We start from the raw sequence: 50,359 nt of genomic DNA, 5'->3' as shown, positions 1-50,359 counted from the left end.
TCTGCCCGGACGTTGAAGCCGAGCCGGTCAGCGGTTCACCAATCATGATCAGGCGCCCAAGCCGGTATGCGGGAACGGGTAGCGTCCCGGTCTCGTAACGCCGGCGCGCGGTCGCGTACGAGATGCCAGTGGCCGCTGCCCATTCCTTGAGGTTCACAATGCAAATTATAGCTAACTAGTGAGCACTATTGACCATTTGCTCGTCGGCAGTTGGCAACCCCCACGGCAGCTGTCGTCAGCACGGTCGGAGCCCATCCCGGGGTTCGACCCGGCACTGCCGGTCGTCCACGCGTAGCGGACGGCGGAAGAGACCTCCGGTATCAGCTGCACGCTCACGTTCGGCCCAGCGCCGAACGCAAGCTGCCGTGTCTGCCGGAGGTACCGCAATGGGCGCGCTGCCCGCGTTCGCTTTTCTCGTCCCTGTCGCCTGCGCGGCGATCTGGGCAACGGCTCGCGTTGTCCTGGTCCTCATCGTCCTGCGCGGCACGAAGCCGGAGGAACGCTCCGAGCTCCTCCGCGCCATGTCACACCTCAGCCGTCCACCCGCCGCGCTTCCGCGCCCCCGCCCGCGCTCACCACGTCCACGCCAGTGACGATCGGGTGCACCGCGCGGACCCGGCCACCGTCCGGCCCGCGCCGCGTCAGAGCGCGATCGGACGGTAGGCCAGCGCGGCGTCGACGATCTGTTCCGCCGTCGCGTCGCGCAGTGCGGGCGGTGGGTGGAAGATGAGGCCGCTCGCGCCCGGCATCACGGTGTTGCGGTCGAACGCGGCGATGGACCAGTCGTCGGCCGGGTCGGCGAGAATGCGTCGCACGATCTCGACCAGTTCGTCCCGGGTGACGTCGGGCAGCCGGACCGGCGGTGCCGCGCACGCCCACTCGATCAGCGCTTCGCGGTCCGGCGCTCCGCAGCGATAGCGGAAGTCGTCGGGCCCGAAGCGGTGGCCGGTCGTCTCGTTGAGTGCCGCGACCGCCGCGGCGGCGTCCGCACCGCTGCCGACGAGCTCCTCGATCCGCTGTACCGCCGCTGTGATCGCGGCTCGTCGCTCGGCCGTGACCGGCCTGCGTTGTAGCGCGTCGCGCAACTCCATGCCGCGGACCCTACCGCCCCCACCGATCCACCAGCGCCCATCTGCCGGCGCAGGGTATCGTTGGCGGCGCAAAAAAACACGGCCCCGTCGGTAGTCGGGGCGTCGCCGCTTCGGTGGCGATCCGTCTCCTGCCGGTCCGTTCGCTGACCGGTTGTCCGGTGCAGGACGCATGCTGCCTGCACTCAGGAGACCGTGATGGCGACGTTGACCGTGTTCTTCGACAACCCGTTCTGGGTTGCCGTGCTCGAAGTGCGTGACCCGGAGGGTGTACGGGCGACCCGGCATGTCTTCGGCGGCGAGCCGACCGATGCCGAGCTGTACCAGTTCCTGCTCCGGCACGGTGGTGCCCTGCTCGACCGGGCCGGACGGTCCGCCGCGGTGGCCGGTCAGCCGGCGCAGCCCCCGGCCCGCGGCCCGAAGCGGCTGGCCCGGGATGCGGCCCGGGCCGCGCAGGCGGCGCGGCCGAGCACCGCGGCCCAGGAGGCGGTCCGCAAGGAGCTGGAGCTGCGCAAGCAGGCATCCATCCGACGCGGCCGCGAGGCGAAGGAGGCACACGCCGAGCACCGCCGCGACGTCCGGCGCGCCAAGGCCCGCGACCGCCACCGCGGCCACTGACGGCCGGGCCGATGGCGACCTCGGCCGTCACGGTCGGCGTCGTCGGGGGTGTACCAGTGTCCGGATTGGACGATGCACCCGCGGGCGCTGGTCAGGCGGTGAGGGTGGTGGCGTAGACGAAGCGGTCGGGGCGCAGGACTGCCACCTCGGCGCGGTGCTTGGCGAACCAGGCGGTCAGCACGCCGTCGACGTCGACCACCGTCAGTGCGTCTTCCGCCGTTGCAGGACCTTCTGCCGCGGCTGGGCTGTCTGACGCGGCGGGGGCTTCTGCGGCGGCGGGGGTGGTGCCGGGTGACAGGACGCGGATGAGGGTTGCCGGCGGGCCGGGGCGTCGGGTTGTGGCGGTCACGGACGGGCCGATCACCGCGAAGCCTGTGCCGAGCACGTCGTCGAGGCGGACGGGGTCGGTGGCGCCGGCTGGCAGGACCAGCGGCTGGGGGAACATCGTGCCGATGGGGCCGCGGCGGGTGCCGCCGGCGAGCGCGCCCTTGTCCAGGATCGGCGCGGGCTTGAACTCGAAGTGGCGGATGAGGCGGCGTACGCGGGGCACCGCCTGGACGGCGCGCAGGGTGGTGTCGCGCAGGAAGGCGAGCACGCGGTTGCGGACCAGGAAGACACGGCCGAGGCGGACGCTCATGGCGGCCATCGCGGCGGTGTGGGGGCGTCGTTCGGCCTCGTACGTGTCGAGCAGGTCGTCGCCGGCGGTGCCGTCCAGGGCCATGGCGAGCTTCCAGCTGAGGTTCGCGGCGTCGCGGAGGCCGCTGCACAGGCCCTGGCCGAGGAACGGTGGCATCTGGTGGGCGGCGTCGCCGAGCAGGAAGACCCGGCCCGCCCGCCACTGCCGCGCGGCGAGGTGGTGGAAGGTGTACACGACGGCGCGGGTCACCGTGAAGCGGTCGGGGTCGACGTACGGGGCGGCCAGCCGCGCCACCGTCTCAGGCCGGGTCATCTCCTCGGGCGTCTCGGTGGCGCGGAGCATGAACTCGAGGCGGTGCGTGCCGAACGCGCCGGGCGAGACGAACGCGGGGCGGCGCCAGTCGCAGACGAACCTGGTCGTCGGCTGGCGGACGCCGCCCGGCTCGACGTCGCCGGAGATCGCCAGCCACGGCTCGGCGTACGACGTGCCACTCAACGCGATTCCAACGGCCGCACGGGTTGCGCTGCGGGCGCCGTCGCAGCCGAGCACATACCGCGCCCGGAGCGAGCTGACGGCGCCGTTATCCAACGCGCGTAGGAATACCGTGACGCCGTCGGCGTCCTGGTCGAGGCCGGTCAGCTCGACGCCGGTCCGCAGCGACACGTGCTCGAACCGTTCGAGGCCGCCGCGCAGCGACGCCTCCAGCCGGGGCTGGTCGAAGAAGTGCAGCGGCTCGCTGCCCAGGCCGAAGTCGACCTCGTCGAGCGCGATCGTGGCGAACGGCCGGCCGTCGCCGCTGACGTACTCGACGAGCGGCGGCGGGTACATGTCGGCGGCGACCTCGTCGCGCAGCCCCGCCTGCTGGTAGATCCGCAGGGCCTCGTCGTCGCAGGAGAACGCCCGCGGCTGCCCGTGCGGGGCGGTGCTGCGCTCGACGACGACGGTCCGCACCCCGCGGATGCCGAGCAGGTTGGCGGTGAGCGCGCCGACCGGCCCGCAACCCACCACGACGACGTCTGTGTCCATCCGGGCAGTCCACCAACACGCTGTGGGAACCGTGTGGAACCCGTGTGGAGGTCCCTACCGGCGGCGCAGCGCGGCGTCGAGCAGCGACGGTGGCGTGTCGAACTTCTCCTGCGGCGCCAGGTCCACGCCCGGCGCGACGATCGCGTCGACGGCGTCGAGGACGTCGGCCGGCAGTACCACATCCGCCGCCGCCAACTGGGAGTCCAGGTGCTGCAGCGTGCGCGGCCCGATGATCGCGCTCGTCACGCCCGGGTGCGCGGTCACGAAACCCAACGCGAGTTGGATTAGCGTGAGTCCCGCGTCTTCGGCGACCTTGGCCAGCCGCTCCACGGCCTCGAGCCGGGCCCGGTTGGAGGCGATGCCGAGGTCGAAGCGCTCCGGCAGGATCGCCGACCGGCTGGTGGTGATCTCCCGGCCCTCCCGCACCGCGCCCGACAGCCATCCCGACGCGAGCGGGCTCCACGCGAGCACGCCGAGACCGTACTCCTGGGTCACGGGCAGCACATGCGCCTCGATTCCCCGCTGCAGGATGGAATAGCTGGGTTGTTCGGTCACATACCGGCCGAGGTGGTGCCGCCGCGCCGCCCATTCGGCCTGCACGATGCGGTACGCCGGAAACGTCGACGACCCGAAGTAGCGGATCTTCCCGGCGCGCTGGAGGTCGGTGAGCGCCGACAGGGTCTCCTCGTCGCTGGTCGTCGGGTCCCAACGGTGGATCTGGTACAGGTCGACGTGCTCCACCCCGAGGCGACGCAGGCTGTTGTCGAGCTCGGTGACGAGCCACCGGCGGGACGCGCCGCGGTGGTTGCGCTCGTCGCCCATCGGCATCACCGCCTTCGTCGCGAGGACGATGTCGTCGCGCCGCCCGGCGATCGCCCGGCCGACCATCTCCTCGGACTCGCCCTGCCCGTACATGTCGGCGGTGTCGATCATGTTGATCCCGGCGTCGAGGGCGGCGCCGACGATGGCCGTCGCCTCGTCCTGCGTGGTGCGCCCGATGCTGCCGAAGTTCATCGCGCCGAGCACGAGCGTGCTGACCTGCACACCCGTGCGGCCCAAAGTGCGGTACTGCATGGCCGTCTGGCATCCTTTCCCCATAAGCGGAACCTCGTTCCGCTCTCTCGACGATACGGAACACGGTTCCGTTTGCCAAGTTCCTGGAGCGGGCAGTGACGCACGAGGCACCACGGAAGCGCGCCGACGCGCGCCGCAACGAGCAGACCCTGCTGGACGCGGCGGCCGCGGCGTTCGTCGCGGCGGGCGTCGACGCCCCGGTCCGCGACATCGCCGCGCGGGCGGGCGTCGGCGTCGGCACCATCTACCGCCACTTCCCGACCCGCGCCGACCTGATCGTCGCCGTCTACCGCCACCAGGTCGAGGCGTGCGCCTCCGCCGGCCCGGACCTCCTCGCCGGCACCGCCTCCCCGCACGCCGCCCTGGCCGCCTGGATCGACCTGTTCGTCGACTTCCTCGTCACCAAGCACGGCCTCGCCGCCGCGCTGCGGTCCGACGACACCACGTTCGAGACGCTGCACGCGTACTTCATCGACCGCCTGCTGCCCGTCTGCGCGTCCCTGCTGTCAGCGGCCGTCACCGCCGGCGAGGCAAGGCCCGACGTGGAGCCGTTCGCCCTCATGTACGCCGTTGGCAACCTCTGCATCGGCGCCGGCCGCGACCCCCGCTACGACGCCCGCCACATGGCCCAGCTCCTCGTCGCCGGCCTCCGCCCACCACCGCCCGCCGCCTGAACGGCACGACCGCGGCGGGGGCAGTGGAACAATCAGGACAACAGACCCAGACGAGCCGAGAGGAACGGCTTGTCGCCTACCGATCGTCGTTCAGGAGGTGTGCATGACGGCCGAGATTGTCGCGCCGGCCTGGATGCATGAGCAGATCACGGCCGAGCAATACGCGTCCTGGACAAGGGAGCAATGCGCGGATATCGAGATCGTGGATGGGATGGTCCTCGCGGGTCCGAGCGCCTCCAAGCGGCACAACCGCCTGGCCAGGCTACTGGCGAATGTCTTGGATGCCGCTGCGGGGCCGGATTGGAACGCCGACACCGACTTCGACGTCCGGCTTCAGGACGTGCCGCTGAACAACCGTCGTCCTGACGTGACGGTCTACCGGGCGGAGACCATCGACGTCACTCCGACCCGACCCGAGCATGTGCTTCTTGTGGTCGAGGTGGTCTCTCCCGGGTCGGAGACGACCGATCGGATCGTCAAGGCCGATCAGTACGCGAGGGCCGGTATTCAGTTCTACTGGCGAGTCGAGCAGGCCGCCACTGGCGCGCCTCTCCTCTACACGTACGTTCTTGACCCGGCGACCGCACGCTACCGCGAGAGCGAGATCTTCACCGGCGTCGTCAAGCTGACCGCGCCCTTCCTGGTCGAAGTCGACCTTGGCGAATTCTGATTCTGTCTCACCTGGGCGGTCGGCTGAGGCCGCGGTGGATGTGATCGAGGTGCTGCGGGAGCGGGTCGGGACGTTTCGGCGGCTGGCGGTGGAGCACGGCACTCCCGTCGTCATCGGTGCGCCGGTGCCGTTGCCGCGGAATCCGGGGCTGCCGGGTGGGCTGTACGACGTGTTCGACCTGGTCGGCAGCGTCGACACCGGGGATCTGCGGTTCGCGCCGCCCGCGAAGGTGCGCACCGTCGAGGCGTGGCGGGATCGCGTCGTCGACGAGGAGTGTCCGCTGGGCGGCCCGCCGGCGATCGGTGAGGGGTATGTCGTGACCGGTGACACCGAGGACGACGTCATCGTCATCGGTGACCTCTCCCTCGACGTCGCGGACAGCAGCGTCTACTACATCGACGGTGACAGCTACCGGTTCTACTGCATCGACGGCGCCGGGCTGGAGGAGATCGAGGTCGACGAGTTCGCGCCCGACCTGCCGACGTTCTTCACGCGGTACGTGTTCGGGCCCGGGTACCCGCGCCTCGCGGCGACCGTGTGCAACCTCCGGGCGTACCAGACCCGCAAACACCGATACGTCGCCCCATGGATGACGAATTCCCGTGAAGCCCACCCCCTGATTCCGCCGCCCGGGCGCGAGACTGGTCGGATGGAGACGTGGTTCGATCACGCCGCGGCGGAAGCGGCCGAAGCGCGCGGCGACTGGACCACGGCGATCGCCGTCGTCAGCGAGTTCGCCGAGTGCTACAGCCAGGACTTCCACCGGCACAACGCACACCTGTGGCACATGGACCTTCTGGCGAGAGCCGGCCTGCTGGACGAACTGGCCGATCAGGCCGGCGTCGACGTGCACGCGCGGCGGCGGCTGGACCGGCTCCTGTTCGAGGAAGGCCGCGCCGGCGAACTGCGCCGCCGCGCGGAGGACGGCGACAAGACCGCCCTCCACCTGCTGGTGCGCCTTCTTCGCGCCCAGGGCCAGCGGGCGGCCGCCGTGCGGGCGCCCGCCGACATCGACGCTGATCGCAAGCGTGCATGATCGTAGGGTGGCCGTCATTGCGTTGTTCCACCCTGTGTACGGACTGCGCCCGGCCGTGCTCGACCGTCCACCGGTGCGCCCCGTCGTGGCGTCTCCGGCGGGGTAGGGTCTCGGTGTGACGATGGGCGCCGGTCCCGAGGCGGTCCTGCCGGCCGAGCGGCCGCGGTGGACGTGGGAGCATCCGGTCGACCCGCGCTGGCTGCTCCTCGGTGACGTCGGCTTCGAGGGTACCTACGAGGACGACATCCCGCTGGCGCTGTGCGCGGAGATCGACGGACTGTTCGTGGATCTGCCGCCCCGGCCCCGGGAGGGGTTCACGCTCGTCGGCTGCGCCCCGGGCGGCGCGCTTGCCGACCTCCTCGACCGGCTGCCCGCCGAGGCGTTCGGCACAGATCAGGCCTGGCTGGGCGACGTCCACATAGCGGTGCCGCTGCCACCGCCGGGCACGTCGCCGCCCTGGTGGGGGGAGTACCTCGGCGACATCGTCGTGCTCGCGCAACGGCCGAGCCTCGCCGTGCCGGGAACCGTGGACATCGATCTCAGCGGCTTCGTCCATGTCTACGACCGCACGGATGCCGTGGTGCGTCCCGGCGAGGTGACCGAGTTCGTGGTCCAGGGCCGGGACGAGGAGCCCTACGGCACATGCCGGGACGTCACCGGCGTGTTCCGCGATCAGGCCGCACCACCCGTGCCGCAGATCCGGCTGCTCGGCTGCCGGCCGGAACCTCTGCTGCTGACCGCGCTCGGTGCGCTCGGCCAGTCGACAAAGGCAGGTCTGCGTCGCCGTCGCGTCCGCGCCGAGGTGTACGCAGTCGCCGCCGACGGTTCGGCCGACCAGATCATCGGTGCCGTGGTGTCCGGAACGGTCGCCGCGAGCGGGCCGTCACGGCTCGGTGCCGGGCTCGTCGACGTGACGGTCGACAGCGATCCGCAGGAGCCGCTGCCGACGGGCGTCCTCAGCATCCTGGAGCATTGGCACACCGGACGGCCCGCCGGGAAGAATCTGTGGGCCGGCTACGACCGGGAGCTGCGCCATCACTGGGCCGGCATGGCGCTCGCCCACCCGTCCGGTACGCCGGACCGGCCGGCCGGCACCACATACGACCTCGACGGCCGGTTCGTGACCGACATCGACGGGTTCTACTGCGCGATCGGTGAGGCGATCAACGGCCCGGGTGGATACTTCGGCTGGAACCTCGACGCCCTCGACGACTGCCTGTGCGGGAAGTTCGGCGCGCAGACACCGTTTCGCCTGGTGTGGCACGACTCCGCCGTCGCCCGCGCGCACCTCGTCGCCGGCTACGACCGGCGCCGGCTGGGCCCTGCCGTCACCATGGAATATCTGCTGAACATGCTCACGACGCACCAGGTTGAGATCGACCTACGGTGAGCTGCAGGCCGACGCCGACAGCCGCGACGTCGCCCGGTCCCACCCGATGAGGGGGGCTGGAGTCAACGGCGCGGGCGCGTAGCCGTCCTCCACAGGGCCGGCATGCCGATTCGGGCCGGTTCCACGGTGGTCGATGTCAAGGTGCTGGTCGGTCGGGGGGGCGGAGGAGCGTTGCGATCACAGGTGTCTCATCGGCGGCGGAGTTCGGCGAGACTGGTGGCTGAGTCCGCGGTGGACGTGAACGAGGTGCTCCGGGAGCGGGTCGAGACGTGTCGGCGGCTGGCGGTCGAGCAGGGCGTTCCCGTCGTCGTCGGTGACCCGGTGCCGTTGCCGCGGAACGCGGGGCTGCCGGTGGGGCTGTACGACGTGTTCGACCTGGTCGGCAGCGTCGACACCGGGGATCTCCGGTTCGCGCCGCCCTCGGAGGTGCGCACCGACGAGGCGTGGCGGGATCGCGTCGTCGACGAGGAGTGTCCGCTGGGCGACCCGCCGGCGACCCGTTCCGGACCCGGTTGAAGCCCCGTCGCGGCGCTGCTACGTCAGGATGACCGGGTTGGTGAGTGCCGCCATGTGGCCGGTGGGATGGCGGACCTCGACGCGGACGAAGGTGGGCCGGTCGGTGGTGGACCAGGTCGCGGTGCCCGCGCCGGCGGGAGGCAGCGCCTCCTGGTGGGACCGGCCGCGGTCGGTGTGGAGGCTGACCGTGCCCGACGGCACGCCGCTCACGTGGACCTCCACCGTGACGGGTTCGCCGCCGGCGGCGGGCAGGTGCTCGCCGATTCCGGCCTCGGACGGACCCGCGGTGGCGACCAGCGTCAGCTGGATCGCGGCGGACCCGGCGATCCAGCAGCGGCCCGCGCGCAGGGCGGCGAGCACGGCGTGCTGGGTGAGGTCCGCGGCGTGGACGACGGTCTGCGGGGTGCCGATCTGGCCGGCCAGGTGGACGTCGCTGTTGCCGATCGCCGGTGTCCAGCGGTGGCGGTGGACGCCGATCGCCAGGCCGCGGCCCCACTCCGCGAGGGCTGCCTCGTTGTCGGCGTTCCAGGGCAGGTCGGAGCTCCACTGCCCGTTCCACACCTCGACCGCGTCGAAGCCGTCGAACGGGTACATGAAGGTGCCCGCCGGGTACGGGGCGTGCGGGTGCGCCACGACGCACAGGCCGCCGGCCCGCTGGACCTCGGCGACGGGCCGGTCGATCAGGTCGTCGCGGACGCCGTAGCGCCAGTCGGCGACGTGCCCGGGAGCCAGGCCGAGCGCCAGCCAGTGCCCGGTCTCGGTGACGACCTCCTGACCGGGGATGACCAGCAGGCCGTCGCCGGCGAGCCGCGACCACGGGTCCCCGGCGGCGTCCAGGTTGTGTTCGGTCACGGCGATGAAGTCGAGCCCGGCCGCCCGGGCGGCGCCGACGAGCTCCTCCGGCGTGAGCTCCCCACCGTGCGAGCGCCGGGAATGCACGTGGCAGTCACCCCTGAGCCAGTGCAGGTCCCCGGCCATAGCGGCATCGTAGCCACGCCGGCACCCCCGCCGGAGAGCGTGCGCCTCAGACCGCTTGCAGCTTCCGGTTGACGTCGCCGGCGCGGGGGTCGCCGATCGCCTCGAAGTGCTGGAGGGCGCGGCGCCACGACACGGCCGCCCCGGCGCCGTCGCCGGCGGCGTGGTGGCGGTCGCCGGCGGCGACGAGGACGTCGGCGGCGGTGGCGCGGTCGCCGAGCTGCTCGAAGAGCTGGATCGCCTTGTCGTAGCAGCGGGTCGCCTGCTGGTGGTCGCCGAGATGGTCGTGGGCGAGGGCGAGGCTGTCCCACGTGCCCGCCTCGCCGTGCCGGTCGCCGACCTCCTGCAGCAGCTGCAGCGCCCGGCCGGAGAGGTCCAGGGTCCGCCGGTGGTCGCCGAGCTGGGCGTGCAGCCATCCGGCCGCGTTCAGGGTGCGGGCCTGCCACAGTACGTCACCCGCCGCCTCGAACAGGTCGAACGCCTGCTCGCTGTGGGCCAGCGCCTCCCGGTGCCGCTGCTGGACCTGCAGCATCCAGCCGATGTTGTGGTGGGTGCGGGCCTGGCCGACCGGGTCGCCCAGGGAACGGTAGAGGTCGATGGCCTGGTCGAGGTGCGTCGCGGCCTCGTCGAAGCGGCCCAGCCGGGCGAGGGTGCGGCCCAGGTCGCGGTGGACGTGCGCGCGGCCGAGGACGTCGCCGACGCGCAGCAGGGCCGCGAGGGCCGCGGTGGAAGTCGCGATGAGGTCGTCGAAGCGGCCCAGCCAGTCGAGGTACGTGGTCAGCGTCCACGCGAGCCGCCACACGTGCTCGTCGAGGCCCTCGGCGGCGCCGCCGTGCACGGCGGTGAGCAGGACCGCGTCCTCGGCGGTGAACCACGCCATCGCCTCGTCGCCGCCGCGGACCTTGATGACCGTGACGCCGTCGGCGGGGCGTGGCAGCCGCGTCGGCGGGCGGCCGGTGTCCAGCTGCATGACCGCCGCGTGCGCGGTGTGCAGGTAGTGGTCGAACATCCTGAGGACGGCGGCGGCCCGGTCCGCGGAGACCTGTTCGGCGGCGTAGCTGCGCAGCAGGTCGTGGAAGCGGAACCGGCCGGGCGTGTGCTCGGTGAGCAGGTTCGCCTCGACGAGCTCGGCCAGCAGCGCCCGCGCCCGCGGCAGCCCGACGCCGGCGAGGCTGGCCGCGGCCGGCACGCCGAGATCGGGGCCCGGGTGCAGGCCCAGCAGGCGGAACATCCGCGCCCCGTCGTCCGTCAGCGCGCGGTACGACCAGGAGAACACCGCCCGCACGTCGGTGCTCGTGTCGCCGCCGTCGAGGGCGTCCAGCCCGCCGGCCGTGTCGCGCAGCTGGGCCGCGTGCGTGGCGAGCGACGTGCCCGGACGGGTCGCGGCGTGCGCGGCGGCGATGGACAGCGCGAGCGGCAGCCGCGCGCACCGCTGCACGATCTCCGCGACCGCGGCGGGCTCCGCGGCGGTCCGGGCCGCGCCGAGCCGGAGGGTCAGCAGTTCGCGCGCCTCCCCCGTGGTCAGCAGGTCCAGCGCGAGCGGCACCGCGCCCTCGGCCGCGACGAGCGGCGTCAGCTGGTTGCGGCTCGTCACCAGGACCAGGCAGCCGGGCGCGCCGGGCAGCAGCGGGCGGACCTGGTCTGCGTCGCGGGCGTTGTCGAGGATGATGAGGACCCGCTTGCCGGCCAGGATGCTCCTGTACCGGGTGGCCCGGTCGTCCAGCCCGGCCGGGACCTGCTCCCGCGGCATCCGGAACGCGTGCAGGAAGCCGCTCAGCGCCTCCGCCGGGTCCATCACGGCGCCGCGCTGGTCGAAGCCGCGCAGGTTGACGTACAGCTGACCGTCGGGGAACCGGTCCGCGACCCGGTGCGCCCAGTGCACCGCGAGACTGGTCTTGCCGACGCCGGGCGGGCCGGACACGGCACAGACGACCGTGGTCCGCGCTGCCGCCGCCTCCTGCACGAGGGCGTCCAGCCGGGCGAGGCGCTCCGCGTGGCCGGCGAACCCGCGCACCGCCAGCGGTAGCTGCGCCGGCGCGGCGGGTGCGGCGGCGGTGACCCGCGACGCGGTCAGGTCGAGCGCCGGGTCCTGCCGCAGCACGGCCGCCTCAAGGTCGCGGAGGTGCTGGCCCGGGTCCAGCCCGAGCTCGGTCGCGAGCGCCTGCCGCAGCCGCTGGTAGGTGGCGAGCGCGTCGGCGGGGCGGCCCGACCGGTACAACGCGAGCATCAGCTGCCCGTGCAGCCCCTCGTCGAGGGGATGGTCGCGGGTGAGCCGCTCCAGGTCGGGCACGAGCTGCGCGTGCTCGCCGAGCTGCAGCCGGCACTCGGCGAGCGCCGACTGGGCGTGCAGGCGCAGCACCTCCAGCCGCTCGGCCTCCGCGTCGAGGCCGGTCTGGCCGGCGATGTCCTCGAGCGGCTTGCCGCGCCATAGGGCGAGGGCCTGCTGCAGCACGCGCACCCGCTCGGCGTGCTCGCCCTGCGCGGAACCCTGCGCGGAACCCTGCGCGGTCCCCTGCCGGATGAGCCGTTCGGCGACCGCGACGTCGGTGGCGTCGTCGCCCGGCAGCGCCAGAACGTAGCCGGGCGGACGGGCCACGATGGTGTCCCGCCCGCCCAGCACCTGCCGCAGGTACGACACGTGCCGCTGCAACGTGTTCATCGCCGTGGCCGGCGGGTCCTCACCCCAGACGGCGTCGATCAGCCGGTCGGTGCTGACCACCTCACCCCGGCCCACCGCCAGCGCCGCGAGCACCGCCTTGCGGCGCAGCCCGGGCACCTCGCGGGGCACCCCGGCCTGCGTCACGTCGATCGGCCCGAGGAGCCTGACCTGCATCGTGTCCCCCACACCCCTTCAACGACCGGTAAACGGTAGCCGCAGGTGTGGCGGTGGAGGGACCCGTCGGTCGGTGACCTGACAGCCGGTATCAGGCGCCCACGATCCGCCACACCTGCGAGTTGGCACCCGTCCACGGCCGCGTGACGGCGCGGAAGTCCTGCGCGCTGGACACGTACGCGTCCAGGTAGCGTCCACTGCTCACCTGCTGCACCGTGTAGAACGCGCCGCCGTAGTCCTGCAGCCGCCACAGCTGGGTGTTGTCGAACGTCTGCCGCGGCCGCGTCACGACCCGGTAGTCGAGGCTCGCGATCTCGTGCGCGTCGAGGAACCGCCCACTGCTGGCCTGTTGCAGCGTGTACAGCCCACCGCCCACGTCCGTCAGCCACCACTTCTGCGTGTTGTCCGTCTGGTACGGCCTGGTCACCACGTTGTAGTCCTGCGACGCGATCTCGTGCGCGTCGAGCAGCCTGGCCCCGCCGTCCTGCGCGAGGATCACCAGCCTCGGCGCCGCAGCGACCTGCGCCGCCTGTTGCTGTGTCGCCGCTGCCGCACTGGTCGCCGCCCCGAAGAGCACGGCACCCGCCGCCGCGAGCACGACGACAACCCGCCAACCGGCGCTGCGCTTTGCTTTCATGGTCCTACCTCCGTCTGGTTCCGCCGGCCGGACCCACCCGGCCGATCTCCCAGAAGGCTGACCGGCACCCCTGAAACGCTGCTGAAACCCCGCTCACGCCGGTCTCCGCCGGGCAGCGGACGTCCACCCTATGGCGTTTCCTTCGGCGGCGGGAGACGATCTTCACCTTGGACACGTCGGCCCGGAGGCGATCATCGCAGCGCGCAAGAGCTCGATCCTGGAAGTGCCCTACGACCAGCACGGGAACCTGATGTTCTGGGTCGACGACCGGTGGGCCCACTCGTATCTGGGTGAGCGCCTCGTGCCGTACACCATGCGGCCCAACGTCGACTTCGAGGCGACTCTCACCATCGACTCGATGCGGACGGGGCGCTCCGCGAAGTACCTGGTGTGGCGCGGCGCCGACGGGCACCACTACCCGATGTTCATCTCCGACCTGACCGAGATGCTCCCGCTGGTGACCGTTGCCCGGGGCGTCGTTTCCGGCATCTGGCGGGTGCGCAAGAAGGGCCAGAACTACGGGATCGCCCTGGCCGCCACTGCCTGACCGTTTCCGCCGGCCGGGGTCAGCGCCGGAAGCGGTGCAGGAGGAGCAGGGCGCCCTGGGTGGTAGCGGTGGCGGCGCCGGTGTGGAGGTCTTCCTGGTTGGCGGTGGCGAGGCCGCGGACGCGGAGGAGCTCGGCGGTGAGGACCTGTTCGCCCATGGCCGCGGCGGCGGTGAGGCCTTCGGTGGCGAGGGTGGCGGCGGTGGTGCGGTCGCCGGCGGCGAGGTGGGCGTCGGCCATGGCGGCGATGGAGATGGTCCTCGTGGCGCGCAGGCCGAGGCGGTGGATCGCCTCGCCGGTGGTGCGCATCGTGGCGAGGGCGGCGGGTGTACCGGTGTGCACGGCCGCCCAGGCCGCCACGAAGTCGCCGGTGGTGACGAAGTGGGGCATGCCCTGGCGGGTGCCGATCTCGCGGCAGCGCCGGGCGGCGGCGAGGGCGGCGGGGACGTCGTGCTCCTGCAGGGCGGTCCAGGCGGCGTACAGGGCGGCGTTGGCGCGGCCGTACGGGTCGTCGCAGCGCTCGGCGAGTGCCGCGGCCGAGGACAGGTCCTCCCGGGCGGCGGCGGGCAGGCCGCGCAGCGAGCGGACGAGGGCACGGAAGTTGTACGCGGCGAGGGCCGGGTGCGGCCCGCCTGCGAGCGCAGGTGGCGGGGGTCGACGGCGGCGAGGCGGTCGACGGCGGTGCTGAGGTGCTCGTCGGCCTCGGCGAGGCGACCGGTGAAGTAACAGGCGACACCGAGCAGGTACGGGCCGGCGACGGCGAGCAGCTCGTCCGAAGGCGCGCCCGCACCGATCGGCTCGTCCGAAGGCGCACCCGCACCGAGCGGCTCGCGCGGAGGCGCGCCCGCACCGAGCGGCTCGCGCGGAGGCGCGCCTGCACCGAGCGGCTCCTCCGCGGGCGCGCCGGAGTCGTTTGACGCCCCCGCGGATGGGGCGGAGGCGAGCAGTTGGCGGGCGAGGTCCTCGGCGACCGTGTACTCGGCGCGGTTGCAGGCGACCTCGCCCAGCGTCCACAGCGCGGCGCGGACGTCGGTGCCGGTGCCCGTGTACGGCAGCAGCCACCTGGCCCGGGCGGCCGCCTCGGCGACCGCGTCGCTGCCGACGCCGACGGTGATCTGCAGCAGCGCCGCCCGGCGCAGCTGCACGTCCAACTCGGCGGCGGCCGCGCCGGGGGACGTGGCGGCGTTCGGCGCGAGCTGGTCGGTGGCGCGGGCCAGGTGGGCGAGCGCGTCCTCGTACGCGAGGCGGCGCGCGGCGTCGTCGGCGGCGCGCACCGTCCAGCGCAGGAAGTCGCCCGCGTGGCCCAGGCCGATCGACCGTCCATAGTGGAACGCGATCTCGCCCGCGGTGAGCGCGCCGGGGTACGGGTCGGCGGCCGCGGACGCCAGGCGGGCGTGCAGGGCGGCCCGTCGCGCCGCGGGCAGCTCGGCGTACGCGACCTCGGCGAACAGCGGGTGCCGGAACCGGACCGCGCCGGGGCCGGCCTCCGTGACCAGCTGCGCCGCGGCCGGGCCGGCGAGCAGCTCGGCGGCGGGGGCGCCGGTCACGGCGGCGAGGAGCCGCAGCTCCAGGTCCCGTCCGGCGACGCCGAGCACGTCCAGGCACTCGCGGGTGACCGCGTCGCGGACGCCGTCCAGGCGCAGCCGCACGGCGTCGCGGACGCTCGGCGGCAGCCGCTCCCCCGGCGCGCCGAGGACCTCGGTGAGGAAGAACGGGTTGCCGCCGGTGCGCTCCGCGAGCCGCCGCACCACGTCGTCCGGCGCGGGTGCGCCGGTGCGGGCCGCGACCAGGTCGGCGACCCCGGCGGGGTCGAGGCCGGCGAGGCGCAGCTGCCCGGAGCCGGCGCCGCGGGCGAGGTCGTCGAGGGTCTCCACGAGGGCGGGGTCGCGCTCGTACGGGCGCAGTGTCGCCACCACGAGCGTCCGTCCCGTGTGGACGGTCGCGGCCAGGAACCGGGTCAGCAGCAGCGAGTCCGGGTCGGCCGCGTGGAGGTCGTCGAGGACGAGCACCAGACCGGAGGGGGCGGCGGCCGCTCGTACCAACGCCGAAACCGCCTCATAGGCGCGGAACCTCGCCGCGGGATCGGGTGCGACGTCCACCGTGGACGGTCCGCCGACGAACCCGGTGAGGGCCGCCGCGGGGGCCTCGGCGTGCGGGAGGGCGAGCAGTCCGCGCACGATCTGGCTCCACAGCCAGAACGGCGGCGCCTGCCCGACGGCGGGGCAGCGACCCCACACCACGGGGACGCCGGCGGCCGCGGCCCGGTCGGTGACGGCGGTGGCCAGGGTCGTCTTGCCGATGCCCGCCTCGCCGACGACGGCGACCATCCGCCCGCCGCCGCGCAGCGCCGCCCCGAGATGCTCGCCGAGGACGGCCAGCTCGGCGACCCGCCCGACGAAGCCGGCCGGCCGCGCCTCCCGCCCGGCCTCCCGCCCGGCGAAACCGGCCGGCGCGCCTTCGTGTCCGATGTGGACGGTCGGCCCGGCCTCGGGGACCATGTGGCTGAGGATCCGGTGGTGCAGCTCGCGCAGCGCCGCGCCCGGCTCGACGCCGAACTCGGTGGCCAGGAAGCGGCGGCCCTCGTCGTGGACGGCGAGGGCCTCAGTCTGCCGGCCCGCGCGGTACAGCGCGAGCATCAGCTGCCCGCGCGCCGACTCCCTGGCGGGTTGTTCGGCCACGAACCGCCGCAGGTCGGGCAGGACCGCGTGGTGCCGGCCCCCGGCGACGGCGGCGGTGCAGCGGCCCTCCTCGACCGCCAGGCGGGTCTCGGCGAGCCTGGCCACCTCGGCGTGGACGGCCGACAGGTTCCCGGCGGGCGGGTCGCCGCGCCAGAGCGCGAGGGCCCGCGTGTAGTCGCGTTCGGCGGTGGCGGGGTCACCGGCGGCGAGGGCCCGGGCGCCCGCCTCGGCGAGCGCGACGAACTCGGCGGCGTCGACCGCTTCGGGCGGCACGCGCAGCTCGTAGCCGCCGGCGTGGCCGACCACGACCGTGCCCTGCGCCCGCGCGCCGCGGCCCGGCTCGAGCGCCCGGCGCAGCGCGGCGACGTAGCTGCGCAGCGTGACCTGTGCGCTCGGCGGCGGGTCGCCGTCCCACAGCGCGTCGGTGAGCCAGCCGGTGCTGTTCACCCGGTTGGGTCGCAGGAGCAGCAGGGTCAGCAGCGCCTGCTGCTTGGGACCGCCGACCGGCACGACCGCGCCGTCGCGGGACACCAGGAGCGGCCCGAGTATCGCGAACCGCACGCTCCCGGACATGACCGGTCGAGCATAGCGTTGTGCCACAATGGGTCGCATGCGACGACTCCGAAAGGCGCATGGCGCGTAACGCCCCGGGCGCCGGCCGCGTGACACCGCGGACGCCCACCATCGACGGCCTGTCGAGCCGAGCCAACGCGGCGATCCAGGCCCTGCGCCCCCGCATCGGCGATGTCGGCGGCGCGCTCCGCACCTACCGGCGCGAGATCCGGCAGGCGGGCCGCTGGATCGACCTGGCCGGCCAGTGCCCCAGCCCGAGCTGCGACATCACCTTCCAGCGGGACATCCTCGAGGCGGCGCTGCACGCCCTGCCCCGCGACGCCGCCCGCGAGCTGCGGCGCCTCGTCGCGGCGCTGGACGAGGAGTTCCTGCGCAAGACGCTGCCCGACCCGTGGGCCGCCGCCCGCGGCCCCCGGCACGCGCGGGCCTGGTGGCGGCAGCGTCTCGAAGACCGGTGACGTCAGCGCGGCTGCAGGACGTCGACCGACGGCAGGTCACGGTTGGCGGCGTGGACCTCGGCGATGCCCGCCAGGGCGTCCCGGCCCAGCGCGCGGTAGGCGCCGGCGAGCAGTTCGACGGCTTCCCGCCGGTACCGGTCGGCGTCCAGCCAGTGCAGCTCCCGGCCGAGGACGAGCGCGAACGCGGGCCTGCCGGCGGCGAGCTCCGCCGTCGCCTCGGCGATCCAGCCGCGGGTGCGTTCCTCGTCGCCGCGGTACGCGTCGTGGCGCGCCTCCGTCTCCCCGACGCGCGGGTCGCCGCTGTCCGGCGGGAGCACCGCGCCGAGCGTCACGCCGCCCGGGGGCCGCTGCGCGTCGGCCCAGCGCGGCGGTCCGTCGGCCGCGCACGCCGCGGCGTCGGCCGCGTCGAACCAGTCGAGCACGGCCCGCAGCGGGTACAGCGTCCAGTACCGCTCGGGGTCCTCGTCGTCGTCGAGCGCGTCGTCGAGCACGCGGCGGATCTGGGCGAGGCCCGTCGGGGCCTTCGCCGTCCACGTCTCCGCCGAGTCCCTCGCGTAGTTGTAGGCGACGAACGAGGGCAGCTCGGCCGGGTCGTCGTACCAGAGGCCGTAATGCAGCCCGTCGCTGCCGCCGCCGAGGATCGTCACCAGCTCGGCCGGGTCGCGGCGGAACCGGCAGTGCAGCCGCTCGTCGAGCCCGTCGCGGCCGGCCCGCTCCAGTCCGCCGTCGGCGAAGTAGTCCAGGACGCCCCAGTCCGACAGCCCGAGCGACTGCAACGCCCGGCGTTCGTGGTCGCCGAGACTGTGCAGCGCCGCCGCGAGGACCGCGACGTGCCGGGGCAGGCGCAGGCCGTACACCTGCGAAAACCGCTGCTCGACGGCGGGGAACAATCCGGTCATGACGTCGAGTGACGCGGACCGGCGGGCCTCGTCGGCCTCCGTCGGGGCGAACATCGACTCGTCGAACCGCGCCTCGTCGAGCCCGAGCGTCTCGCTGAGCGACGCGCCGAGCGCGGCCCTGGCGGCGCCGGGCACCTCCAGCCGCGCCACCGCCGCCGCGACCCGCTCCCCCGCGTCGTCACCGAGCACGACGGTCGCGGTGGGCCCGCTGTAGGTCCGCTGGTCGTAGAGCGACACCCGCACCACCAGCCCGAGCCCGTCGACGTGCGCCAGCTCCGACAGCGCGGTGAGCGTGACACCGTCGTCGTCGAACTTCCGGTAGCCGATGAGCCGCATGGCTTCGCTGGTCACGGACCGCACTCTACGGCCGTACACTTCGCCGGTGGCGCTCAGGAGGACGTACCGCTTCGTCGACGGCGAGCGGATCGAAGGCACCTGGCGGCCCATCTTCATCCGCAACGGTGACACGTACTTCCTGACCGAGCTGTTCGTCTTCGCCGACGGCGTCATCGACTGCTGGGGCTGGGTCGACCTCGACGGCCTGCGCGAGAAGCTGGCGTCCGGCTGGGTCGCCACGCGACTCGAGCCCGGCGCGGAGGCCAGCGCCCATGAGCTGGCGGGCTGGCGGATCGAGGAGCCGGAGATGTGGGTGACCGCCGAGGGCCTCCTGGGTGAGGTCGCCGACCTGATCGACGAGCTCAACGACCGGCCCGACTCCACCGGCCGCTGCCGGCAGGCGCTGGACCGCTACCTGGAGACGCGGACGGAGGCGGACCGGGTGGCGCTGCGGGAGGCGTACCTGGCCGTCCCGGAACACCTGCGGATGTTCACCCTGGGCGACATGGACGCGAAGGACTGGCCGCTGCAGGTGCTGTGCACCCAGGTCGGCGAGCGCACACCCCGCGGCACGGTCGTCACGCCGGCGATGCACGCACAGGCGGACGAGTACTTCGCCGACCGGACCAGGGCGGCGGCCCAGCTGCACGGCGGCCGATCCGTCGACGGCCCGCAGGACGCCACGGTCATGCTGGCACGGCTCCCCGGCACCTGGCCCCAGGCGCCGGACATCGATTGGCTGCGCAACGAGTACCCGGTGCCGGTCACCGTCGCCGGGTCGACGTACGCCAGCGCGGTGCACGCGTACTGGGCCCTCGCCACCACCGACGAGGCGGCCCGCCACGCGATCCGCGCCGCGGCGACGGCGATGCTCGCGGAACGGACCGCCAGGACCGCGCCGCTGCGCCCGGACTGGCCGCTCGTCCGCGCCGCCGCGATGCACACGGTCCTGCAGGCGAAGTTCACCCAGCACCCGGCCCTCGCCGACGTCCTCGTGGCGACCGGCGACGCCCGCATCGACTACGGCAGCGACTCCTTCGGACACGGCGGCGGCCCCGACACCCGGAACTGGGTCGGCCGCCTGCTGGAACTCGTCCGGTCGGAGCTCGTGGCCGAGCAGGCCGGCTTCCTCGGCTCCTCCCCGGCTGCCGGGTAGTCCCGCGCCGTGATCACGATGCGTCCGGTCGTCGAGGTGCTGGCGTGGCCCGCGGCGGCGACGGCGCCCTGGTCGAGGCTGGAGCTCGGGCCGTGGTGCACCGACGCGCAGGTCAGGCTGTTCGTGGCCGGGCAACCTCCCGGGATCCGACGACTTCAACAAGCACTTCCACGAGGCCCTCACCAAGCAGTGGGAAAAAGTGAAGGCGCAGCAGCACTGAGAAGGCACCGGTCGCGGATCATGTCGGGTGTGACGACGGATTCCGTGCCGCACGAGCGGCCTGTGGGCGACGCGATCAAGATCTGGTTCAAGTTCGTGCAGCGCGAGGGCTGGTTGCCGCATGACACCGAAGGCTTGTGGGCAACCCGGTTGAGCGAGGATACGGCTCGGGTGGACAACGTGGTGTTCCTGCAGAACGGTGTTGCGCAAGGTGACGTCGTCCGGTTCGGGACCGACGCCGAAGGTGTGCGGTGGGCGACCGGACGGGTGCAGGCATCCGGACATTGCGTTGTCCGTGTGCTTCCGGTGCCTTCCGGGCCGCTGGGCCCGAGCGCCCAGGCCGTCCACGCCGTGTTCAAGCGTTTCGGCCTGGGCGGCGAGGTCTTCAGCGCGGAGTTTCCGCTGGTGGCGTTCGACGTGCCCGTCGACGCCGACTTCGGAGAGATCAAGCGGGTGCTGGTGGAGGGCGAGTCGAACGGCTGGTGGAAGTACGAGGTGGGCTACGGCACTGACCGCTGGTGGAACGCGTAGGCCGACGCGTTCAACTACCGGGGTCGCGCGGGCCAGGCGAAGCGGGACCGTCCCCTCGGAGGAGTGGCTGCAGGTTCCGGATGATCTTGTCGAGCTGGTGTCTGCCGCCTGGGTCCTAGAGCGTGTTTGAGAAGTGGCTTAGTTGTCGTCGGGCCAGCGCCAGCGTTCCTGGCGGGTGGCTGGTCGGCCTCGGGCGATGCGGCTGCTCATGGTGCTGATGGCGGCCCAGCGGATGATGGCTTCGGAGGTGGCTGGGTCGCGTTCGTAGTCGCGGGCCAGGCGGCGGTGGGTGGTGAGCCAGGCCAGGGTGCGCTCCACGCACCAGCGGCGGGGGATGACGGCGAAGCCACGCTGATCTGCGGGTTTGGGCACGATGTGCAGGGCGGTGCGGACGATGGTCGCGGCCCATTCGACGAGCTTGCCGGCGAATGCGCCGTCGGCGTAGACGAACCGGATCGGTGTGGCCAGGTACGTGCTCAGCAGGGTGGTCCTGGCCCCGTCGCGGTCCTGGACGCTGGCGGCGAGCACGACTACGACGACGAGCAGACCGAGCGTGTCGGTGACGATGAACCGTTTCCGGCCGTTGATGCGCTTGCCAGCGTCGTAGCCGCGGCTGTCGCGGCCGACGGTGTCGGCGCCCTTGACGCTTTGGGAGTCGATGATTCCTGCGCTGGGCTGGGGGTTGCGGCCCTGCTGTACCCGTGCCTGCTCCCGCAGCGTGGTGAGCATCGCCTCGGTGACCGCTGCCTCTTCCCACTGCTTGAAGTACCAGTACACGGTCTGCCACGGTGGGAGGTCCGCCGGCAGGTACCGCCAGGCGCAGCCGGTCCGGACCACGTACAGGATGCCGTCCACAATGGACTTACGTGGATGTTTCTCCGGCCGGCCAACCTGTTTCGGCGCCGGGAGCAGCGGCTCCACCAGCGCCCACTGCTCATCGGTCAGGTCCGAAGGGTAACGCCGCAGCCGAGACATCCGGCCACCATGGCGGCATCGACATCGGTAGTCACGCCGGCGCGCCGCCGCCCCACACGTGTCCGACCTGCTGGGGGGGCATTGTCGCGGAGTCGTGCTGACGCCGGCTACCCGGCGGTGCGGTTCTTCCAGACGGTGCGCTCCGCGTCGGGCGGGATCCAGGGGCCCGGCTCGGTGGCCCAGCCGGCGTCGTATCGCCGCACCGCTTCGACGAACTCCGCCGGCGGCCGGTAGTCATGCGCGGTGACGTAGTGCCAGACCAGCGACGGCGCCGCGAACATCACGCCCGGCCCGGCCGGCACCCTGATCTCGTCAACCGCCAGCCACCCCCGGCCCAGCCGCGGATCGGTGATGATGTCCGTGCCCGGCGGGCAGAACTCGCAGTCGTGGCCGCCGCGCGACAAGTTGACGCACGGGTCGCCGATGACGTCGAGCAACGCGCCGGCGAACCAGTCCGGGCCCGGGCCCCGGTCGAACGGATGTGACGCGTCCAGCCAGCCGACGTTGCGCCGCTCGTACTGCGGGCGGTAGTCCAGCCTGCCCCATTCGTACCAGATGGTGTCGTGATCCCTGTACGAGTACGCATAGGGCGTCAGGTCCGCGAAGTAGGCCACGAGACAAGGTACAGCGTCGGGTACGGAAGCGTCCGACGAGATCGGCCAGGCGGGTCGAGACCTGCTCCTCGATCAGGTTCAATGGGCAGCGCCGCAGCCGAGACATCCGGCCACCTTGGCGGCATCGACGCTGGCGGTTACGCAGGCTCGCCGGCCAAACTAGAGCACTTCTCAAACACGCTCTTACACACGGCTTCTCATCGGTCTGTCGTTTTCTGGTTGGCGTTGCATGTCGCGGTTCGGGTGGCACGGGGGCAGGGTGCGTAGTTGCCGGGCGTTGGGCCAGGCGAGTTCCTCAAGATCTGCACCGCGCCGCTCGGGATGTCTTGGCTTCGAGGTGGTGGCGTGGGGGTTCTGAAGATTGCGCCTCGGGCTGGTCGCGGCGATTCGGGATGGTCGCTGCGCGGTGGGTTCCAGATAGTGTTTGCCGGTGGATGGTCTGGAAAGCCAAGCTCGCCCGAGCGGGCATATTGATCTTGACTTGGTCGATGATCCGTTGTCGCGGCGGCCAGTTGGGCTGCGGCGGCGTTGGACGTCGTTGCGGGTGTCCGCGTCTGGCGTCGTGGTGCTGGTCCTGATAGGCGCGTTGATCGGCGCGGCGTTCGGACGCGCTTGGACGCGGTGGGAGCAGCGAAAGCTGGATTCTGCGCGCGTTTCGTTGTTCGTTGCGGTAGCGGATCTTTCGACGACCACGGGCTCCAACGGCCGGGTCTCGATGGAGGGAAGCGTGGCGGTCGCGAACGGTGGCCCGCTGCCGGTGGAGGTCTCGGGTCCTGCGAGCGGGAACTTTCGGGTGTGGGGTCAGCAGCGGGTCGCTGCGGCTGGGGCTGCGCGGTTCCCCGCGAGCGTGGTGGTTGTGTGTGCCGCCGGCGTCGAGCAGCAGCCGCTGCCGCTTGCGTTGGTGGTGGTCGCGGCCGACGGCGAGCGGCGGTCGGTGGAGGTGAAGGTCGAGTTGGTCGGGACCTGGAAGGAGATTGTGGCGCAGGACTGTCAATTGCCGAGTTGAGGACGCATGTTCTGCCGTCATGTCGGCTGCCCTGCTGGCGTTGGCGGGGCCGCGAGCAGGACCCGCGCCAACTCCAGACGACTCTCGTAGGCCACGAGCCCGCCAGTCGTCGCCGACCAATACCAACCCGAGTAGAACGTGCGCCCCTTGTACCACCGGAACTCACGCACGGGCCGGGCCGCGAACAGCTCCGCTGGCGACACCCTGCCAAGCGGGGCACCAACCGGGTCGTCACCAGCAGCGGGACAGTACCTCACCTGCACCGGCGACAGGCGGTCTTCCAACTTGACAGACATGGCCGAATAATCGACCGGAAGGAATATCGAACGCCCGAGCCGCGCCGAGCGCTTCTCAACGGAATGTCGCAAAGTGACAGACCGAGTGACAGATCGATGAGAAAGTGCAAGATTCATCGAGAACCTACACGAGTGACGTCAGGCGACGGGGGCGCCGGCGGTCCTCATGAAGGGGACGGGGTCGATGGCGTTGAGGCGGGTGGCGGGGCGGCCGTAGTGGACCTCGAAGTGCAGGTGGGGGCCGGAGGAGTTGCCAGAGGTGCCGACGTGGCCGATGGTCTGGCCGGCGGTGACCTGCTGGCCGACGGTGACGTCGGGCTGGCGGACCATGTGGCAGTACCGCGTGACGATGTCGCCGGCGTGTTGGATCTCGACGTACCAGCCGCAGCCCTTGATGCTCGGTGAGCCGTCGACGTCGCAGGACGGGCCGGAGGTGTTGCACACGACGGTGATGACGGTGCCGGCGGCGGCGGCGCGGATCGGGGTCTCGCGGGCGGCCATGATGTCGATGCCGTCGTGGGTGGGGCGGGAGACGGTGCGGAAGCCGCTGGTGCCCTTGCCCGGCACGGGGTTGACCCAGGTGCCGACGGGCACGGCGCCCGTGGGCGGCACGATCAAAGACGGCGTGGCCGATGGTGTGACCGACGGCGACGCGGAAGGCGCCGGGGTGGGGCAGGCGGGGACGGTCTTGCGGCGGGAGACGTAGGCGTCCGAGACGTAGGCGCCGCTGGTGAGCCGGTCCCACCGGTCGGTGGTGCGGACGCGGCCCTTCGTCTTCGGGCCCCGCACGGAGCAGACCAGCGACAGCTTCGCGCCGTTGCGCAGGCTGCCGACGGCGGGTGCCGCGGGCGTAGGGGCGGAGCGCACCGCCAGCTTCACCTTGCCGGAGGAGACGGTGCCCGGCACGGACGAGGAGGCCGCGAGCGCGGTTGAGCCGAACGCCACCAGGGCGGCGCCCGTCAGACCCAGCACCGTCAGTTGCCGCCGCATGCACCACTCCGTCCGTCGCCGGTCACGTCACAAGTGAGCGTGCGGGCGGCGGGGTGCGGGACGGTTGCTACAGCGTGGTGAAGAAGGAGATGGCCGCCGTCAGCGCCTGGTCGGTGAGCACCGGGTCGTGGCGCGGGCCGACGTCGCGCATGAACGCGTGCTCGCCGCCGGCGTAGACGTGCAGCTCCGCGTCGTGCATGCCCGCGTCGTACAGTGCGGCGATGATGCGCAGGCGGGCGTCGGCGGGCACGTGCGGGTCCTGCGAGCCGAACACGAGCATGAGCCGCCCCCGGATCTCGGCGAGGGAGCCCAGGGTGCCGGCGTCGGGGTCGGCGCCGAGCGCACCGTTGTGCAGGCCGGTCGGGTAGAAGCAGACCGTCGCGGCCACGCGCGGGTCGAACGCCGCCCGGAACGCGAGGTGCCCGCCGATGCAGAACCCGGTCGCGAACAGGGTCGTCGTGTCGGGGCGTCCGTCGAGGTACGACAGGACCGCCACCCGGTCGGCGTCGAACGAGGCGGTCGTGGTGGCCGCCGCGCCGGCGAGGCCCGCCTGCTTGCCCGCGTCGTCGAACTCGAGCGCGACGCCGGCCAGGTCGCCGTGCGGGTAGATCTCGGGGACGCAGACGACGAAGCCGGCCGAGGCGAGCCGCCGCGCGGTCCGCAGCGTCGACTCCGTCAGCTGGAAGATGTCGGTGTACAGCAGGACGCCCGGCAACGGACCGTCGCCGGAGGGCCGCAGCACGACGGCCCGGACCGGCCCGCCGGGCGCCGGCACCGACACCTCGTCCTCACGCAGCTTCATGCCGGTGACCTTACGCGGCGCCGTCCGGCGTGATGGTCAGGACCGGCCGCTCCGGCGCGGCGAACGCGGGTCCGGCCTCGACCTTCCACCGCTGGTGCGGGGTCAGGCCCGGCACGACGTCGCCGGCCTTCAGGCCGCGGCCGTCGATCATCGAGGAGGCGGTCGCCGCCAGGTACGCGGACAGGGCCTCCGGCGGGAGCGCCCCGCACACGCACTGCAGGTCGGGCAGGCCGAGCGGGCCGAGCCCGAGGGTGTCCAGCACGTACCGGCCGGTGACGTCGTGGTGCCGCACGTTGACCACGCCCACCTCGGAGCCGGGTGGCGTGGCGAGCCGGCTCGACGGCCACCAGACCGCGACCGGTGCCGTGTCGTCGGCGAGGGTACGCACGACGGCGGTGAACGCCCGCACCCGGTCGGCGGGGGCGAACGACGTACCGAAGATCTCGGTGACCGTCACCGTGCGTGTCACCCCGGCCATCACCTCCGCCGCGTCCGCCCAGCCGCGGGTGTGGGCGAGGTCCCGGCGGCCCTGCGACACCGCCGGCCGTCCGAAGCTGACCAGGAGCCGGATCGGGTCGGGCGCGGTGAGCTCCGGGAAGCCGACCATGTACCCGCCGCCGCGGCTCGTGCCGTCGGTGAGGGTGGCGGACGGCCAGTACCGCCGCAACGTGGCCGGCGAGGGGCGCAGGCGCACCGCGCCGGTGTAGCACAGCTCCGCCGCCAGTCCAGCGCTCATCGGGTCCCTCGGGCTCGTCGGGGTGGCTCGCATCATGCCACGCCGGCGCCGCCGGGAATGCGATGGCGGCGCGTGGCGGCCCGGTCGATGATGGCCGGGTGACCGCCGTCTCCGGGACCCGCCTGGCCGTGACCGTGGTGCCACCGGCGCACCCGCGGGCGCGGGAGGCGCTGCGCGCCTACTACCACGACATCGGCGGGCGGTACTTCGACCGCCCGATGACGGAGGCGGAGGTCGACACGATCCTCACCGAGGACCCCGACGAGGACCTGCAGCCGCCGACCGGCTGGTTCTGGGTCGCGACCGTCGACACCACGGTCGCCGGCTGCATCGGCCTGCGGTACGTCACCGAGGACGGCCACCGGGTCGGCGAGCTGACCAGGGTCTACGTCTCGGACAAGGTCCGCCGGCAGGGCCTCGGCGCGAGGCTGATCACCGTCGTGGAGCAGCAGGCCCGCACCGAGGGTGTCACGTCCCTGCGGCTGGACGTGCGCACCGACCTGGTCGAGGCCCGCGCCCTGTACACGCGGCACGGCTTCCACGAGGTGCCCGCGTTCAACGACAGCCCGTACGCCGGCCACTGGCTCCGCAAGTCCCTCCAGTGACCGGGTCTCGGTGGCACTGGGTGCGGTTGCACAGCAGCTGAGCCATCTCTCCCGTCCTGACGTTCGTCCGCGGAAAGCCCTCGATGCAAGGGTTGGTTCGGCTCGTACCGCGGACCGCCGAGGCGATGCCATGGGCGCTACGCGGGGCGTGTGAGGCGGGCGAGGTTGCGGCGGGCGGCGGTTGTTTCGGGGTGGTGGGGTCCGTACCGCGTGGCGTACGCCTCGGCGAGGTCGGTGAGTGCGGCGGTGGCGTTGGTCTCGTCGCCCTGCAGCAGCATGATGCGGGTCAGGCCGGCGAGCGCGGCGAGGTGGTGCGGGTCGAGGGGATCGCTGAGCTCGGTGGCCCGTTCGTAGGCGCGGTAGGCGCCCATCAGATCGCGCTGCTCGCGCAGCACCATCGCCAGGTCGTTCAGAGCCGGCGGGGTCGTGGCGGCCTGTTCGGAGAGGGTGCGGGCGGCTCGCAGGTCGCCGGTGGCGAGGTGGGCGGTGGCGGGGTCCTGCGGGGCGGACTGGCGCCGGGCGATGCGCGCGTCCGGGTGGGACGGGCCGAACAGGTCCTCGTACAGGGCGGCGACCGTGTCGTGGTGCGGGGTGGGGTCGGTCCTGGTGACCCCGTTCAGGGCGGCGACGGTCTCCGGGTCGGCGTCGCCGAGCAGCCGGCGGCAGCGTTCGAGGGTGTCGCGGTAGCGGGCGGCCGCCGCGGCCCGGTCGCCGTGCGTCAGCAGCGCCGCGGCGAGGCCGTTGGCGGCGGCGATCGTCGGTGGCGCGTCGTCGCCCTGTTCGCGCTGGTTCAGCTCGTACGCCTCGCGCCACACCGCGACGGCCCGGCCGGTCTCGCCGAGGGCGAGGTGGGCGGCGGCAAGGCACTGCTGGAGTTCCGCGGTGAGGTCCCCGCCGCCCCGGCGGAGCGCGCCGGCGAGGCGGGTGGCGGCGCCGGCGTGGTCGCCGCGTCCGGCCCGGTCGAGGGCGTCGGTGTACAGGTCGTGGACGGCGTCCTCGGTGCGCCGCTCCGCCCGGCGGGCCCGCACCTCGCGCCACTTCAGCCAGGCGACGCCGGCGGCGAGCAGCGCGACCACGGCCAGTACCCACGGGCCGAGGCCGTCGACGAGCGCGGCGACGAGGCACGCGATGGTGCCGCCGGCGACGAGCGCCACCAGGACCGTCAGGACACCGTCGCGCCGCCTCCGCATCGGGTCATCATGACCGCCGGTGCTGCCGTGGGCCGACGGCTGCGTCGTACATCCGCCACCGACGCTGTCCGGTCCGCAGCAGGGCGACGGCGGTCGATCTCGCGAGGCCGGCCGCCCGCGAGGGTGGTGTGGCGTCACACCACGGCCGCGACGAACTCCTCCGGGTCGACGGTGCCGGGCCGGTCGCTGACCTGACCGTCGCCGAGCTCGATGACCCGCCACACGCCGTCGGACCGCAGCGCCAGGTCGACCGTGACGAACGGCAGGCCCAGCGCGGCGACGAGCGGCGCCACGGCGGCCAGGTCGAGATCCGCGGGCGGCAGGTCGTGCGGCGTGTCCGGGTGCGGGCCGACGAGCCTGCACGCGCCGCCGACCCACCAGGTGCGGACCTCCGCCTTGCTCAGCTCCTCGAACCGACGCAGCACGAACCCGCCGGTGAACTCGTCGTCGCGCAGCTCCCGGAACCGTTGCGCGACCGTCCACGCCGCGGCGGTGTCGGCGAGGTCGGGGATGAACGCGGCCTCGTGCCAGTGGTGCTTCATCGACTTCGTGTAGTCGCGCAGGACCGCCGCGCCGTTACCGAGGTCGCCCGCGGCCCGCTCGAACGCCTCGCGCCCGTCGCCGGCCGTCCACACCGAGCGTGGGGTGACGTCCGCCAGGGCGGCGTACCAGCCGGGGAACTCATGCGCCTGCCGGTACTGCGCGGCGCTGGTCCGCAACGTGACGCCACGGTCCCGCAGGGCCCCGGCGAACGCCGCGTACTGCTCGGAGCGCAGCATCCAGCCGCGGTAGACGGCCTGCCGTTCGCCCGCCTCGACGCGGGCCACGGCTCGCCGCGCCCCGTCCGGCGTGCTCAACGCGTCGTGGTCCACCACCGCCACGTCCAGGCCAGCCTCGCGGGCGGCACCGGCCTCCGGGGCGAAGTGCCCGTCGGGTCGGCGGGAGCGCAGCGGATCCGCCGGTACCAACACCATCGTCGACATCTGGATACCGTACGCGGATGGTCACACTCGAGTTCACCGCCGACGCCGCCGAGTTCCTCGCCGCGGCCGGGGACCACCTGGCCGCCGACCCCGTCCTGAACACCGTCGTGACCGCGAACGCGCACAAGCCCCGCACCTGGCCCGACGGCGGCCCGCCCGCGCACTTCTGGTGGCTCGTCGCACGCGACACCTCCGGCGCGGTGGTCGGGGCGGGTATGCGCACCGCCCCGATGGCGCCGCATCCGCTGTACCTGCTGCCGATGCCGGCGGACGCCGCGGTCGAGCTCGCCCGTGCCCTGCACGCCCGCGGCGAGGAGACCCTGGGTGTCAACGGCTCGCTGCCCGCCTCGCAGGTGTGCGCCGCCGAGCTGGCCCGCCTCACCGGTGGCCGGGCCGAGGTCCTCATTCACACCCGGCTGCACGTGCTCGGCGAGCTCGTCCCGCCGCGACCCGCGCCGGGCCGCCTGACCCCGGTCCCCGCCTCCGCCGTCGACCTGGTCGTCGAGTGGGTCACCGCGTTCATGGGCGACGCCGACGAGCAGGCCGGTCGCCCCCGCGGCACGGGTATGCACGCCATGCCCGACCGCCAGGAGCTGCTGCGCCGCATCGACGACGGCCTGCTCTGGTTCTGGCTCGACGGCACCGGCCGGCCGGTCAGCCTCGTCGGCGCCACCGCACCCACGTACGGCGTGGTCAGGATCGCCCCCGTCTACACCCCGCCGGACCAGCGCGGCCACGGCTGGGCCAGCAACGCCGTCGCCGAGGTCTCCCGCCACCTCCAGTCCACCGGCGACCGCGTCTGCCTCTTCACCGACCAGGCCAACCCCACCTCCAACAAGATCTACGCCGCCCTCGGCTACCGCCCCGTCGTCGACATGGCGAACTTCGGCATCACCGGGGTTGTCCGGAGTTGACCGCCCGAGGGGCGTCGCCCCTACCGGACAACGACGGATGCCCGCATGGTCGGAAGGGTCGCGGCGGACGACGCCGCGCTTTCCGAAAGGAACCAGCCGTGAAGCGACTCACCCAGGCGCTCGCCGCGCTGCTCGTCACGGCGGGCCTGGCCGGCTGCACCGGCCAGCCGCAGGCCGCCCGGCGGGTCGCCACGCCCGCGGCACCGTCGCCGGCCGCCACTGCCGAGTGCCGATGGTCCCCGGTCCGCCCCGGCAACCAGGTGATCACCAAGGACGTCGGCACACCGCCGGCCACGGTCCCCAGCGGCACCATCGCGACCATGACCTTGACGACCAACCTCGGCACCATCGAGATCATGATGGACGCCAAAATCGCCCCGTGCGCGGTGGCGAGCTTCGCCTACCTGGCCGGCAAGCAGTTCTTCGACGGCAGCCCCTGCCACCGCCTGGGCACCACGGAAAGCCTGTCCATCCTGCAATGCGGCGACCCGTCCGGCACCGGTACGGGCGGCCCCGCGTACCAGTACGCGGAGGAGAACCTCGGCCCCAAGGCCGGCTACCTCCGCGACACCGTGGCCGTGTCCCGCTGGGAGGACCCGGGCACCAGCGGCAGCCAGTTCTTCATCAACTACGCCGACAACCCGGGAATCCCCGCGAACTACAGCCTGATCGGCATCGTCACCAAGGGCATGGACATCGTCAAGCAGGTCGCCGCCGCCGGCGTCGTCCCCGAGACCAGCTACCACGGCGACGGCCCCCCGAAGCTCGCCCTGACCCTGCAACACGTGACGGTCGCCTACGTCTGACACCCGGCGCCGACCCGGTCACCATTCCCGCCACTCGTCGGTGATCTCGTGGCGGGTCATCCGATGACGGCCGGCCAACGCGTCCACATCGATCCCCGCCTCGTCCAGTACGGCCTCGATGTATGCGCAGAGCTCCTCCCGCTCGCCGGTCTCGTACGCCGCCTCGCCGAAGCGCGCGTTGACCGCGTTGAGCGCCTTCACCGTCCGTTCGACGACCTCGAAGATCTCGGTGTCCGTCGCCGGCTCCCAGCGAGCGTTCACCAGGCCGGCCACGTCCGCCTCGAAGCGCGCCAGCACCTCGTCGGTCTGGCCGAGCATGTCCTCCGGGAAGAGCTCCGCCGCGTACGCCACGCCCGGGTCGAGCGTGCCCGCCGCGATCGCGGCGGCCTGCGCCGCAACACGCCCCCGCCACTGTGCCGTCGGCCGCTCCGCCATGATCGACAGGCTAACCCGCGCGGCGGGCGAGGAGGTAGGACTGGGGGGTCGACTCGCCGTGTTCGGCGGGGCGGGTGGCGCGGAAGAGCGTGGTGAAGCCGGCGGTGGTGAGGTGGTGGGCCATCTCGTCGGCGGGCAGCCAGTACGCGTCGAACTCGACGCCGGCGGTGCGGCCGGCGCGGCGGAGGGTGCCGTCGCCGTCCTTGAAGGCCGTCACCAGGTGGCCGCCCGGCTTGACGACGCGGGACAGCTCGCCGAAGGCGGGCGCGCGGTCCTCGGGGGCGAGGAAGATCAGCGAGTACCAGCAGACCACGCCGGCGAGGGAGGCGTCGGCGAACGGCAGGTCGCGCAGGTCGGCGACGGAGAAGGGGAAGCCCGGGTGGTCGCGCCGGGCAACCCTGACCATCTCCGGGGACAGGTCGACGCCGTGCGGGGACAGGCCTTGGGCGGACAGGTAGGGGGCGAGCCGGCCGGTGCCGCAGCCGACGTCGCCCACGTCGGGGCCGAGGTCGGCGGCGAGGGTCAGCTCGCAGAACAGGCCGAGCACCGCCCGCTCGACCGGCATCCGGTCCAGCTCGCCGGTCAGGTTGTCGGCGTAGAGCTCGGCAAGGACGTCGTGGGCGGCTCGCAGTTCATCGGTCTTCGCATCCACGGACGAACCTTAGCCGCCCGGGGTGGACGCCGTCTGCGACGCTGGGGCGCATGACGACGCCGGCGCCGCGGCCGACCCGCGCGGAGCTCGAACGGTGCTTCGTGGCGGTGCTGGACGGCACCCGGTCGCGCGAGGACGTGGCCGCGTGGGCGGCGCCCTGGCACGCGCGCCCCGACGCGGGTGTCGCCGCCGACCAGGTGGTGTGGCTGGCGCTGTCGATGCTGTCCGGCGTCGACACGCGGATCGTCCCGGACGGCCCGTACCTGCACCCCGACGAGCAGGTGCGCCAGTGGCTGGACGCGTTCCGGCAGGTCCGCGCCACCTCCCCCGACCCGTGAGCGGGTCCTCCCCTACGATGGCCGCGTGTACCTGCTTGAGCTTGCCTTCGACGGGAGTCCCGACCGGCTGGCGGTGCGGCCCGCGCACCGGGAACGGCTGCGGGTGTTGCACGAGGCCGGGCGGGTGGTGATGGCCGGGCCGTACTCGGACGAGACCGGCGCGCTGCTGCTCTTCGACGTGACCGCCGAGGAGTTCGAGGCGATCATCGACGACGACCCGTACTACCGCGCGCCCGGCGTGACGATCGTGCGCCGCCAGGAGTGGGTCCCGCTGTTCCGCTGACCGTCACGACGAACGGTCGACGGGCAGGCCGAAGGCGGGGACTGGGCGACCGGCTCGCCGCCGCACCCGTCCGTGAGGGCGCCACCCCGCTCGGCTCGCATCCCTTCGTGCACCTGGTGCACAGCGACCCGTTCGGAGGCACCGTCCGGCGGTAACGTGTGGCGATGGCGGCGCGGGAGTCCGGTCGGGGCGCGACGGTGCTGTCGGCCGTCGCCGCCGTCACGTACTTCCTGCTGGCGAGGTACGGGCCCGGGTGGTGGCGCGGCGCGCGACTCGACGGCGTGGACGCGCCGCTGGATCTCGGCTGGCTGCACAACGGGTTCGCGTGGCTGGCGCAGTACGCCGGGGCGGCGCTGTCCCTGCTGTTCGGCGCGGCGGCCGTGCTGCTCGTGCTGGTGGCGGTGGCCGGGGTCGACTCGCCGCGGCTCGACCGGGTCGTCGCCGCCGCCCGGACGGCGCCGGCGCTCGCGTTGCTGGCGGTGCCCGCCCTCGCCGTCGCCTGGTTCCTCGCCACGCAGGTCGCGCTGCTGGTCGCGCCCTTCCTCGGCATGTATCACGGGGAATACCACCCGGCCGTCCCGTAGCGGCTAACTTGTAGCTCAGCGTGTTGGAGCGGATACCAGGAGTGCGCGGTGCGGGTGGCGGCGTGGGCTGTGGCGGTGGTGGCGGCGGCCGGTCTGGTCGCGCCCGCCCATGATGTACGGGCGGCGGCGCCGACGGGTCGGCCGAACGTGTTGCTGCTGCTCATGGACGACGCGCGGACCGGGCAGACGTTCGCGATGCCGAAGGCGCTGGCGTGGCTGCGCGACCACGGGCGGGAGTACCCGAACGCGATGGTCAGCACGCCGAGCTGCTGCCCGAGCCGGGCGACGATCCTGTCCGGCCGGTACGCGCACAACCACGGCGTCACGCAGCAGGGCGCGTCGGCCGGTTCGACCGCGACCGGTCGCTGCAGCACGAGCTGCACACCGCCGGATACCGCACGGCCGCGGTCGGCAAGCTCTTCAACGCCTGGGACATCGCGCGACGGCCGCCGCACTTCGACGACTGGGCACTGACCGGCGGCGGGTACACCGGCGCGGACTTCGTCGTCGACGGGCTGGAGACCCGCGCGCCCTACGCCACCACGTTCATCGGCGACCAGGTCGGCCGTTACGTCGACCGGTACGAGCGCGACGACCGACAACCGTGGTTCATCTACGCCGGCTTCACCGCCCCGCACGCGCCGCAGGTGCCGGAGCCGCGCTACGCCGGCGTGAGCTACCCGTGGGACGGCAACCCCGCGACCCGCGAGACCGACCGCGGCGACAAGCCCGCGTACGTGCGCCGCTTCAACCGCACCCAGGAGGAGGGCGCACTCGAGCGGCAGGCGATGCTGCGGACGCTGCGCTCCGTCGACGACGCGCTCGAGTCGATCCGGCGCCGCCTGAAGGCCGACGGCGAGCTGGACGACACGCTCGTCATCCTGCTGTCGGACAACGGCAAGCTGTTCGGCGAGCACCGCCTGCCGGAGAAGTTCATGCCGTACCTGCAGGCCGAGCGCGTCCCGCTGCTGATCTCGTGGCCGGGGCACATCCCCGCCGGCAGCGACCGCCGGCTGGCCGCGAACCTCGACATCACCCCGACCGTGCTCGCCGCCGCCGGTCTCACCCCGTCGTTCCAGGTGGACGGGCGCGACCTGCTGGCACCCGGCGACCGTCGGGCGCTGCTCACGGAGTACTGGCGGGACCCGGCCAACGGTGCGGGCATCCTGTCGTGGGCGTCGACGGTGGTGCCGGGACGCTACCGGTACACGGAGATCTACGACGACGCGTTCACCGTCACCGACCGCGAGTACTACGACCTGGCCCGCGACCCGTGGCAGCTGACCAACCTGCTCCAGGACGGCTCGACCCGCCCCGCGCTCGCCGCCGCCCTCGCCCGCCAGCGGACCTGCGCGGGCCGCGACTGCCCCTGAGTTGCGGCGCTCGCGTATCGTCCATTCACATGAGTCGATTCTTAGCGAGGGCGGCCGTCGTGGCCGGCATCCTCGCGATCACGCTCAACCCGGTGGCCGCCGGTGCCGCCACCGTCCCGACGGCCGCGTTCTCCCAGGACAGCACGTGGCCCGCGGGCTACGTGGGCCGCATGACCGTCACCAACGGCGGCGCGACCGCCCTGACCTGGCGGGTCGAGTTCGACCTGCCCGCCGGCACGACCATCGGCAGCTCCTGGGACGCCACGGTGACCCACTCCGGCGGCCACTACGTCGCCGTCGGCGCGTCGTGGAACGCGAGCCTCGCCCCGGGCGCGTCGACCAGCTTCGGCTGGGTCGCCGCCGGCCAGGGCACGCCGCAGGGCTGCCTGCTCAACGCCGCCCCGTGCGACGGCCGCCCACCGTCGCGCGACGTCCGGCCGCCCTCGACCCCGACCAACCTGCGCGGCACCGCGCAGGCCAGCACGTACGTGCTCACCTGGTCCCCCTCGACCGACGACCGCGCCGTCACCGGCTACGAGATCTACTCGAACACCTCCACCGCCCCGATCGCGACCGTCACCGGCACCAGCTACAGCATGCCGACGCCCCCACCGGTGGTGATGTCGTTCGGTGTACGGGCGATCGACGCCGCCGGCAACCGCTCCCCCTTCGCCACGGTGGGCCTGGGCACGCCGCCGGACACCACCGCACCCAGCCAGCCGACGGGCCTGGCGCTGCGCGGGGTGACCGACGGCTCCTGGACGGTCGTCTGGACCGCCTCGACCGACAACCAGTTCGTCGCCGGCTATGAGGTCGCCCTCAACGGCACGGTCATCAGCCTGGTCGGCAACACCACCGCCTACGTCCCCTACACCGGCTACGGCACCTACTTCGTCGCCGTCCGCGCCTTCGACGGTGCCGGCAACTTCTCCACCCGCGCCCAGGTCGGCATCGCCGTCGACCCGCCGCCCCCGCCGCCGCCCGGCTCCTGACCGTCGTTCACGGGGCGCGCGCCACCGCCGCCGCGCGCCCTCAGCCCCCTCCGTTCAATGACACTGCACGACCCCCCTGACGCGCCCGAACTCCCCGGCGACCAGGTCCTGCCGGCGGATCCAGTAGTACAGCCGGCCGACGTCCCCCCACATCCACCCCGTGACGTTGTCGGAGTCCACCTGCAGCAGCAGCACCCAGTCGCCGTCATCCGGCCGTGCGGGGTCCTGGATGAACTCCGGCCAGCCGAGGACGCGGTGCATCGGCGCCTCCGCTCTCCCGTACAGCGCATCCATCCCGGCGGGCTGCCGCTCCCACAACGGCTGGACGACCGCCTCCGACTCGTCCGGGATCGTGAGCACCCGCCGGCCCGCGCAGGCCACCGCCGGAAAGGTCGCGGCTCCCTCCGGCGCCGCCACCGGCACCGCGCTCCCCGCGTCCACCATGACGACCCGCCACCACTGCGGGTCGCTCGGGTCGTTCTCCCACCCGCCCATCTCCACGGCGTCGTAGAAGAACGCCAACAGCATCCCCGCCGGCAACGCGTCCAGCCCGAGGGCCTCGTTGACCTCGTCGCAGTCCAGCTGCACGATCAGCGACAGCGCCCGCCCGCCGTCCGTCCGCGGCCAGACGAACCGCTCGTCCCCGAGCGCGACCCCACCGAGCCGCGTGCCCCGAAGCCCCTCCCCGCACGCCGAACCGCACGCCGAACCGTCCGCCGGGCCGCACGCCGAACCGCACGCCGGGCTGTGCGTCAGGCGGACCGACGGCAGCGCATGCGCCATCACCGCCGCCCACAACGCCTCATCGTCGCCGCCATCGACACCGTCACGGACCTCGGTCATGCCCGCCGTCCGTCTCCGGCCGCGGCCGGGCCGCCGGCTGGATCGCAGCACGAGGGGCGGCTCAGCAGCACTGGCCGACGCCCCAGATGCGGGTGAAGTCGCCGGCGGCGAGGTCCTGGGAGCGAATCCAGTAGTACAACGTGCCGACGTCACCCCACATCCAGCCGGCGACGTCGTCGGAGTCGACCTGCAGGAGCAGCACCCAGTCGGCGACGCCTTCGCGGAGCCGCTCCACGCGCGGGTCGCCATAGCCCTCGGGCCCGCCGACGGAGATGCCGTTGGCGGCGAGCTGACACTCCAGCTGCATCGGGCCCTGCACCGGCTCGGGCCAGCCGAACACCCGGTGCCTGGGCGCCTCGTCCTTCGCCCCGACGCGGTCATACAACCGGCTCACCGCGCCGCGACCGTGCTCGCGCAGCCGCTCCACGGCCGGCTCCCACCTGTCGGGGACCGTCAGCACCCGCCGGGGCACGCACGCCACAGCACCGAACGCTTCGGTTCCTTCCGGCGCCACCACCGGCCGCGCCGTCGCGGCGGCGGACACGACCACCCGCCAGTGCTGCCGGTGGCCAGGGTCGTAGCCCCAGCCTTCCATCTCGACGGCGTCGTAGAAGAACGTCAGCAGCGCCCCACCCGGCAGCACGCCCGGCCCATCGCCGCCGAGCGTCGCGTTGATCTCGTCGCAGTCCAGCTGGGCGATCACCGACAGCGCTCTGCCGCCATCGGTCCGCGGCCAGACGAACCCGTCCCCGGCGAGCGCGTCCCCGCCGAGCCGCGTGCCCCGCGAATCCGGCGCGCACGCCCCGCCGCCGGTCAGCCGGACCGACGGCAGCACGTGCGGCGCGAGAACACCCCAGAGCGCTTCGTCCCCGCCGACCTCTTCCCGAAGCTCGCTCACGTGTCCTCTTCCTCGTCGTACAGCGCCATAAGCCGCGGCAGGCGGCGCCGCATCTCGGCCTCGTCGTCGAAATCGAACTCCCAGTCCGGGTCGAGGTCGGGATAGCGGATGGTGAAGTCACGGGCGGGCAGCTCGTCGCCGCCGGTCTGGTCCCGGTACGCCTGCCAGACGACAGCCAACACGTCCTCGCACTCGAGGTCGTCGCACTCGGCGGCCGCCGCGACGACCGCAGGATGTGTCGCGAGGCTGTCGGGGTCGGCGAGCGCCCGCTCGAACGTCTCCCTGCCCTGCGTGATCAGCCATCCCCGGAAATACTCGAACCCGTCATCGGACGCGCCGCCGTTGATGACGTAGGCGGCGGCCCACAGGCCGGCCCGGTAGGACACCGCCACCAACTCGTCGAACGGCCGGTCGAACGCCGCGATCACGACCGGCGGACGCGCGCCGAGCAGCCGCACCATCGCCGCCGCGACGTCGTCGGCGGACGGAGACCCGCCCAGGCCCGCCCTCGCCTCGTCGACCAGCCGCCACACGTCCTCCACGCCCGGCGGTGACGCCTCGGTCCGGCTCACCGCTCCTCCTCGCCGTCGTGGAGCGCCATGAGCCGCGGCAGGCGGCGCCGCATCTCGGCCTCGTCGTTGTAGTCGAAATTCCAGTCCGGGTCGAGGTCCGGAATCCGCACCGGGTCGGAAGTCCGGGGCACGTCCTCGCCCGTGACGGCGCGATAGGCGTCCATCACGACACACAGGACATCCTCGCCATACAGGTCACCGACCCCGGCCACCGCCGCGATCACCTCGGGATGGGTGGCCAGGCTGTCGGGGTCGGCGAGCGCGCGCTCGAACCATTCCCTGCCCTGCGCCACGAGCCAGCCGCGGAAATAGTCGAAGACGTCATCGGACGCGCCGTCGTTGATGATGCACGCGGCGGCCCACAGGTCCGCCCGGTAGGACGCCGCCAGCAGCTCCTCGAAGGGCCAGTCGAACGCGGCGATGTCGGTGGGCGGCCGGCTGCGCAGCAAGCGCACCACCGCCGCCGCCACGTCCTCGGCGGACGGCGACCCGCCCAGGTCCCCCCGCGCCGCGGAGATCAGGCGCCACACGTCCTCCGCGCCCGGCGGCCGCGCCTCGGCAACCCTCACTGCTCGTCCTCCCCGTCGAAGAGCGCCACGAGCGCCGGGAGGCGCCGGCGCATCTCGGCCCTGTCGCCGTAGTCGAAATTCCAGTCAGGGTCGAGGTCGGGGATCCAGACCGTGTCGGGATAGGGCGGCACCTCTTCCTCGCCGGTGACGTCGCGATAGGCGTCCATCACGACATACAGGACCGGCTCGCCGTCGAGGTCTCCGCCCCCGTCCGCGGCCGCGGCCACCGCGGGATGGGCGGCCAGGCTGTCGGGGTGGGCGAGGGCGCACTCGAACCAGTCCCTGCCCTGCGCCACGAGCCAGCCGCGGAAATAGTCGAACCCGTCGCCGGACGCGCCGCCGTTGATGATGCACGCGGCGGCCCACAGATCCGCCCGGTAGGACACCGCCATCAGCTCGTCGAAGGGCCGGTCGAACGCGGCGATGCCGGCCGCCGGACGGGAACTGAGCAACCGCACCATCGCCGCCGCGACGTCGTCGGCGGACGGCGCCCCGCCCAGGTCCGCCCGCGCCTCGTCGACAAGCTGCCACACGTCCCGAATCCCCACCCCACCGCTCATGCGCACATCATGCCCGCGGGGTACGACAGTTTTCACAGCCTCCTTTCACGGCGCCGCCGTTGACGAGGGACGGTCGAAGTGAGCGCTCACATCGACGTTGACAAGTACGAACGGCGCCGATACGGTCCGCCACCGAGGAAAGCGCTTTCCTCGCGACGCGAACGAAGGCATCGATCGGAGGTTCCCCGACGTGGCAAGGCAGAGACACAGACGCTGGCTGCTCAGTGCGGTCGTGCTGACCGTGGTGGCGGCGGTGACGACCGTCGCCGTGCGGTCCGCGGACGCGGCGACGATCGTGCAAGGCACCTGGTACAACCTGGTGAACGTCAACAGCGGCAAGGTCATGGAGGTCACGGGCGCGTCGACCGCGGACGGCGCCACGGTCACCCAGTACAGCAGCAACGGCTGCCAGTGCCAGCAGTTCCGGTTCGAGTCGGCCGGCACCGGCTGGTGGCGGATCATCGCGCGGCACAGCGGCAAGGCCGTCGACCTGTGGGAGTGGAACACCGCCGACGGCGCGGAGTACCGCCAGTGGCCGATCAGCAGCGGCAACAACCAGCAGTTCTCCGTGCAGAACATCGGCGACAACATCCAGCTCATCAACCGGCACAGCGGCAAGGCCCTCGAGGTCTGGGAGTGGTCGACCGCCAACGGCGCGCGGATCTCGCAGTTCACCGACCTCAACGGCGCCAACCAGCAGTGGCGCCTGGTGGTGGCGGGCACGACCACGCCCACAAATACCAACCCCAGCACGAGCTGGCCGACGAAGTCGGGCGACGCGAGCGTCAGCGGCACGATCAAGGTGTCGGGCACGCTCGACGGCGGGATGAAGCGGTACTGCTGCATCGGTGACGGCGGGCAGAGCGAGAGCCAGGACCCGATGTTCGAGCTGGCCAACGGTGCGACCATCAAGAACGTGATCATCGGCGCGCCGGCCGGTGACGGCATCCACTGCCTCGGCACGTGCACGATCCAGAACGTGTGGTGGGAGGACGTGGGCGAGGACGCCGCGACGTTCCTCGGCACGGGCGGCGGCACCAGTTACGTGATCGGCGGCGGCGCGAAGTCCGCGAGCGACAAGGTGTTCCAGCACAACGGCAACGGCACGGTCAACATCTCCGGCTTCTACGTCGAGAACGCCGGCAAGCTGTACCGCGCCTGCGGCAACTGCACGAACTCCTACCAGCGCAACGTCGTGGTGGACAACATCATCGCGAAGTCCACGAAGGTGATCGCCGGGATCAACATCAACTGGGGTGACACGGCCCGGTTCACCCGGATCACCGTCTACGGCTCGGCGACCATCTGCGACAAGTACAAGGGCGCCCCGAAGGGCAGCGAACCGACCCACGTCGGCTCCGGCGCGGACGGCGTCAACTGCTTCTACAGCGCGAGCGACATCACGTACCGCTGACCACCAACCGCACGACGACCCACTTCGACGTGGGGGTGCCGCTGACCGCAGCCTGCGAGTCCAGCGGCACCAGCGGGTTGGTCTCCGGGTAGTACGCGGCGACGCAGCCCTTCGGCGTGTCGTACGACACGAGCCGGAACCGCGCGGCGCGACGCTCGACGCCGTCCGAGAACTCCGACACGAGGTCGACCATGTCCCCGTCGGCGAAGCCGAGCTCGGCGAGGTCGAGCGCGTTGATGAACACGACCCGCCGCCCGGAGCGGATGCCACGGTACCGGTCGTCCAGGCCGTAGATGGTCGTGTTGAACTGGTCGTGGCTGCGGATCGTCTGCAGCACCAGCCGCCCCGGCGGCACCTCCAGCACGACCAGCGGGCTGACCGTGAACACGGCCTTGCCCTGCGGGGTCGGGAACGTGCGGGAGTCCCGCGGCCCGTGCGGCATCGTGAAGCCGCCGTCGGAGATACGGGCGTTGTAGTCGGCGCAGCCGGGCACCACGCGGGAGATGCGGTCGCGGATCCGGTCGTAGTCGACGGTGAACGACGCCCACGGGATGCCGTGCCGGTCCCCCAGGACGGCCGCCGCGAGACCGCACACGATGTCGACCTCCGAGCGCAGCAGCGGGCCCGCCGGCGCGGAGCGGCCCCGCGACGCGTGCACCTCCGACATCGAGTCCTCGACGGTGACCCGCTGCACCTTCCCGCCGGTCATGTCCTGCTCGGAGCGGCCGAGCGTCGGCAGGATCAGCGCCGTGCGGCCGGCGGCGACGTGGCTGCGGTTGAGCTTCGTGGACACCTGCACGGTGAGCGTCGCATCCCGCATGGCGGCGGTGGTGACGTCGGTGTCGGACATGGCGGCGACGAAGTTGCCGCCGAGCGCGACGAACACCTTGGCCCGCCGGTCCCGGAACGCCTTCACGGCGTCGACGGCGTCGTGACCGGGAAGGCGCGGCGGCGCGAAGCCGAACTCGGCGCCGAGCGCGTCGAGGAACCAGGCGGGCGGCTTCTCCCAGATGCCCATCGTGCGGTCGCCCTGCACGTTGGAGTGGCCGCGCACCGGGCACAGTCCGGCACCCGGCTTGCCGATGTTGCCCTGCAGCAGCGCGACGTTGACGAACTCCTTGATGGTGGCGACCGCGTTGTGGTGCTGGGTGATGCCCATCGCCCAGCAGTGCACGGTGCGCTTGGAGGCGGCCAGCATCGCCGCGGCGGTCTCGATCTGCGACCAGGTCAGGCCGGTCGCGGCGAGCACCGCGGCGCGGTCCACGGCGCGCGCGTGGCGCTCCCATTCGTCGAAGCCGGTGGTGTACCGGTCGACGAAGTCACGGTCGACCGCTCCGGGCGCCTGCAGGAGCAGGTGGCCGATGGCCTGCCACAGCGCCAGGTCGCCGTTGGAGCGGATCTGCAGCAGCTCGTCGGCGAGCCCGGTGCCACGGCCGGCGAGCCCGCGCGCCTTCTGCGGGTTGTCGAAGCGCAGCAGCCCCGCCTCCGGCAGCGGGTTGATCGCCAGGATCCTCGCGCCGTTGCGCTTGGCGGTCTCCAGCGCGGTGAGCATCCGCGGGTGGTTGGTGCCGGGGTTCTGCCCCGACACGACGATGAGCTCGGCCTCGTGCAGGTCCTGCAGCGACACCGAGCCCTTGCCGATGCCGATCGTGGCGGCCAGCCCGGCCGACGTCGACTCGTGGCACATGTTGGAGCAGTCGGGCAGGTTGTTGGTGCCATACGCGCGGGCGAAGAGCTGGTAGAGGAACGCCGCCTCGTTGCTGGCCCGGCCGGACGTGTAGAACACCGCCTCGTCGGGACCGTCGAGGGCGTTGAGGTGGGTGGCGACGAGCGCGAACGCCTCGTCCCAGGAGATCGGCTCGTAGTGGGTGCCGCCGTCGCGGCGGACCATCGGGTGGATGAGCCGGCCCTGCGCCTCCAGCCAGTGGTCGGTGCGCCCGGCGAGGTCCTCCAGGGAGTGCGCGGCGAAGAACGCGGGCTCGACGGTCTCCCGCACGCCCTCCCACGAGATGGCCTTCGCCCCGTTCTCGCAGAACTCGGCGGTGTGCCGCTTGCCCTGGGGGTCGGGCCACGCACAGCTCATGCAGTCGACGCCGTCGACCTGGTTGAGCGCGAGCAGGTTGCGGGTCGCCTTGACGATCCCCATCCGCCGCACCGCGTTGGTGACGCTGAGCCGCACCGCGGGCAGCCCTGCCGCGTGGTCGGCGGGCGGCCCGACCCGCAGCCGTTCCTCGGCTTCGTCGATCGGCATCGCGGCGGCTCCAGCGGTAGATGAGACCCACCGAGCGTAGCCCGTCCCCGGCGCCGCTGTCAGACGCGGAACTGGCCGACCAGGGCGTGCAGCTCGCGGCTCATCGCCGACAGCTCCTCCGCGGCGCTGCGGGTCTCCTCGACCCCGCTGGTGGTGATGCGGGCCGCGTCGGAGATGGTGGCGATGTTCGCGGCGATGTCGGCCGAGCCGGCCGCGGCCCGGGAGATGTTGCGGCCGATCTCGGTCGTGGTGGCGTTCTGCTGCTCGACGGCCGCCGCGATGGTGTTCTGGTAGTCGCCGAGCCGCCCGGTGATCTCGACGATCTGGGTGATCGCCTCGGTCGCGGCCATCGTGTCGGCCTGGATGCTCTGCACCTTCGACGCGATGTCGCTGGTCGCCCGGCCGGTCTCCTGGGCGAGGTCCTTCACCTCGGTGGCCACGACGGCGAAGCCCTTGCCGGCCTCGCCGGCCCGGGCCGCCTCGATGGTCGCGTTGAGCGCCAGCAGGTTGGTCTGCGCCGCGATGTCGTTGATGACCGTGACGACGTTGCCGATCTGCTGGCTCGACCCGCTCAGCCGGCCGATCAGGTCGTGCGCCGACTGGGTCAGCTCGGTGGTCTGCCCGCCGATGCGGGCCGCGTCGGCGGCGGTGCCGGCGATCTCCTGGATCGAGGCGCTCATGTGCTCCGCGCCGGTCGCGACGGTGCGGACGTTGTCGGACACCTCGTCGGCCGACGCCACGATCAGCCCTGACCGGGTCGACGTCTGCTGGGCGCTGGTCATGATCCGGGTCGAGGTGTCGCTGAGCCGCTCGCTGGCGACCGCGACCGTGGACGCCGACCCGCTGATCGCCCGTACCGTCGCGGCGATCTTCTCGACGAACGTGTTGAACTCGCGGCTCACGGTGGTGAACTCGTCGTTGCCGCTGACCGCCAGCCGGTGGGTCAGGTCGCCCTCACCCTCGGCGATGTCCGACAGGCGCTCGTGCAGGGCCCGCAGCGGCCGCAGGATCGAGACCGACAGCGCCAGCGCCATGGCGACCGCCAGCACGAGCGCGACGCTGCCCACGACGTTGGCCAGCCTGCCGGTGCTGCTCGCCGTCGACCGGGCGGCCTTGTCGGCGGCGGCCGACCGCTGCTTGGCGCCGGCGAGCAGCTCGTCGACCGGGCCGCTGATGCGGGCGTACACCTCCAGGCCCTCGCCGACGACGAGGTCGTTGGCCGCTTTGACCTGTGCCGGGGTCCCCGCCCGGTACGCCGCGATGACCCGGTCGTCGAGGGCCTTGAAGTCGTCGAACGCCTGGCGGATCGCCCGCACGGCGGCCTGGTCGGCGGCCGGCAGCGGCAGGCTCGCCATCGTGCCCAGCTCGGTGCTGAAGTCCCGCATCGCCTGCAGGAACGCCGCCCGCGTGTCGGCCGTGTCGTCGGTGCTGCCGGGCTCGCCGCGCTCGACGTCGAACGCGTAGCCGACCTGCCAGCCGGAGATGTCGGTGATGCGGAACTTCAGCTGCTCGGCCGCGTCGAGCTGGGCCTGGGCGGCGGACAGGTGCCCGGCCGTGTCGCGGGTGCCGTGGGAGGCCGAGACCGCCGCGATCCAGATGGCCACCACGCACAGCGCGATGACGAGAAAGCCGATCACCAGCCGCGTGACCACCCGCGTCCGCCGCAGCGCGTCCATGTCTGCCACCCCTCGCCGACCGTTCTCGCGAAGCTCGCACCCCACCGATCGGCGCAACCGTCCCGCTCCTGAGAAATCCCGCGGCGCGCAAAGCCGTCAGGAGCCGTCAAGCGGCGAAGATCCGGGCGTAGATGGCGTCGATGACGTCGTTCTTCGCCAGGCTGTAGTCGCCGGGCCGGTCCACGGTCTCGCCGGCCAGGCGCCGCTTCGTGCCGGCGTACAGGTCCCGGTCCGATGGGTGCTCGCGTAGCCAGTCGCGGAAGAGCAGGTGACGGATCGGCTCCGGGGCGCCCGGCGGCCACACGTGCAGGTGCACGTCGTCGGCCGCGCTGACCAGCATGCGGTGCCCGTGCCACCACGGCTCGCGCAGCACGAGCCGGTAGCCGAGCGGGGCCAGGACGGGCACGAACGACGACTCGTCGTCGCTGTCGGGCACGGTGAGGTCCACGTCGATGACCGGCTTCGCGGGCAGGCCGGGGACGGCCGTGGAGCCGACGTGCTCGACGGCCAGCACGAGGTCGCCGAGCGCCCCGGTCAGGGCGGCGCGGGTCGTCTCGTACCGCAGCGGCCACGACGGGTCGTAGTCGTCGACGACAACGGCGGACCAGCGGCGGGGCGGGTCGCCGACCAACCCCGCCGCCAGCTGCTCCGGCGTGCCGTGAAACCGCTCGGTGATGCTCTTCGGATACCTGGCCATCGTTACCTCCTGTAACAGCAAAGTCGGCCAGGATACGACACCTATGCCGGCAGCGGTGTCCCGCTGAGGTCGGCGAGGTGCGCCAGCAGCGCCTCCAGCAGCGCCGCGTCGAGGTGGGCGTCGCCCGGCCGCCAGTCGCGGTCGCTGACGTACCGGCCGGTGACCAGCACCTCCGGGTCGGTGCCGACGGCGAGCCGCACCTGCGCCCGCGCGGCGTCCGCGGGGTCCGTCGGGGCGCTGTCGCCGCCCATCTTGGTGCGCACCCAGCCCGGGTCGAGGGCGTTGCTGAGCGTCGCCGGCCAGCGCCGGGCGATCGCGACGGCCAGCATCAGGTCGAGCAGCTTGGACGTGGAGTAGGCCACGAACCCGTCCCAGGGGCGCCGGTCGTACTGCAGGTCGGCCAGGTCCACGACACCGTCCGCGGCCATCGCCGACGACACGAACACCAGCCGCTCCGGCCGCGGCAGCAGCGCCGTCAGCAGGTACGGGGCGAGCACGTTCACCTGGAACATCGACTCCAGGCCGTCGCCGGTGACCTCCCGCTCGCTGCTCTCCAGCCGGGCGATCCCGGCGTTGTGCACGACGGCGTCGAGGTGACCGTACCCCGACAGCGACGCGGCCAGGGCCCGGGTGTCGTCGAGCGAGCGCAGGTCGCCGACGACGACCGCGGCCGCGCCGGGCAGCGCGGCCTTCGCGGCGGCGGCGCGCTCCTCGTTGCGGGCGTGCAGGATCACCCGGTGCCCGCCGTCGACGAGCTGGGTCGCGGTGTGCAGGCCGATGCCGTCGGCCGATCCAGTGACAAGAATGGTGCGCAAAGTTGAGTCCCTTCCATCGTGTGCCGCACCACGATGGAACGCCCCGATTGCAGCGCAATTGCAGCTGACTTGCCCCGGTGCGCCGCGTCGCGAACGCACCGGGGCAAGCGGTGCCCGTGGGCTGTCGCCGGCGGTTTCCTAGACCGGGTTCAGACTGGGTTCCAGCCGTCGGTGCCGGCCAGGTACTTCTGCGGGGTGTAGTTCGCCGCGGCCGAGTCGCTCAGCTGCGGGCGGTTGCTGTTCGTGCCGGCGCCGGCACCGGTGTTGCGGTACTCCAGGAACCGCGCGTTCTTCCACGAGTTGCCGGACATGTCGGTCCACGGCTGCGCGGTCTTCATCGTCGCGCTGAGGTTCGACTCGCGGTAGAGCACCTGCGCGGCCGGGCCCCACGGCCGGCCGAGCTGCGTCACGTTGTTCGCGGCGCCGGTGATGGTGCACCTGTAGATGAGGATGCCGTAGGTCTTGGCCGCGTCGGTGTTCGCCGCGGTGATCGGCCCGCCGCTGCTGCGCTTCTCGTGGATGGTGCTCGCGTTGAACACCGCGGTCGCGCCGCCGAAGATGAAGTCGACGGTGCCCTCGACGTAGGAGTTCACGTAGTACTGGCGGGAGTTGTTGACCAGCAGCGTGTCCTGGTTGCCGAGGAACCGCACGTTGTCGAACACCGACCGGTCGGCGTTGACGTTCGCCGCGACCGCCTGGCTGCCTTCGCCGTAGTCGTTGGACATGGTCAGGTTCGTCGCGACGAAGTCGTGGCCGTTGACGAAGACCGTGGCGCTGCCGCTCGTACCGTAGCCGCCGGCGCTGCTGTGGTTGTTGACGATGACCGTCGCCGACGCCGACGAACCCAGCCCCTGCAGGGTGACGAAGGGCTTGTTCGACGGGATCGTGACGATCTCGCGGTAGGTGCCGGCCTTGATGGTGATGACCCGGCGGGTGGTGTTGTTCGCCGGCACCGCGTCGACTGCCGCCTGCACGGTCGTGTACTGCCCGGTCCCGTCCTTGGCGACGGTGGCGGGGCCGGTGCCGCCGACGGCGTTGAAGGCCCACTGCTTGTTGCTGTTGGCGGTGCACGTCTCCTGGATCACCGCGGCGCCCGACGCGGTGCTGGCGTCCTTGTCGCTGACGCACAGGCCGCTGTTCACGTTGATGATCTGGAAGGTGCCGGTGCCGGACGCGACCAGCCGCCACTGCTGGTTGGCCTGGCTCGCCACGCACGTGTACTGCTGCAGCTGCACACCCGAGGCCGTCGACCAGCCCGGCACGTCGACGCACTTGCCGCTGCTCACGTTCACCAGCTGGTAGTCCGAGCCCGCGGCGGTGAGCCTGAACTGCTGCCAGGCCGCGCCGCTCGTGCAGCCCCACTGCTGCAGCAGCGCGCCGTTCGCCGTCGACGCCGACGGCACGTCGACGCACATGCCGCTCTTCCTGACCGCCAGCTGATAGGTGCCGCCCGTGGGTGGCAGGGTCGCCGCGTCGGACGGCGGCGCCGACACCCCGGTCACCACGGCGGGCACGACGACGGCGAGCGCGGCGTAGAGCAGATGTCGCCTCGACCAACTCGATCTGGACATGAACCAGGTCCCTTCCGGTCACGCTGAGCTACGAACCGCCGGGGCGGTCCGGCGGGCACCCAGGTAGATGCGAAGGCAGGGCCGGGCATAACAGGAATCGGGAAGGAAGGCCCGCTACTCGTACAGCGCGGACACCCACAGGTGGGTCAGCGTGTCGACCAGGACCGTCCGGTCGTCGAACGGCGGCACGCCGCATGCCGCCAGGTAGTACAGCCGCTCGCCGGTCCAGGTCAGCGAGGCGGCGAGCGCGCGCACGTCGATGCCCTCCAGCCGGGCCGCGACGGCGGGGTCGGACCGGACGTCGGCCTCGATCCGGGTGGCCGCGACGTCGGTGTACGACGCCATCTGCTCCAGCCACAGCTCGCGCAGCTGCGGGTCGGACGCCCAGCTCTCCACGATCGCGCGCAGGACGGCGGCGTTGGCGAGCCACAGCCCGGCGCCGGCGTCGACGCCGGCGCGCAGGGTCTCGCGCGGGCCCGCCGCCGCCTCCGACCACGGCCGCGCCGCCTCGTGGCCGGCGCCGACCGCGCGGCGCACCAGCTCGGCCAGCACGGCCTGCTTGCCGGCGAAGTAGAAGTAGAAGCTCGCCCGGGAGACCCCCGCGGCGGTGATGATCTCGGCCACGCTGAGCGTGTCGAAGGTGCGCTCCCGCAGGAGTCCGTGCAGCCCGTCGAGGATGCGTTCGCGCAGCTCGGCGCCGCTCTGCTGGGGTCCGTCACGTCGCGCTGCCACGTGCGGCAGCATACCGCATGACATGTCTGGACAGCGTGACCAGACACTATGTATGGTCGCCGCATGAGGTACACGACTTTCGGGCGCACCGGCCTGCGGGTGTCCGAGCTGGTGCTCGGCGCGATGACATTCGGCGAGCAGGGTGGGGTCGGCGCACCGGTCGAGGAGTGCCGGCGCATCCTGGACGCCTACGCCGACGCCGGCGGCAACACCGTCGACACCGCCGTCAACTACCGCGGTGGCGCCAGCGAGGAGATCCTGGGCGAGCTCCTCGCCGGGCGGCGCGACAGGTTCGTGGTGGCGACGAAGTACACCGTCACGCGCGACGCGACCGACCCCAACGGCGGCGGCAACCATCGCAAGAACCTCAGGCTGTCGCTGGAGACCAGCCTGCGCCGCCTGCGCACCGACCACGTCGACGTCTACTGGGTGCACATCTGGGACCGGCACACGCCGATCGAGGAGACCATGCGGGCGCTCGACGACGCGGTCACCGCCGGCAAGGTGCTCTATGTCGGCGTGTCGGACACCCCCGCCTGGGTGGTGTCCCGGGCGAACACCCTGGCCGAGTGGCGCGGCTGGACCCCGTTCGCCGGCCTGCAGGTCCCGTACAGCCTGGTCAACCGCGACGCCGAGCGGGAGCTCCTGCCGATGGCCGACGCCTACGGCCTCACCGTGACCGCCTGGAGCCCGCTCGGCGGCGGCGTGCTGTCCGGCAAGTACAACGCCGGCGCACCCGCCACCAGGAGCCGCCTGAGCCGGGACGCGATCAGCGACCGCGACCTCGGCGTCGCCCAGGCCGTCGGAGCGGTCGCCGGCGAGCTGGGCGTCACGCCGGCACAGGTGGCCCTCGCCTGGACCCGCCGGCGCGACGGCGTGCTGCCCATCGTCGGCGCCCGGACCGTCGAGCAGCTGCGCGACAACCTGGGCTGCACCGAGGTCACGCTGCCGCCCGAGCTGGTCACGCGCCTGGAGGCGGCGACCGGGTTCACCCCCGGCTTCCCGGCCGACTTCATCGACCAGACCCGCTCGTGGGTGCTCGGCGCCGCCGCCGTCTGACCCACCGCGCACGTCAGCAGTTGCGGCTGGTCCGGTTCTGGGGCGGGGAGACCGGGCCGGCCGTGCGGAGGGGCCCGGTGCCGGCGCTGCCGTCGCTGGTGATGCCCGAGGGAACGCCGTCGAAGACGGACTCGACCTTGTCGGCGTTGCCGCGGGTATGGCGGGGGTCCCGGGTGTCGTCGTGCTGCTCGTAGTGCAGGTGCTCGATGCTGGTGGAGCCGGTCTTGCCGACGTGGCCGAGCAGCCGGCCCCGCGGCACCACCTGGCCCTGCTTCACCTCCGGCCAGGTCTGCAGGTGACCGTACGAGGTGAACCAGCCGCCGCCGTGGTTGATGATCACGCCGAAGCCGAGGCCGCCGCGGGTGCCGACGGTGCCGGGCGCGGCCGGCGCGCCGCCCTCGAGGGTCGCCTGCCAGCCGGCCCAGGCGACGGTGCCGTCGGCCGAGGCGAGGACCGCCCGGCCGCCGCTGGGGCCGCCGTTGTAGAAGAAGTCGATGTCGTAGTCGTCGTGGCCCGCATACGTGGTCAGGCTCCACGACTCCCCGCATGGGAACGGCAGCTGAAACGCGGGCCGCGGGCCCGGCTTCTGCGGGTGCCCCTCGGCGCGCCGCGCCAGCGTCACCCAGGACACGATCACGCAGGCGACGATGACGCCCAGCACCGTCAGCCGATAGATCCCCCGCGCGCTCACCGGCACCCAATCTACCCGTTCGCCGCAACGGGGTGTCCCGGGACAACGCGTGAAACGTACACGGTTTGTCCCACCCGGGCGTGACCGCGCCGTCCGCGTCCGTACCAGCGCAAACACCGCCGCCGCGAAGGCCGCCGCGGGGCTCGTGCGCGTTGACAGCCGTCGACGGCCGAACCTAGTGTCCGGCCCGCCCAGCTCCCATCGATGTCTCGAGGTAGGCCATGAGGAGAAGACTCAGCGTTCTCGGCGGCGCGCTGCTGCTCGCCGTCACCGCGTCGGTGGTGATGTTCATGCAGCCCGCGTCCGCCGCGGTCGGCCTGCACATCAGCGGCCGCAACATCGTGGAGGCCAACGGCCAGAACCTGATCATGCGCGGGGTCAACCACCCGCACGTGTGGTACACCGGCCAGACGTCCTCGTTCGCGGCCATCAAGGCCGCCGGCGCCAACACGATCCGGGTGGTGCTGGGCACCGGCAAGCGCTGGGGCCCCTCCAACGACGTGCCCGCCGTCATCAGCCTGTGCAAGCAGAACAAGCTGATCTGCGTCCTCGAGGTCCACGACACCACCGGCTACGGCGAGGAGGGCGCGGCCGCGTCGCTGGACGAGGCCGCCAACTACTGGATCAGCCAGAAGGCGAACCTGGTCGGCCAGGAGAACTACGTCGTCATCAACATCGGCAACGAGCCGATCGGCAACACCAACCCCGCGCAGTGGACCGCCGCCACCGCCGCCGCGATCCAGAAGCTGCGCAGCAACGGCTTCGAGCACCTCATCATGGTCGACGCCCCGAACTGGGGCCAGGACTGGCAGAACGTCATGCGTGACACGGGCCAGACCGTGCTGGACGCGGACACCAAGCACAACAC

Annotated in this window: 51 protein-coding genes (1 of these 51 running past the window's edge); 22 read left to right on the top strand and 29 right to left on the bottom strand. The window is 72.7% G+C overall.

Features of this window, described 5'->3' with window-relative positions; genetic code table 11:
* Positions 1–641: 641 nt before the first annotated feature.
* Positions 642–1,091: a hypothetical protein gene (locus ABD332_RS51030; RefSeq protein WP_344512799.1), complete on the bottom strand. Its 450-nt coding sequence runs from the start codon at positions 1,089–1,091 to the stop codon at positions 642–644.
* Between the two features lie 195 nt (positions 1,092–1,286).
* Between ABD332_RS51030 and ABD332_RS51025 the strand changes: the two genes are divergently transcribed.
* Positions 1,287–1,706 carry a YjdF family protein gene (locus ABD332_RS51025; RefSeq protein ID WP_344512797.1) on the top strand — a complete coding sequence of 140 codons (420 nt, stop codon included), beginning with the start codon at positions 1,287–1,289 and terminating at the stop codon, positions 1,704–1,706.
* A 91-nt stretch (positions 1,707–1,797) separates the two neighbouring features.
* On the opposite strand, the gene ABD332_RS51020 is transcribed toward ABD332_RS51025, so the two are convergent.
* On the bottom strand, positions 1,798–3,369 hold the full coding sequence (locus ABD332_RS51020; RefSeq protein ID WP_344512795.1) for a bifunctional 3-(3-hydroxy-phenyl)propionate/3-hydroxycinnamic acid hydroxylase: 1,572 nt from the start codon (positions 3,367–3,369) through the stop codon (positions 1,798–1,800).
* 54 nt (positions 3,370–3,423) lie between these two features.
* Positions 3,424–4,443, bottom strand: a complete 1,020-nt coding sequence (locus ABD332_RS51015; RefSeq protein WP_344512793.1) for an aldo/keto reductase — start codon at positions 4,441–4,443, stop codon at positions 3,424–3,426.
* A gap of 95 nt (positions 4,444–4,538) precedes the next feature.
* On the opposite strand from ABD332_RS51015, the gene ABD332_RS51010 reads away from it, so the two are divergent.
* From ABD332_RS51010 to ABD332_RS50990, 5 genes are all read left to right on the top strand, one after another.
* Positions 4,539–5,117 (top strand): TetR/AcrR family transcriptional regulator, encoded by a 579-nt coding sequence (locus ABD332_RS51010; RefSeq protein WP_344512791.1) that lies wholly within the window; start codon positions 4,539–4,541, stop codon positions 5,115–5,117.
* A gap of 103 nt (positions 5,118–5,220) precedes the next feature.
* On the top strand, positions 5,221–5,787 hold the full coding sequence (locus tag ABD332_RS51005; RefSeq protein ID WP_344512789.1) for a Uma2 family endonuclease: 567 nt from the start codon (positions 5,221–5,223) through the stop codon (positions 5,785–5,787).
* 34 nt (positions 5,788–5,821) lie between these two features.
* Entirely contained in the window at positions 5,822–6,823 is a 1,002-nt protein-coding gene (locus ABD332_RS51000; RefSeq protein WP_344512788.1) for a hypothetical protein, read from the top strand.
* Positions 6,824–6,944: 121 nt separating this feature from the next.
* On the top strand, positions 6,945–8,213 hold the full coding sequence (locus ABD332_RS50995; protein ID WP_344512802.1) for a barstar family protein: 1,269 nt from the start codon (positions 6,945–6,947) through the stop codon (positions 8,211–8,213).
* A 216-nt stretch (positions 8,214–8,429) separates the two neighbouring features.
* Positions 8,430–8,729, top strand: coding sequence for a hypothetical protein (locus ABD332_RS50990; RefSeq protein WP_344512786.1), 300 nt, complete (start codon positions 8,430–8,432; stop codon positions 8,727–8,729).
* Positions 8,730–8,747: 18 nt separating this feature from the next.
* Here the strand turns inward: ABD332_RS50990 and ABD332_RS50985 are convergent, their stop codons facing one another.
* The 4 genes from ABD332_RS50985 to ABD332_RS50970 all read right to left on the bottom strand — a co-directional run bounded on the left by ABD332_RS50985 (position 8,748) and on the right by ABD332_RS50970 (position 16,970).
* Complete coding sequence (locus tag ABD332_RS50985; RefSeq protein WP_344512784.1) at positions 8,748–9,707, bottom strand: CehA/McbA family metallohydrolase; 960 nt, start codon at positions 9,705–9,707, stop codon at positions 8,748–8,750.
* Between the two features lie 46 nt (positions 9,708–9,753).
* On the bottom strand, positions 9,754–12,537 hold the full coding sequence (locus tag ABD332_RS50980) for an AfsR/SARP family transcriptional regulator (protein ID WP_344512782.1): 2,784 nt from the start codon (positions 12,535–12,537) through the stop codon (positions 9,754–9,756).
* A gap of 91 nt (positions 12,538–12,628) precedes the next feature.
* On the bottom strand, positions 12,629–13,174 hold the full coding sequence (locus ABD332_RS50975) for an RICIN domain-containing protein (protein WP_344512780.1): 546 nt from the start codon (positions 13,172–13,174) through the stop codon (positions 12,629–12,631).
* 4 nt (positions 13,175–13,178) lie between these two features.
* Positions 13,179–16,970, bottom strand: coding sequence for an ATP-binding protein (locus ABD332_RS50970; protein WP_344512778.1), 3,792 nt, complete (start codon positions 16,968–16,970; stop codon positions 13,179–13,181).
* Between the two features lie 59 nt (positions 16,971–17,029).
* Between ABD332_RS50970 and ABD332_RS50965 the strand changes: the two genes are divergently transcribed.
* Positions 17,030–17,428 (top strand): hypothetical protein, encoded by a 399-nt coding sequence (locus ABD332_RS50965; RefSeq protein ID WP_344512776.1) that lies wholly within the window; start codon positions 17,030–17,032, stop codon positions 17,426–17,428.
* A gap of 2 nt (positions 17,429–17,430) precedes the next feature.
* On the opposite strand, the gene ABD332_RS50960 is transcribed toward ABD332_RS50965, so the two are convergent.
* Entirely contained in the window at positions 17,431–18,678 is a 1,248-nt protein-coding gene (locus ABD332_RS50960; protein ID WP_344512774.1) for an ADP-ribosylation family protein, read from the bottom strand.
* A 31-nt stretch (positions 18,679–18,709) separates the two neighbouring features.
* Here ABD332_RS50960 and ABD332_RS50955 point away from each other — a divergent pair, with 31 nt between their 5' ends.
* Positions 18,710–19,819 (top strand): DUF7638 domain-containing protein, encoded by a 1,110-nt coding sequence (locus ABD332_RS50955; protein WP_344512772.1) that lies wholly within the window; start codon positions 18,710–18,712, stop codon positions 19,817–19,819.
* A 240-nt stretch (positions 19,820–20,059) separates the two neighbouring features.
* On the top strand, positions 20,060–20,569 hold the full coding sequence (locus ABD332_RS50950; protein WP_425552419.1) for a DUF4265 domain-containing protein: 510 nt from the start codon (positions 20,060–20,062) through the stop codon (positions 20,567–20,569).
* 138 nt (positions 20,570–20,707) lie between these two features.
* Here the strand turns inward: ABD332_RS50950 and ABD332_RS50945 are convergent, their stop codons facing one another.
* Together ABD332_RS50945 and ABD332_RS50940 are read right to left on the bottom strand one after the other, a co-directional pair.
* The gene (locus ABD332_RS50945; RefSeq protein ID WP_344512768.1) at positions 20,708–21,544 is read right to left on the bottom strand and encodes an IS5 family transposase; all 837 of its coding nucleotides are present in this window, start codon (positions 21,542–21,544) and stop codon (positions 20,708–20,710) included.
* A 107-nt stretch (positions 21,545–21,651) separates the two neighbouring features.
* A complete protein-coding gene (locus ABD332_RS50940) occupies positions 21,652–22,158 on the bottom strand; it encodes a DUF7919 family protein (protein WP_344512766.1) in 507 nt (168 codons plus the stop codon).
* Between the two features lie 430 nt (positions 22,159–22,588).
* Here ABD332_RS50940 and ABD332_RS50935 point away from each other — a divergent pair, with 430 nt between their 5' ends.
* On the top strand, positions 22,589–23,164 hold the full coding sequence (locus ABD332_RS50935) for a hypothetical protein (protein ID WP_344512764.1): 576 nt from the start codon (positions 22,589–22,591) through the stop codon (positions 23,162–23,164).
* A 434-nt stretch (positions 23,165–23,598) separates the two neighbouring features.
* On the opposite strand, the gene ABD332_RS50930 is transcribed toward ABD332_RS50935, so the two are convergent.
* From ABD332_RS50930 to ABD332_RS50920, 3 genes are all read right to left on the bottom strand, one after another.
* A complete protein-coding gene (locus tag ABD332_RS50930; RefSeq protein ID WP_344512762.1) occupies positions 23,599–24,450 on the bottom strand; it encodes a M23 family metallopeptidase in 852 nt (283 codons plus the stop codon).
* Positions 24,451–24,517: 67 nt separating this feature from the next.
* A complete protein-coding gene (locus ABD332_RS50925) occupies positions 24,518–25,252 on the bottom strand; it encodes a dienelactone hydrolase family protein (RefSeq protein WP_344512760.1) in 735 nt (244 codons plus the stop codon).
* Positions 25,253–25,262: 10 nt separating this feature from the next.
* A complete protein-coding gene (locus ABD332_RS50920) occupies positions 25,263–25,988 on the bottom strand; it encodes a DUF4261 domain-containing protein (protein WP_344512758.1) in 726 nt (241 codons plus the stop codon).
* Positions 25,989–26,086: 98 nt separating this feature from the next.
* On the opposite strand from ABD332_RS50920, the gene ABD332_RS50915 reads away from it, so the two are divergent.
* Positions 26,087–26,593, top strand: coding sequence for a GNAT family N-acetyltransferase (locus ABD332_RS50915; RefSeq protein WP_344512756.1), 507 nt, complete (start codon positions 26,087–26,089; stop codon positions 26,591–26,593).
* A gap of 137 nt (positions 26,594–26,730) precedes the next feature.
* On the opposite strand, the gene ABD332_RS50910 is transcribed toward ABD332_RS50915, so the two are convergent.
* Positions 26,731–27,783, bottom strand: coding sequence for a tetratricopeptide repeat protein (locus ABD332_RS50910; RefSeq protein WP_344512754.1), 1,053 nt, complete (start codon positions 27,781–27,783; stop codon positions 26,731–26,733).
* A 134-nt stretch (positions 27,784–27,917) separates the two neighbouring features.
* The gene (locus ABD332_RS50905; protein WP_344512752.1) at positions 27,918–28,766 is read right to left on the bottom strand and encodes an ATP-grasp domain-containing protein; all 849 of its coding nucleotides are present in this window, start codon (positions 28,764–28,766) and stop codon (positions 27,918–27,920) included.
* A 17-nt stretch (positions 28,767–28,783) separates the two neighbouring features.
* On the opposite strand from ABD332_RS50905, the gene ABD332_RS50900 reads away from it, so the two are divergent.
* Both ABD332_RS50900 and ABD332_RS50895 read left to right on the top strand, forming a co-directional pair.
* Positions 28,784–29,680 (top strand): GNAT family N-acetyltransferase, encoded by an 897-nt coding sequence (locus ABD332_RS50900; RefSeq protein WP_344512750.1) that lies wholly within the window; start codon positions 28,784–28,786, stop codon positions 29,678–29,680.
* A gap of 98 nt (positions 29,681–29,778) precedes the next feature.
* Positions 29,779–30,486 (top strand): peptidylprolyl isomerase, encoded by a 708-nt coding sequence (locus tag ABD332_RS50895; RefSeq protein ID WP_344512748.1) that lies wholly within the window; start codon positions 29,779–29,781, stop codon positions 30,484–30,486.
* Positions 30,487–30,504: 18 nt separating this feature from the next.
* On the opposite strand, the gene ABD332_RS50890 is transcribed toward ABD332_RS50895, so the two are convergent.
* Both ABD332_RS50890 and ABD332_RS50885 read right to left on the bottom strand, forming a co-directional pair.
* Positions 30,505–30,921: a hypothetical protein gene (locus tag ABD332_RS50890; protein ID WP_344512746.1), complete on the bottom strand. Its 417-nt coding sequence runs from the start codon at positions 30,919–30,921 to the stop codon at positions 30,505–30,507.
* Between the two features lie 10 nt (positions 30,922–30,931).
* A complete protein-coding gene (locus ABD332_RS50885) occupies positions 30,932–31,573 on the bottom strand; it encodes a class I SAM-dependent methyltransferase (protein ID WP_344512744.1) in 642 nt (213 codons plus the stop codon).
* A 50-nt stretch (positions 31,574–31,623) separates the two neighbouring features.
* Here ABD332_RS50885 and ABD332_RS50880 point away from each other — a divergent pair, with 50 nt between their 5' ends.
* The 6 genes from ABD332_RS50880 (at position 31,624) to ABD332_RS50860 (ending at position 35,143) form a co-directional block, all read left to right on the top strand.
* The gene (locus tag ABD332_RS50880) at positions 31,624–31,911 is read left to right on the top strand and encodes a hypothetical protein (protein ID WP_344512742.1); all 288 of its coding nucleotides are present in this window, start codon (positions 31,624–31,626) and stop codon (positions 31,909–31,911) included.
* A 25-nt stretch (positions 31,912–31,936) separates the two neighbouring features.
* On the top strand, positions 31,937–32,194 hold the full coding sequence (locus ABD332_RS50875) for a YciI family protein (RefSeq protein WP_344512740.1): 258 nt from the start codon (positions 31,937–31,939) through the stop codon (positions 32,192–32,194).
* A gap of 164 nt (positions 32,195–32,358) precedes the next feature.
* A complete protein-coding gene (locus tag ABD332_RS50870) occupies positions 32,359–32,778 on the top strand; it encodes a hypothetical protein (protein WP_344512738.1) in 420 nt (139 codons plus the stop codon).
* Between the two features lie 162 nt (positions 32,779–32,940).
* Positions 32,941–33,252, top strand: a complete 312-nt coding sequence (locus tag ABD332_RS60295; protein WP_425552418.1) for a sulfatase-like hydrolase/transferase — start codon at positions 32,941–32,943, stop codon at positions 33,250–33,252.
* A complete protein-coding gene (locus tag ABD332_RS50865) occupies positions 33,144–34,151 on the top strand; it encodes a sulfatase-like hydrolase/transferase (protein WP_425552417.1) in 1,008 nt (335 codons plus the stop codon). The genes ABD332_RS60295 and ABD332_RS50865 overlap by 109 nt, the downstream gene beginning before the upstream one ends.
* A gap of 29 nt (positions 34,152–34,180) precedes the next feature.
* Positions 34,181–35,143 carry a cellulose binding domain-containing protein gene (locus tag ABD332_RS50860; protein WP_344512734.1) on the top strand — a complete coding sequence of 321 codons (963 nt, stop codon included), beginning with the start codon at positions 34,181–34,183 and terminating at the stop codon, positions 35,141–35,143.
* Positions 35,144–35,197: 54 nt separating this feature from the next.
* Here the strand turns inward: ABD332_RS50860 and ABD332_RS50855 are convergent, their stop codons facing one another.
* From ABD332_RS50855 to ABD332_RS50835, 5 genes are all read right to left on the bottom strand, one after another.
* Positions 35,198–35,986: a YwqG family protein gene (locus ABD332_RS50855; protein WP_344512732.1), complete on the bottom strand. Its 789-nt coding sequence runs from the start codon at positions 35,984–35,986 to the stop codon at positions 35,198–35,200.
* Positions 35,987–36,047: 61 nt separating this feature from the next.
* Complete coding sequence (locus tag ABD332_RS50850; protein WP_344512730.1) at positions 36,048–36,884, bottom strand: YwqG family protein; 837 nt, start codon at positions 36,882–36,884, stop codon at positions 36,048–36,050.
* The gene (locus ABD332_RS50845) at positions 36,881–37,456 is read right to left on the bottom strand and encodes a DUF4240 domain-containing protein (RefSeq protein WP_344512728.1); all 576 of its coding nucleotides are present in this window, start codon (positions 37,454–37,456) and stop codon (positions 36,881–36,883) included. Before ABD332_RS50845 ends, ABD332_RS50850 begins: the two co-directional genes overlap by 4 nt.
* Entirely contained in the window at positions 37,453–38,025 is a 573-nt protein-coding gene (locus ABD332_RS50840; protein WP_344512726.1) for a DUF4240 domain-containing protein, read from the bottom strand. Before ABD332_RS50840 ends, ABD332_RS50845 begins: the two co-directional genes overlap by 4 nt.
* Positions 38,022–38,585, bottom strand: coding sequence for a DUF4240 domain-containing protein (locus ABD332_RS50835; protein ID WP_344512725.1), 564 nt, complete (start codon positions 38,583–38,585; stop codon positions 38,022–38,024). The genes ABD332_RS50840 and ABD332_RS50835 overlap by 4 nt, the downstream gene beginning before the upstream one ends.
* Before the next feature lie 190 nt (positions 38,586–38,775).
* Between ABD332_RS50835 and ABD332_RS50830 the strand changes: the two genes are divergently transcribed.
* Positions 38,776–39,999 carry a pectate lyase gene (locus tag ABD332_RS50830; RefSeq protein WP_344512723.1) on the top strand — a complete coding sequence of 408 codons (1,224 nt, stop codon included), beginning with the start codon at positions 38,776–38,778 and terminating at the stop codon, positions 39,997–39,999.
* Here the strand turns inward: ABD332_RS50830 and ABD332_RS50825 are convergent.
* The 6 genes from ABD332_RS50825 to ABD332_RS50800 all read right to left on the bottom strand — a co-directional run bounded on the left by ABD332_RS50825 (position 39,986) and on the right by ABD332_RS50800 (position 47,741).
* The gene (locus ABD332_RS50825; RefSeq protein ID WP_344512721.1) at positions 39,986–42,250 is read right to left on the bottom strand and encodes an FdhF/YdeP family oxidoreductase; all 2,265 of its coding nucleotides are present in this window, start codon (positions 42,248–42,250) and stop codon (positions 39,986–39,988) included. The two genes, ABD332_RS50830 and ABD332_RS50825, sit on opposite strands and share 14 nt — an antisense overlap.
* 59 nt (positions 42,251–42,309) lie before the next feature.
* Complete coding sequence (locus ABD332_RS50820; RefSeq protein ID WP_344512719.1) at positions 42,310–43,926, bottom strand: methyl-accepting chemotaxis protein; 1,617 nt, start codon at positions 43,924–43,926, stop codon at positions 42,310–42,312.
* A 106-nt stretch (positions 43,927–44,032) separates the two neighbouring features.
* Positions 44,033–44,623 carry a GrpB family protein gene (locus ABD332_RS50815; protein WP_344512717.1) on the bottom strand — a complete coding sequence of 197 codons (591 nt, stop codon included), beginning with the start codon at positions 44,621–44,623 and terminating at the stop codon, positions 44,033–44,035.
* Between the two features lie 41 nt (positions 44,624–44,664).
* Positions 44,665–45,438, bottom strand: a complete 774-nt coding sequence (locus tag ABD332_RS50810) for an SDR family NAD(P)-dependent oxidoreductase (RefSeq protein ID WP_344512715.1) — start codon at positions 45,436–45,438, stop codon at positions 44,665–44,667.
* A gap of 149 nt (positions 45,439–45,587) precedes the next feature.
* A complete protein-coding gene (locus tag ABD332_RS50805) occupies positions 45,588–47,009 on the bottom strand; it encodes a pectinesterase family protein (RefSeq protein ID WP_344512713.1) in 1,422 nt (473 codons plus the stop codon).
* Positions 47,010–47,123: 114 nt separating this feature from the next.
* On the bottom strand, positions 47,124–47,741 hold the full coding sequence (locus ABD332_RS50800; RefSeq protein WP_344512711.1) for a TetR/AcrR family transcriptional regulator: 618 nt from the start codon (positions 47,739–47,741) through the stop codon (positions 47,124–47,126).
* 63 nt (positions 47,742–47,804) lie between these two features.
* Here ABD332_RS50800 and ABD332_RS50795 point away from each other — a divergent pair, with 63 nt between their 5' ends.
* Positions 47,805–48,800: an aldo/keto reductase gene (locus ABD332_RS50795; RefSeq protein WP_344512710.1), complete on the top strand. Its 996-nt coding sequence runs from the start codon at positions 47,805–47,807 to the stop codon at positions 48,798–48,800.
* A gap of 13 nt (positions 48,801–48,813) precedes the next feature.
* Here the strand turns inward: ABD332_RS50795 and ABD332_RS50790 are convergent, their stop codons facing one another.
* Positions 48,814–49,491, bottom strand: a complete 678-nt coding sequence (locus ABD332_RS50790; RefSeq protein ID WP_344512708.1) for a peptidoglycan DD-metalloendopeptidase family protein — start codon at positions 49,489–49,491, stop codon at positions 48,814–48,816.
* A 221-nt stretch (positions 49,492–49,712) separates the two neighbouring features.
* Between ABD332_RS50790 and ABD332_RS50785 the strand changes: the two genes are divergently transcribed.
* A protein-coding gene (locus ABD332_RS50785) for a cellulase family glycosylhydrolase (RefSeq protein ID WP_344512706.1) crosses the window boundary here: on the top strand, positions 49,713–50,359 show its 5' end (the start). 742 nt of this gene lie beyond the right edge of the window; only the first 647 of its 1,389 coding nucleotides appear in the window; the start codon lies at positions 49,713–49,715; its stop codon lies beyond the right edge, outside the window.

It is taken from the genome of Dactylosporangium maewongense (assembly GCF_039531485.1).
In the GTDB taxonomy this organism is placed as follows: domain Bacteria; phylum Actinomycetota; class Actinomycetes; order Mycobacteriales; family Micromonosporaceae; genus Dactylosporangium; species Dactylosporangium maewongense.
Note: the sequence above shows the minus strand (reverse complement) of the source record. Positions and strands in the feature narration are given on the sequence as shown.

Coding starts and splice junctions, on each gene's coding strand:
- ABD332_RS51020 (WP_344512795.1), bottom strand. CDS start 3,369: ATGGACACAGACGTCGTCGTGGTGGGTTGCGGGCCGGTCGGCGCGCTC.
- ABD332_RS50905 (WP_344512752.1), bottom strand. CDS start 28,766: ATGTCGACGATGGTGTTGGTACCGGCGGATCCGCTGCGCTCCCGCCGA.
- ABD332_RS50835 (WP_344512725.1), bottom strand. CDS start 38,585: ATGAGCGGTGGGGTGGGGATTCGGGACGTGTGGCAGCTTGTCGACGAG.
- ABD332_RS50930 (WP_344512762.1), bottom strand. CDS start 24,450: ATGCGGCGGCAACTGACGGTGCTGGGTCTGACGGGCGCCGCCCTGGTG.
- ABD332_RS50980 (WP_344512782.1), bottom strand. CDS start 12,537: ATGCAGGTCAGGCTCCTCGGGCCGATCGACGTGACGCAGGCCGGGGTG.
- ABD332_RS50855 (WP_344512732.1), bottom strand. CDS start 35,986: ATGACCGAGGTCCGTGACGGTGTCGATGGCGGCGACGATGAGGCGTTG.
- ABD332_RS50945 (WP_344512768.1), bottom strand. CDS start 21,544: ATGTCTCGGCTGCGGCGTTACCCTTCGGACCTGACCGATGAGCAGTGG.
- ABD332_RS50900 (WP_344512750.1), top strand. CDS start 28,784: ATGGTCACACTCGAGTTCACCGCCGACGCCGCCGAGTTCCTCGCCGCG.
- ABD332_RS50910 (WP_344512754.1), bottom strand. CDS start 27,783: ATGCGGAGGCGGCGCGACGGTGTCCTGACGGTCCTGGTGGCGCTCGTC.
- ABD332_RS50795 (WP_344512710.1), top strand. CDS start 47,805: ATGAGGTACACGACTTTCGGGCGCACCGGCCTGCGGGTGTCCGAGCTG.
- ABD332_RS50965 (WP_344512776.1), top strand. CDS start 17,030: ATGGCGCGTAACGCCCCGGGCGCCGGCCGCGTGACACCGCGGACGCCC.
- ABD332_RS50975 (WP_344512780.1), bottom strand. CDS start 13,174: ATGAAAGCAAAGCGCAGCGCCGGTTGGCGGGTTGTCGTCGTGCTCGCG.
- ABD332_RS50970 (WP_344512778.1), bottom strand. CDS start 16,970: ATGTCCGGGAGCGTGCGGTTCGCGATACTCGGGCCGCTCCTGGTGTCC.
- ABD332_RS50880 (WP_344512742.1), top strand. CDS start 31,624: ATGACGACGCCGGCGCCGCGGCCGACCCGCGCGGAGCTCGAACGGTGC.
- ABD332_RS50995 (WP_344512802.1), top strand. CDS start 6,945: ATGGGCGCCGGTCCCGAGGCGGTCCTGCCGGCCGAGCGGCCGCGGTGG.
- ABD332_RS50860 (WP_344512734.1), top strand. CDS start 34,181: ATGAGTCGATTCTTAGCGAGGGCGGCCGTCGTGGCCGGCATCCTCGCG.
- ABD332_RS50985 (WP_344512784.1), bottom strand. CDS start 9,707: ATGGCCGGGGACCTGCACTGGCTCAGGGGTGACTGCCACGTGCATTCC.
- ABD332_RS50820 (WP_344512719.1), bottom strand. CDS start 43,926: ATGGACGCGCTGCGGCGGACGCGGGTGGTCACGCGGCTGGTGATCGGC.
- ABD332_RS50920 (WP_344512758.1), bottom strand. CDS start 25,988: ATGAGCGCTGGACTGGCGGCGGAGCTGTGCTACACCGGCGCGGTGCGC.
- ABD332_RS51005 (WP_344512789.1), top strand. CDS start 5,221: ATGACGGCCGAGATTGTCGCGCCGGCCTGGATGCATGAGCAGATCACG.
- ABD332_RS50805 (WP_344512713.1), bottom strand. CDS start 47,009: ATGTCCAGATCGAGTTGGTCGAGGCGACATCTGCTCTACGCCGCGCTC.
- ABD332_RS50815 (WP_344512717.1), bottom strand. CDS start 44,623: ATGGCCAGGTATCCGAAGAGCATCACCGAGCGGTTTCACGGCACGCCG.
- ABD332_RS50825 (WP_344512721.1), bottom strand. CDS start 42,250: ATGCCGATCGACGAAGCCGAGGAACGGCTGCGGGTCGGGCCGCCCGCC.
- ABD332_RS60295 (WP_425552418.1), top strand. CDS start 32,941: ATGGACGACGCGCGGACCGGGCAGACGTTCGCGATGCCGAAGGCGCTG.
- ABD332_RS51025 (WP_344512797.1), top strand. CDS start 1,287: ATGGCGACGTTGACCGTGTTCTTCGACAACCCGTTCTGGGTTGCCGTG.
- ABD332_RS50950 (WP_425552419.1), top strand. CDS start 20,060: ATGTCGGGTGTGACGACGGATTCCGTGCCGCACGAGCGGCCTGTGGGC.
- ABD332_RS51030 (WP_344512799.1), bottom strand. CDS start 1,091: ATGGAGTTGCGCGACGCGCTACAACGCAGGCCGGTCACGGCCGAGCGA.
- ABD332_RS51015 (WP_344512793.1), bottom strand. CDS start 4,443: ATGCAGTACCGCACTTTGGGCCGCACGGGTGTGCAGGTCAGCACGCTC.
- ABD332_RS50870 (WP_344512738.1), top strand. CDS start 32,359: ATGGCGGCGCGGGAGTCCGGTCGGGGCGCGACGGTGCTGTCGGCCGTC.
- ABD332_RS50925 (WP_344512760.1), bottom strand. CDS start 25,252: ATGAAGCTGCGTGAGGACGAGGTGTCGGTGCCGGCGCCCGGCGGGCCG.
- ABD332_RS50890 (WP_344512746.1), bottom strand. CDS start 30,921: ATGGCGGAGCGGCCGACGGCACAGTGGCGGGGGCGTGTTGCGGCGCAG.